The 57,671-nt window shown below is 41.8% G+C and carries 48 protein-coding genes, 1 tRNA gene and 1 CRISPR repeat array (2 of these 50 cut by a window edge); of the genes, 26 read left to right on the top strand and 23 right to left on the bottom strand.

The annotated features are described in order from the left end of the window. Window positions 1-175: the 3' end of an ABC transporter ATP-binding protein gene (locus HQK88_07290; GenBank protein ID MBF0616606.1), read on the top strand. It extends 491 nt beyond the left edge of the window; the window shows 175 of its 666 coding nt (coding positions 492-666); the start codon falls outside the window, past its left edge; it ends in the stop codon at window positions 173-175. A 186-nt stretch (window positions 176-361) separates the two neighbouring features. Here the strand turns inward: HQK88_07290 and HQK88_07285 are convergent, their stop codons facing one another. The 6 genes from HQK88_07285 to cas9 form a co-directional block, all read right to left on the bottom strand. Next, window positions 362-1,864 (bottom strand): hypothetical protein, encoded by a 1,503-nt coding sequence (locus tag HQK88_07285; GenBank protein MBF0616605.1) that lies wholly within the window; start codon window positions 1,862-1,864, stop codon window positions 362-364. A gap of 255 nt (window positions 1,865-2,119) precedes the next feature. Next, entirely contained in the window at window positions 2,120-3,799 is a 1,680-nt protein-coding gene (locus tag HQK88_07280) for a sigma 54-interacting transcriptional regulator (protein MBF0616604.1), read from the bottom strand. Continuing rightward, window positions 3,796-5,619 (bottom strand): hypothetical protein, encoded by a 1,824-nt coding sequence (locus HQK88_07275; protein MBF0616603.1) that lies wholly within the window; start codon window positions 5,617-5,619, stop codon window positions 3,796-3,798. The genes HQK88_07280 and HQK88_07275 overlap by 4 nt, the downstream gene beginning before the upstream one ends. Before the next feature lie 59 nt (window positions 5,620-5,678). Continuing rightward, window positions 5,679-6,965: direct repeats of the CRISPR family, unit length 36 nt; unit sequence GTTGTGGGTTGCTTTCAGGCACTGATATGTTATACT. A gap of 137 nt (window positions 6,966-7,102) precedes the next feature. Continuing rightward, a complete protein-coding gene (gene cas2 / locus HQK88_07270; GenBank protein MBF0616602.1) occupies window positions 7,103-7,435 on the bottom strand; it encodes a CRISPR-associated endonuclease Cas2 in 333 nt (110 codons plus the stop codon). Window positions 7,436-7,447: 12 nt separating this feature from the next. Next, window positions 7,448-8,374, bottom strand: coding sequence for a type II CRISPR-associated endonuclease Cas1 (cas1, locus tag HQK88_07265; protein ID MBF0616601.1), 927 nt, complete (start codon window positions 8,372-8,374; stop codon window positions 7,448-7,450). Beyond that, a complete protein-coding gene (gene cas9 / locus HQK88_07260) occupies window positions 8,367-11,327 on the bottom strand; it encodes a type II CRISPR RNA-guided endonuclease Cas9 (GenBank protein MBF0616600.1) in 2,961 nt (986 codons plus the stop codon). The genes cas1 and cas9 overlap by 8 nt, the downstream gene beginning before the upstream one ends. 282 nt (window positions 11,328-11,609) lie before the next feature. Here cas9 and HQK88_07255 point away from each other — a divergent pair, with 282 nt between their 5' ends. Continuing rightward, on the top strand, window positions 11,610-12,776 hold the full coding sequence (locus tag HQK88_07255) for a methyl-accepting chemotaxis protein (GenBank protein ID MBF0616599.1): 1,167 nt from the start codon (window positions 11,610-11,612) through the stop codon (window positions 12,774-12,776). 25 nt (window positions 12,777-12,801) lie between these two features. On the opposite strand, the gene HQK88_07250 is transcribed toward HQK88_07255, so the two are convergent. The 5 genes from HQK88_07250 to HQK88_07230 form a co-directional block, all read right to left on the bottom strand. After that, a complete protein-coding gene (locus HQK88_07250; protein MBF0616598.1) occupies window positions 12,802-13,959 on the bottom strand; it encodes a glycosyltransferase family 4 protein in 1,158 nt (385 codons plus the stop codon). A gap of 18 nt (window positions 13,960-13,977) precedes the next feature. Continuing rightward, on the bottom strand, window positions 13,978-14,745 hold the full coding sequence (locus tag HQK88_07245; protein ID MBF0616597.1) for a hypothetical protein: 768 nt from the start codon (window positions 14,743-14,745) through the stop codon (window positions 13,978-13,980). 54 nt (window positions 14,746-14,799) lie between these two features. Further along, window positions 14,800-15,390, bottom strand: coding sequence for a DUF2155 domain-containing protein (locus tag HQK88_07240; GenBank protein ID MBF0616596.1), 591 nt, complete (start codon window positions 15,388-15,390; stop codon window positions 14,800-14,802). Between the two features lie 36 nt (window positions 15,391-15,426). Further along, the gene (locus HQK88_07235) at window positions 15,427-17,190 is read right to left on the bottom strand and encodes a phosphoenolpyruvate carboxykinase (GenBank protein MBF0616595.1); all 1,764 of its coding nucleotides are present in this window, start codon (window positions 17,188-17,190) and stop codon (window positions 15,427-15,429) included. 107 nt (window positions 17,191-17,297) lie between these two features. Beyond that, window positions 17,298-19,757, bottom strand: coding sequence for a glycosyltransferase family 39 protein (locus HQK88_07230; GenBank protein MBF0616594.1), 2,460 nt, complete (start codon window positions 19,755-19,757; stop codon window positions 17,298-17,300). A 101-nt stretch (window positions 19,758-19,858) separates the two neighbouring features. Between HQK88_07230 and HQK88_07225 the strand changes: the two genes are divergently transcribed. Then, window positions 19,859-21,034 (top strand): peptidase U32, encoded by a 1,176-nt coding sequence (locus HQK88_07225; protein ID MBF0616593.1) that lies wholly within the window; start codon window positions 19,859-19,861, stop codon window positions 21,032-21,034. A gap of 152 nt (window positions 21,035-21,186) precedes the next feature. Here HQK88_07225 and HQK88_07220 read toward each other — a convergent pair whose 3' ends face one another. Genes HQK88_07220 through HQK88_07200 form a run of 5 tightly spaced genes read right to left on the bottom strand, consistent with a single transcriptional unit; the run spans window position 21,187 to window position 27,696 of the window. Continuing rightward, on the bottom strand, window positions 21,187-23,670 hold the full coding sequence (locus tag HQK88_07220; protein MBF0616592.1) for a molybdopterin-dependent oxidoreductase: 2,484 nt from the start codon (window positions 23,668-23,670) through the stop codon (window positions 21,187-21,189). Window positions 23,671-23,672: 2 nt separating this feature from the next. Beyond that, window positions 23,673-25,544: an NAD(P)H-dependent oxidoreductase subunit E gene (locus HQK88_07215; protein ID MBF0616591.1), complete on the bottom strand. Its 1,872-nt coding sequence runs from the start codon at window positions 25,542-25,544 to the stop codon at window positions 23,673-23,675. 15 nt (window positions 25,545-25,559) lie between these two features. After that, complete coding sequence (locus HQK88_07210; protein MBF0616590.1) at window positions 25,560-26,429, bottom strand: NAD(P)H-dependent oxidoreductase subunit E; 870 nt, start codon at window positions 26,427-26,429, stop codon at window positions 25,560-25,562. Window positions 26,430-26,482: 53 nt separating this feature from the next. After that, window positions 26,483-27,244, bottom strand: coding sequence for a response regulator (locus tag HQK88_07205; GenBank protein MBF0616589.1), 762 nt, complete (start codon window positions 27,242-27,244; stop codon window positions 26,483-26,485). A 50-nt stretch (window positions 27,245-27,294) separates the two neighbouring features. Next, complete coding sequence (locus HQK88_07200) at window positions 27,295-27,696, bottom strand: response regulator (protein ID MBF0616588.1); 402 nt, start codon at window positions 27,694-27,696, stop codon at window positions 27,295-27,297. 170 nt (window positions 27,697-27,866) lie between these two features. Between HQK88_07200 and HQK88_07195 the strand changes: the two genes are divergently transcribed. The 9 genes from HQK88_07195 (at window position 27,867) to HQK88_07155 (ending at window position 36,857) form a co-directional block, all read left to right on the top strand. Next, window positions 27,867-28,100 (top strand): hypothetical protein, encoded by a 234-nt coding sequence (locus tag HQK88_07195; protein MBF0616587.1) that lies wholly within the window; start codon window positions 27,867-27,869, stop codon window positions 28,098-28,100. A gap of 98 nt (window positions 28,101-28,198) precedes the next feature. Then, window positions 28,199-29,035 carry a peptide chain release factor N(5)-glutamine methyltransferase gene (gene prmC, locus HQK88_07190; protein MBF0616586.1) on the top strand — a complete coding sequence of 279 codons (837 nt, stop codon included), beginning with the start codon at window positions 28,199-28,201 and terminating at the stop codon, window positions 29,033-29,035. A gap of 56 nt (window positions 29,036-29,091) precedes the next feature. Next, window positions 29,092-29,379, top strand: coding sequence for a type II toxin-antitoxin system RelE/ParE family toxin (locus HQK88_07185; GenBank protein ID MBF0616585.1), 288 nt, complete (start codon window positions 29,092-29,094; stop codon window positions 29,377-29,379). Between the two features lie 17 nt (window positions 29,380-29,396). Continuing rightward, entirely contained in the window at window positions 29,397-29,687 is a 291-nt protein-coding gene (locus HQK88_07180) for a HigA family addiction module antidote protein (GenBank protein ID MBF0616584.1), read from the top strand. Window positions 29,688-29,809: 122 nt separating this feature from the next. Further along, window positions 29,810-31,744, top strand: a complete 1,935-nt coding sequence (locus HQK88_07175) for a caspase family protein (protein MBF0616583.1) — start codon at window positions 29,810-29,812, stop codon at window positions 31,742-31,744. 29 nt (window positions 31,745-31,773) lie between these two features. Continuing rightward, a complete protein-coding gene (locus HQK88_07170) occupies window positions 31,774-32,271 on the top strand; it encodes a hypothetical protein (GenBank protein ID MBF0616582.1) in 498 nt (165 codons plus the stop codon). A 155-nt stretch (window positions 32,272-32,426) separates the two neighbouring features. Beyond that, window positions 32,427-34,241 carry an excinuclease ABC subunit UvrC gene (uvrC, locus tag HQK88_07165; protein ID MBF0616581.1) on the top strand — a complete coding sequence of 605 codons (1,815 nt, stop codon included), beginning with the start codon at window positions 32,427-32,429 and terminating at the stop codon, window positions 34,239-34,241. A gap of 70 nt (window positions 34,242-34,311) precedes the next feature. Next, on the top strand, window positions 34,312-35,244 hold the full coding sequence (locus HQK88_07160) for a carbohydrate kinase family protein (GenBank protein MBF0616580.1): 933 nt from the start codon (window positions 34,312-34,314) through the stop codon (window positions 35,242-35,244). A gap of 104 nt (window positions 35,245-35,348) precedes the next feature. Beyond that, complete coding sequence (locus HQK88_07155) at window positions 35,349-36,857, top strand: chorismate-binding protein (GenBank protein ID MBF0616579.1); 1,509 nt, start codon at window positions 35,349-35,351, stop codon at window positions 36,855-36,857. 417 nt (window positions 36,858-37,274) lie between these two features. On the opposite strand, the gene HQK88_07150 is transcribed toward HQK88_07155, so the two are convergent. Next, window positions 37,275-37,586: a hypothetical protein gene (locus tag HQK88_07150; protein MBF0616578.1), complete on the bottom strand. Its 312-nt coding sequence runs from the start codon at window positions 37,584-37,586 to the stop codon at window positions 37,275-37,277. Between the two features lie 251 nt (window positions 37,587-37,837). Beyond that, window positions 37,838-39,073 (bottom strand): MFS transporter, encoded by a 1,236-nt coding sequence (locus HQK88_07145; protein MBF0616577.1) that lies wholly within the window; start codon window positions 39,071-39,073, stop codon window positions 37,838-37,840. A 144-nt stretch (window positions 39,074-39,217) separates the two neighbouring features. Here HQK88_07145 and HQK88_07140 point away from each other — a divergent pair, with 144 nt between their 5' ends. The 14 genes from HQK88_07140 to cooS all read left to right on the top strand — a co-directional run bounded on the left by HQK88_07140 (window position 39,218) and on the right by cooS (window position 53,004). Continuing rightward, on the top strand, window positions 39,218-39,532 hold the full coding sequence (locus tag HQK88_07140; GenBank protein MBF0616576.1) for a hypothetical protein: 315 nt from the start codon (window positions 39,218-39,220) through the stop codon (window positions 39,530-39,532). 85 nt (window positions 39,533-39,617) lie between these two features. Beyond that, on the top strand, window positions 39,618-39,962 hold the full coding sequence (locus tag HQK88_07135; protein MBF0616575.1) for a prepilin-type N-terminal cleavage/methylation domain-containing protein: 345 nt from the start codon (window positions 39,618-39,620) through the stop codon (window positions 39,960-39,962). After that, complete coding sequence (locus HQK88_07130; GenBank protein MBF0616574.1) at window positions 39,959-40,540, top strand: type II secretion system protein; 582 nt, start codon at window positions 39,959-39,961, stop codon at window positions 40,538-40,540. The genes HQK88_07135 and HQK88_07130 overlap by 4 nt, the downstream gene beginning before the upstream one ends. Window positions 40,541-40,548: 8 nt before the next feature. Then, a complete protein-coding gene (gene gspK, locus HQK88_07125; protein ID MBF0616573.1) occupies window positions 40,549-41,442 on the top strand; it encodes a type II secretion system minor pseudopilin GspK in 894 nt (297 codons plus the stop codon). Beyond that, window positions 41,442-42,551, top strand: a complete 1,110-nt coding sequence (locus HQK88_07120) for a hypothetical protein (GenBank protein MBF0616572.1) — start codon at window positions 41,442-41,444, stop codon at window positions 42,549-42,551. The genes gspK and HQK88_07120 overlap by 1 nt, the downstream gene beginning before the upstream one ends. A gap of 7 nt (window positions 42,552-42,558) precedes the next feature. Next, window positions 42,559-43,125 (top strand): hypothetical protein, encoded by a 567-nt coding sequence (locus tag HQK88_07115; GenBank protein ID MBF0616571.1) that lies wholly within the window; start codon window positions 42,559-42,561, stop codon window positions 43,123-43,125. Beyond that, window positions 43,122-43,943: a hypothetical protein gene (locus HQK88_07110; protein ID MBF0616570.1), complete on the top strand. Its 822-nt coding sequence runs from the start codon at window positions 43,122-43,124 to the stop codon at window positions 43,941-43,943. The genes HQK88_07115 and HQK88_07110 overlap by 4 nt, the downstream gene beginning before the upstream one ends. A 65-nt stretch (window positions 43,944-44,008) precedes the next feature. Then, entirely contained in the window at window positions 44,009-44,923 is a 915-nt protein-coding gene (locus HQK88_07105) for an MCE family protein (GenBank protein MBF0616569.1), read from the top strand. Further along, on the top strand, window positions 44,920-45,510 hold the full coding sequence (locus HQK88_07100) for a membrane integrity-associated transporter subunit PqiC (GenBank protein MBF0616568.1): 591 nt from the start codon (window positions 44,920-44,922) through the stop codon (window positions 45,508-45,510). Before HQK88_07105 ends, HQK88_07100 begins: the two co-directional genes overlap by 4 nt. Before the next feature lie 166 nt (window positions 45,511-45,676). Further along, window positions 45,677-46,915, top strand: a complete 1,239-nt coding sequence (locus HQK88_07095) for an ABC transporter substrate-binding protein (GenBank protein ID MBF0616567.1) — start codon at window positions 45,677-45,679, stop codon at window positions 46,913-46,915. Continuing rightward, window positions 46,912-49,164 carry a response regulator gene (locus HQK88_07090; GenBank protein MBF0616566.1) on the top strand — a complete coding sequence of 751 codons (2,253 nt, stop codon included), beginning with the start codon at window positions 46,912-46,914 and terminating at the stop codon, window positions 49,162-49,164. The genes HQK88_07095 and HQK88_07090 overlap by 4 nt, the downstream gene beginning before the upstream one ends. Beyond that, entirely contained in the window at window positions 49,151-50,503 is a 1,353-nt protein-coding gene (locus HQK88_07085; GenBank protein ID MBF0616565.1) for an HD domain-containing protein, read from the top strand. Before HQK88_07090 ends, HQK88_07085 begins: the two co-directional genes overlap by 14 nt. Then, window positions 50,481-50,861, top strand: a complete 381-nt coding sequence (locus HQK88_07080) for a response regulator (protein ID MBF0616564.1) — start codon at window positions 50,481-50,483, stop codon at window positions 50,859-50,861. The genes HQK88_07085 and HQK88_07080 overlap by 23 nt, the downstream gene beginning before the upstream one ends. Before the next feature lie 268 nt (window positions 50,862-51,129). Then, entirely contained in the window at window positions 51,130-53,004 is a 1,875-nt protein-coding gene (gene cooS / locus HQK88_07075; GenBank protein MBF0616563.1) for an anaerobic carbon-monoxide dehydrogenase catalytic subunit, read from the top strand. 163 nt (window positions 53,005-53,167) lie between these two features. On the opposite strand, the gene HQK88_07070 is transcribed toward cooS, so the two are convergent. The 5 genes from HQK88_07070 to HQK88_07050 form a co-directional block, all read right to left on the bottom strand. Beyond that, window positions 53,168-53,251 (bottom strand) — tRNA-Leu (locus HQK88_07070). Window positions 53,252-53,319: 68 nt separating this feature from the next. Then, the gene (locus HQK88_07065; GenBank protein MBF0616562.1) at window positions 53,320-53,784 is read right to left on the bottom strand and encodes a chemotaxis protein CheW; all 465 of its coding nucleotides are present in this window, start codon (window positions 53,782-53,784) and stop codon (window positions 53,320-53,322) included. Between the two features lie 114 nt (window positions 53,785-53,898). Next, window positions 53,899-54,936, bottom strand: a complete 1,038-nt coding sequence (locus tag HQK88_07060; protein ID MBF0616561.1) for a chemotaxis response regulator protein-glutamate methylesterase — start codon at window positions 54,934-54,936, stop codon at window positions 53,899-53,901. Between the two features lie 65 nt (window positions 54,937-55,001). Further along, entirely contained in the window at window positions 55,002-56,942 is a 1,941-nt protein-coding gene (locus HQK88_07055; protein ID MBF0616560.1) for a chemotaxis protein CheA, read from the bottom strand. A gap of 58 nt (window positions 56,943-57,000) precedes the next feature. Then, a protein-coding gene (locus HQK88_07050; GenBank protein ID MBF0616559.1) for a protein phosphatase CheZ crosses the window boundary here: on the bottom strand, window positions 57,001-57,671 show its 3' portion. 607 nt of this gene lie beyond the right edge of the window; the window shows 671 of its 1,278 coding nt (coding positions 608-1,278); its start codon lies beyond the right edge, outside the window; the stop codon is at window positions 57,001-57,003.

The following is a 57,671-nucleotide window of genomic DNA, read 5'->3' as shown; positions in this document are numbered from 1 at the left end:
AGATGAGCCTACAGGAGACCTTGATGAAGAGACCGAGGCTGAGATTATGTCTTTATTTAAGAAAATGAACGAAGATAAGGGGGTTACTTTTCTGCTTGTAACCCATAGTTCAGAAATAGCAAAGCAGTGTAAAAAAATATACAGAATGACCCACGGTGTTTTGAAACCTTTATAACTGCAGCCAGTTAGTCCTAAATTTCGAGATTTCCAGATAATAACTGTTACGAAATATTTAAGCTATTGTAGTTGTTAAAGGTAAGTGGATTTAGCCGATTTACGTTGAACCAGGAGGGCTGACACAGAGTAAAATGCCTTTTTTACCCTGTGTCAGCTTTGCAAATTATTTGAGAATGTGGTCTTATTAAAATCCAAACATGATGCGGGTTGTAAACCCGGTATCGTTGAGCGTCGATGTGTTAGGTGTACTCACAGTATCCTTAAACTCATGATATCGGTACTCACCGATAAGTTTGACATTAGAGGTAATGGCATACTGAAGCCCTGCGACAATGTCGTACTCGCTGGGTTTTGTCTTCGTTTGACCCATAACACCGTTTATTCTGGTTGACGTATCGTCGTAGAGTTTGCCGCTAACCCAGTCATAGCGGCCATAAGCTACGGCTTTACTTGTAATCTGACAATTCAACTGATGAAATCCACCTTGCCATGCAAAACTCTTATCAAATCCTGTAGGATTATTTTCATTGACATACATATACTGATTTTCAAGCCATAATGGGACTTTATACGGAACTCCGCTTATTGTTAAGTCAGGACCAATCCTGAAATGGCTGTTACTGGACGATTTCCCCGACATGATTCCTCCGTTTGTAACTGAAGCTCCATTACGGATATCATCATCATAGGTGTCATTTGCATAGAGAGCGAATACTCCCAGTGATTGACCATACCAGCGCATAACATAGCGTCCATAGAATCCTTTGTTAGCGTTGTTGTCGGCGCTGGAGTTGCTGGCGTTTGTTACGCCAAGGTGGTATTCAAGCCAAAACGTCTCTTTCTTCCCAACGTCTGTAACTGCCTTGCCAGGCACAACCATACCATAAATCTCGGCAAGCACTTGTGGTTCACTCACCCTGAACAGTGAGTCGTTTTGCTCGCTGGTTAATAAGCTGTCTAATTTCTGATGGCTTAGAAGGTCAAGTGCACGTCTTTCATAGATAGGGTACTGGTTTACTGATAATCTTACCTTACCGGGAGAGTAGGGCAGCGGGGGATGGGTTATACCAAAGAGCAGATTTACGCTGTCGCGCGGTGCAGCTTCTCCAAACAGGTTATTCCAGAAAAACTTTGCTACCTCAAATGTTGGTTTCTCTGTGCTAAAGCGTATGTTACCTCCTCTTGCGGTATCATTGGCCTCGGCAGGCCCTGTAGGAGTGAATTCCCATGCTCTGGTTTCATACATTGGGAACTCTGCAAAAACAGATAGATGAGGGCCAATAGGCGAGGTAAGGAATATGCTGGCATCCTCCAGTGCAAGGCTTGACCCTGTCTGAGTGTTTGATGAGCCGTCAGCGCCAGTGCGTTTCTCGGTACGGTAATCGTAGCCAACTCCGGTAACAATTGAAAGCGGCAATGTTGTCGGTATCGCAAAGATGCCCCCAGTCTCAATATCTTTCGATAACGGTTCGAGATCGTTTCCTATAAGGGCACGATAACCGCTCAGTTTAAATGTTGCACCTACACCGTTTAATGCCCCCCACATGTTGTGACACACGGTACAATCAAGACCATACCGCCGTGAGTACGACGGCACTGCCCATGAGGCCTTCGGTGAAAACAGAATTAACAACGTCGAAGCTAATAAAGCCGCAACCACTGTACTACGTACTAACTTCTTTGACATAAATCCTCCTTTATAAAATAGCTTTAACTGCATAGCAGTCTGGTTTTATTCACGAATATTCAACAGCGATTGTGAAATACATATATCGAACAAGGTAATCAAGTATCGTGCCAGGAATGCTGAAAAAATAATTTTCGTGGAAAAACAGATAATTACATTCTATATTGTCTACCATGAATACTAAACAGCTGTTAAAAGTGGGGAATTAAAGTGTGGAATCCTTATAATTGGTAAGTTCTACAGTTCTACAGTTGTCTAATCGTCTTTTTTAATGCCGTATAACCTCATTTTGTTGTACAGCGTTTTACGGTCAATACCCAAAATCCGGGCAGTTTTGGATTTATTCCATTTTGTGTTTTTCAGGGTGAGTCTGATTATTTGAGGCTCGTGTTCCTGAGTGATGTTAGTGGATACTACATCTCTGAATTCATCGGGGAGATCGTCTAAAGTTATAACTCTTTGAGTACACAAAACAAAGGCGTGTTCGATGGCATGTTCCATTTCCCTGATATTTCCCGGCCACTGGTAATGCATGAAGGCTTTCATTACGTCTGTGGATATAGAATGTATGTCTTTTTTGAAATCCCTGTTGAATTTTGCCATAAAATGTTCAACCAGAAGGGGTATGTCTTCTTTCCGGTCCCTAAGCGGTGGGAGATTTATTTCGATAACCCGCAATCGGTAGTAGAGGTCTTTTCTAAAGTGTCCACGTTTGATTTTTTCATTAAGGCACTGGTTGGTTGCCGCTATTACCCTTACGTCAACCTTTATAGGAGCGGAGTCTCCAACCTTTTCAAATTCCATCTCCTGTAGAACTCTCAAGAGTTTTAGCTGAGTAGCAGCTGTGATGTCACCGATTTCATCGAGAAATATTGTTCCACCATCAGCCCTCTGAAACCTGCCGGTTCTGTCACTGATTGCATCAGTAAAAGCGCCTTTGACGTGGCCAAATAGTTCGCTCTCCAGAAGATGTTCTGATATGGCAGAACAGTTGACCTTCACAAGTGGCTTATTACTGCGCTGCCCTCTGAAATGTATTGCCTCAGCAATTAATTCCTTACCGGTGCCACTGTCTCCTGTGATAAGTACTGTTGTTTTAAGGTTAGAGAGGGTTTCTATCAATGAAAAGATATTTTGCATCCTTTCGCTTTGTCCTATTATGTTATGGTACTTCCTGGGATGGCCGATTTTCATTTCCAGTTCTGCAAGGTTGGTCTCGTCCTGAACAATCATAACTCCGCCGCTGAAACTCTTCTGTTCGTCCAACAAAGGATAAGTGGTAATATTTACCACTTGCCCTGATTTAAGTTTATGTTTACACTCAAGGCGAAAAATGTCGTATGACTTTTTTGTCTCGATTGTCTCTCTGAGAGTGAAAAAGCATCTCTTACTACATTGGCTCTTATCTGAGTACAATTCATCGTTGGTATCAGTAAATCCACATATCTTAGTTGCAGCACCGTTAAACTGAACAATGTGCATCTGTGCATCAACTGTTACAATCCCGACTTTTACGCTTCTAAATATGGCCTCAATATGCATACGGTATTTTTCTTTCTCGTCAATAAGAGATTTAAAGGAGAGTGCGGCATTGACAACACGAAGAAGGGCGTCTTTTCTAACCGGTTTAGTGATGTAGTCAAAAGCGCCAAGTCGCACGGCCTCAGTGGCGGTCTCTATTTCCGGATAGCCTGTTATCATAACTACCAGAGTGGTTGGATTTTTCGTTTTGATTTCTCTTAGGATATCTATTCCGGAATGGTCACTAAGTATTATATCAGCAATTACCAAATCGAAGTCATTTTCAGCAATCATACTTATGGCTTCACTATAATCTTTGGCAATAAACACATCATATCCGGCCTCCGTGAGAAAATCCTTAAATGTGTTTCTTATCCAATACTCGTCGTCAACTACTATAATTTTTGCCATTATCCCTCTTTTGTCGCTACAGGTAGTTCTATTGTCACAGAGGTATGGTGCCCCTCCACACTTTCAACATACAGTTTACCATTATGGTCGGCGATAATTCCGTGGCTAATGCTTAATCCCAACCCTGTTCCTTTACCGGCAGGTTTGGTGGAAAAAAACGGATCTTTTACCTTTTCTAAAATATTAGGGGATATGCCAGTTCCATCGTCAGTGAACTTCAGCCTCAGAAATGAAACTTCATCAGTTGTCAACTTTTCACAGGTTATTTTGAGGATTTTGTTTTCATGGCTGCTACTATACTTTTCGTTTAGTGCATAACGGCTGTTACTTATTAAGTTGAGGAAAACTTGTTGGAGTTGCTGTTTGTTAACGCTTATATCGGGCAAATTATCTGGCAGGTCAACAATAAGAGCTATGCCGTCTTTTTTCATTTGCGCTTCAGCCATTGATAGTGTATCCTTAAGAGGGGTATAAATGTCAGTTATGACTTTTTCTGATTTACTCTCCCTGGCAAAAGAAAGAAGACTCCTTACAATGTTAGCGATCCGCTCTGCCTCAGACATTATTCCCGTAGAGTATTCGTTAATTTTTGTGATGCCAGTAGTGTTGTCGGCAATGAGCTGGGCACAGTTAATAATACTGTTTATTGGATTGTTTATTTCATGGGCGATGCCTGCTGTTATTTCACCCAGAGATGCAAGATGTCTGGATGATATAGCGTTTCTTTGCATTATTACTTTATCCGTAACGTCACAGGACAGTTCGATTACATTAACAGTGTTCCCTTCGTGGTTTTTTATAGGGACTGCCCGCATATCCCAGATTTTCCCGTGCTGATCCGTACACTGACTGTGCTGAATCTCACCGGTATTAAAACACGTTAATGTTTGGCAGTCAGGGCACGGCGATGTACGATCGAAAAATGCCTGATAACAATATTGTTTGGTCATATCGGTATTGCAGAGTCTGTCACTTACAGATTCTATAGCTGTTATATTAGCCCAAACAATTTTAAGGTCAGAAGACAGAAGTATTATTTTATCGGGTATTGCTTTCAAAAGAGCAGTATGCACTGTTGTGAGACTATTTTTTGCTTCCCAATTAAAAATATTCAAAATATCTGTTACGGCGATGGTTATGACTACAGCAACCCCTGCTCTAAAAAAGGATATAGGAATGCCTGCCACATTTAAGAAAGATGATTCGTTTAACCAGTTTGCAGGAAAAAAATCTCCTTTCGGAACAACCAAACCACCCAGGATAGAATATAGGAAAAAGGCTGCACCTAACAATAGAAAGGACATTTGAACATTGCTTTTGGTCAACATATCCTTTTCGTAAATGTAATATGAAATGAAACCATATGCAGCTAAAATAGAACCTGTAAACCCCAACGTATATCTTGTGGCTATATTGCCAGCTTCTAATAAATCGTGAGATGATGTGCCAAACAAAAAAATAATGGTTCCAACGCCCAAAATTATCCACCATTCAGGATATTTCATAAATTTTTTCCGATAGGATAGATATCCCTGTCCGGTAGCTTTTATGGTTCTTTTGCTAAATTCAAATAAAAATGCGTAGGATGTAGTAAGGCAAAACCATTGCAATAGGTCAATGCCCACGTTCCTGCCTTTTAACATTGCCCACATATTTAGCCATTCGTTCATCCCGTGCAATAATCCGAATCCTGCTAAAAGCCAAAGAACACCTGCCAGTTTAAATGTGCTACCTTCCTTTGGTTGCCTCAGAACAACAATTCCCATGGTTACATAGGATGCCCCATAGATGAAATATATGATGTCTAAGTTGTTTTGAAACATAATTAAAAAAAACCTATTGCCATTACCTTTTAATTAGTATAACACTTCAGAACTTTTTAAAGTCGTGTTGCTTTCAGGCACTGATATGTTATACTCTGCAATAGTTTCTATCCTCAACGATTTAGTTGTGGGTTGCTTTCAGGCACTGATATGTTATACTTGATTTCCTGTCACGTAAAAACGATCTGATGTTGTGGGTTGCTTTCAGGCACTGATATGTTATACTTACTATCGTTTTACCCTGATAATCCTTGACGTTGTGGGTTGCTTTCAGGCACTGATATGTTATACTCCATCCCTTGATTCATAAATTGCATATAACGTTGTGGGTTGCTTTCAGGCACTGATATGTTATACTCGGTTACAAAATATGATAACATTGTGTATGGTTGTGGGTTGCTTTCAGGCACTGATATGTTATACTAACCGTTCTTTGCGGGTGTAGATGTCCGGGGTTGTGGGTTGCTTTCAGGCACTGATATGTTATACTAAAACAGTTGCTCGCCGCACCTAAAGACATGTTGTGGGTTGCTTTCAGGCACTGATATGTTATACTACTGAGGATGTGCGACTTCGCAACTGCAAGGTTGTGGGTTGCTTTCAGGCACTGATATGTTATACTTATGTATGCCATACCAAAACTGCCCTCCGAGTTGTGGGTTGCTTTCAGGCACTGATATGTTATACTTAATGACTGTGGCGGCATTACTTATTGGTAGTTGTGGGTTGCTTTCAGGCACTGATATGTTATACTTAATGACTGTGGCGGCATTACTTATTGGTAGTTGTGGGTTGCTTTCAGGCACTGATATGTTATACTGGAGGGAAAATTGACAGAAGTATCGGAGTGTTGTGGGTTGCTTTCAGGCACTGATATGTTATACTAGATTTGCGCACAAACACAATTATAATTAGGTTGTGGGTTGCTTTCAGGCACTGATATGTTATACTTTAAAAGTAAAAGACGCAGCTCGTCTTTTGTTGTGGGTTGCTTTCAGGCACTGATATGTTATACTGCCTTGCTGTAAGCGTCATTATTGTAATTGGTTGTGGGTTGCTTTCAGGCACTGATATGTTATACTGCATATGTTAGTTCTGTCGAGGTTACTGTAGTTGTGGGTTGCTTTCAGGCACTGATATGTTATACTAAACGATGGCAATGGGTATCAATATGTCGGGTTGTGGGTTGCTTTCAGGCACTGATATGTTATACTATAACTGCTCTGGTAACTTAGCTCACCTACGTTGTGGGTTGCTTTCAGGCACTGATATGTTATACTGGCCTCCCTCTGTCTTTCGTGCAGGTTTGTGTTGTGGGTTGCTTTCAGGCACTGATATGTTATACTACCAACTACACAAGTAGTTGAAAAGAAAGGGTAAACGAGTAAAAAATGGTGAGAAAAAATGAGTGTGGAGGTGTTGATAAGCGGTAAAAATCGAGGTTTTTGAACAATATTGTGCTCGACTATAAAATTCGATAGCTTCAAAATAATTCAAGTTGATGCGGAGCATTGGGGGGTGGTTTTTCTTTTTTTCCCACAAAGAATTGAATGTCACCAAACTGCTTGTCGGTAATGGTGACGACATTCACAAATCCCTTTTCCGGCAGTGCCGCCTTAATGCGCCTTGTGTGAGCTTCGGCGTTCTCTCTGCTTGCGCAGTGACGGTAGTACACTGAGTACTGCATCATGTTAAAGCCGTCATCAAGAAGAAAGTTTCTGAATTTTGTGTAAGCCTTTCGCTCTTTTTTCGTTTCAGTCGGCAAATCAAATAGAACTATTAACCACATTATTCTGTATTTATTTAACTCGCACATAGTTAATCAAAATCACAGACTCGGATACTCAATATCTTTCTGTTCTTTTGCAAAGCACCGCTGAAGCGATGCCGTAGTTCTGTTTAGGGCTGTCATAAGCGGAAAAGTGTTGTCATCCAACACGACATCAGCAGCCAATATACCAAGCAGTTCTTTTTTTATCTCTTTGGTCAGAGTCATTTTATCTAACGGCAGCTCATCCAACTCTTGAGTTTCAAGTTCGCTTATATCGGAGGCAGCGTATAGCTCATGCACTTTCCTGTCAATAAAAACACGGTAAGGTTCCATAACGTCATCCGCTAAGCAAAATGCGTTATACTTATTGCGGTGATGAATGCCCAGGGTGGGAAGCAGCCCGGAACTAACCAAAGAGCGGGCTGTTGCCGCCCTAAGAATTATATAGCCGTAATTCAGAAGATTATTTGGATAAAAACCAAACCGGTCTCGCTTGAATTTTTTACCAAAGAGATTTTTCCAGTAATAGCGGGCGGCGTGTGCTTCAAGATTATTAGAATCTCCGGATTTTACGTTTCTTGCCATCTCTGTTAGAGGCGCAATAGCCGCCCCCGAACTTTCCAGTAACTTTGCCTGATTAATTATCTTCTTTCGGACTATTTGCTGCCAAAGTTGTTTTTTAAGAGACACTGCCGCCTCAATTTGCGATTTGAAACGCTCAGTCTGCACGGAATTTGTTTCAAGAGGCAAGAAAAGTCCGGCAGGGTAGTGGCTTTTTCCAATGAGGACAATAGCGGCGTTGTTTTCAAGCAAAGACACAAAACACGAATGCGTATAGCTGACGTTTGGGTTTTCCACAATCAAAAGACCAATGTCTTCGATGGGAACTCTGCCTACAGCCTCGTCATTTTGAGTGATAACAAGCTGTTTGTGCTCAATGTTGAGCCTTGACGGATTATCTATGCTGACTGTTCGTTTAATCATAGGCTTTTGTTATCCTCCCAAGTCTGTCAACTATGACTTTTATACCTTTTAGGGTATTAGCTACTCTTCTAACAGGGTCTTCGTCACGTGTAGCCTCAAAGTGCCGTTTTAGTATAACCCGTACGCTTCCAGCATCAATTTCCTTGACTCTGTAAAGTTTTTTAGAGATTTCGTTGTAATTTTGTGGATCAAGAGATATTTCGTTTTCATCAACGTCAAGAATAAACATTTCATTTTTAGACAACGAATATAAAAATTCCTTATCGTCGCCAATATTTTTATTTATGACTTTTTCACCGCGCCTGAAGCGTTTGACGGCTTCAAAAAAGCTACAAACCTCACCGCCTTGTTTGACGTTGCCTTTGTTGTCTTTATAGCGATAGATGACGATGTGGTGGTTGGCTCCTGGCGCAACATACGTTTTTTTGTCGGGACGGCCTGGCAGCAGTATCATATTGCTGGATGGTATGTAGGTTATTACCTTTTTAATAGGAATTGGATTTTTGCCGTCTTTTGTGGGTAAAGTCGGAGGATCAGATTTGATTGTACCGTTAATTACAGCATTTCGGATAATTTCTCTGATTTTGGGGTCAGCTATTTGCTCGACTGTGCTCATTTTCATGTCCTCAACAACGTCTTTTCTGACACGGAACATCTGCATATTTTTGTCATTTTTTTTGTCTGTGACCTTGCCGTAAAACGTCTCTTCGTGGAGTTGGCCTCTCAGGCGTTTATTGACTCTGATTGAGACGGCCAGTCTGTTGATTGTCTCAGCAACATCGTTACGGAAAAATTCCCAAGGTGCGGGAAATCTTTCGCTTATTGCCTGCCTTTTGTATTTACTGTACTGTGAGAGTTTATTAATTGTCTTTTCCTCTGTCAAAGCTATTACGATGGCATCAATGGCATGTTGGCGGTGGTCATTACGGTTTTTCTCAGAAGATGGGCCTAAGATAGTGTTAAGGCCCCAAAGATGACGTATTACCGATGTAACCTGTCCTTTTGAAGGTTGAACCTTGTATTTGCTTAAAAGCGACACCGCCTCTCTGCTCATATAGGCGGTATCATTTAGTTGCCTTGAAGCAAAGTCTTCAGGTATTTCTTTTAATATGAATTTTCGCTGTTTAGCTTTAGGCAGAACTTTTATTCTTTGTAGAATTTCGTCGTACTGAGGCGATCCGTTATAGCATTCATATGGCGTTTTATCTCCTTTGCGCCTGTTTTCATCAACATAGCAGAGGGTTAGGTTCATAAAAGAGTCGTCCAGAGAGCGTGAGTAGGGTATTATATGTTCGATTTCAAAAAGAGAATCTGAAGAAAACAGAGCATTTATTGGAATTTTCTTACCAGTGTAAGGACAGCACTGATCCTTGCATTCTTTCCATAGTTTGTACTTTACAGTAGCCTCACTGTTAGGCGTTATGCCTAATGTAATAAGCTCTTTTGCAGCCTCATCATTTTTTCTTTTATTTTCAAAATTTTTCTTTCTGATTTTATCTCTTTGTTCTTTTGAGTTTTTCAGTTCTCTTGCCATTTCTATTTTTATAAGCTCTGGAACGCCGTATGCTTTTTCTAACCGGTTTACGAGAGCAAGTAATTCGTACAGAGTTTTTGAGACAATAGGGTTTCGTATGTTTTTAATAATCTCGGTTTCGCTTCTTTCTCCACGAGAGTTTTCATAACCTGCTTTAATCTTTGCATCATGAAGATTTAACCCATCAAGCATAAACGGCAGAATTTTATTGATAGCTTTTAGGGAGTAGTTGGCGTAACCGGCTTCAAGAGCGATTTTAGCAACGGCTTTAACCTCCTTCTCATCCAAACCCCACTTTTCGCTTGCATAAGCCCTAAGCCACTTGTTATCGTCTGCAAAATTTATAACCTGAAGAATTTTTTCTTTTTCTACATCTGAATATGTGTCCCACTTCTTTTTAAATATTTTTCTAAAACAGTGGCTGGTCTTATCTCCAATAAGAGCGCCGTCATCGTCCTTTTCAAGATTAAAACCAGCATCAACATCTAATTTTAAGTGCTTTTTGATGTCTTTAAAAGAACATTTCTCTTTGGATTTAAGCAGAGCGATAAGTTTATCTCTTAGGTCTTTGGTCTCCGGGCTAAACTCTTCATCAGGAGTCCTGTAAAATTTTATTTCGTCATGGTTTTCGTTTTTATAGCTAAGGCGGTTAACCTGTTCTAAAATGCGAAACAATTGAAACTCAAAAGCGCTTTTCGGGCATCGTTTCTTTTCTGGCTCAAGGGTACATTTACCAATTAAGCTTGCAACGGATTTCAACGGACGCTGGAAGAATATGTCATGGCTAAGGTCCTTTTTCAACTCTGTCGTAAGCTCAGGGTAGTATGAGCTTTGCTTATCCCATAGGAGTTCAAACTCATCCTCGTACAATTTCCGTTGTGTCGGTTTACACCTAATTTTTTCACTTTTTCCCTGTAGTAAATAAAGATACTCACCAAGGGTTCTACAGTTGTTTGCTTTAATTTCTTCAGGGAGTCTCTTTAAATCTTCTTTAAACGCAGTGTCTTTTTTAACATCCTCACTTTGTGACTTTCTGCTGCTTTTAAAACCTCGTCTTTTGCTTAGATGGAGCAGCACTCTGCCAAACTCTAACTTAGAAAGTTGAGAGTCAAGCCCTTTTGCCCTAAGTTCATACGGATTCATAGCATAGAACATAAGAGCGCTCTCATCCTGAAACATTTGGTACTCTTTTAATTTCTCTGTAAGTCTGTCTCTTCTCTGGCATTTTCTTCCATACTGTCGCCTAAGCTGTCTTTTTAACCTGCGTTTTGTGTTTTTTGATATTTCAACACCGTTTTTTCTGTTTACACCCTCCTGAAAGATGAGAACGCCTGCATCAATAATTTTTTTGGAATCAGTGTTGACGCAAGCCCAACCAATCGAATTTGTTCCTAAGTCCAACCCAAGAGTGTAAGCCATATCATTCCTCCTAATAATTTTTATTATTTACTTGACATAACTATAGAAATATATTAGTATAGGAAAGTATAACATATTAGTGCCTGGAGTTTCCCATAATAAGGAAACGTAGGACAGCCCAGCTTGTTACTGGGTATGATGAGCTCCTGTTCGCAGGAGCTCTTTTATTTGTTTGAAAATAGATTAATTCGATTTATTAAACTCTGTTGTTTTATATATAATATTGGTTACAACGCTTTTGCGGTAGGTTTATATTGTTTTTAGAAAACTTGGGAGACTGATATGAAAACAATGAGAAAAATACTAATGATTTATCTTATGGTGGGTTTTGCTGCGGCGCTGGTTTTTCCATTTTATGCCAATTTCTTTGTAATATGGAAAGATGGTATGCTCAAGTATTTTATATTTGGATGCTTTGGCGCCGGCGCCTCCGTAGGATTTGGTAACTACTTTATATTTAAAAAACTTCAGAAAGATTTTATTGCGACTTTCTCTAAAAAGACAAAAGAAAACCTTGGTGAGGATCTAAACGCCTCCGGTAGCAGTAAAGATCTGCTTGAAAGCGTGATTCTAAATTTTGACAAAATGCTCACAACCGTGGTTAATAACATGAAAACCATAGATTCCGTAGCAACCTCACTTCTGGAAAAAGTCAGAACTATAACAGTATCTGCAGAAGATATAGCACTAAAGAGTGAGGAGGTGTCAAGCCACCTTAATGGCCTGAACTCTCAGGTTGAAACCCTTGTTGACGGCTCAGATAAACTCCACAATCAAACAGCAGAGCTTTCCACTGAAGCCACACATGGTGGAAAACTGGCTCAGTCGGCAATGGAATCATCCTCTTTAGCCGAGTCAGAGCTTTCCGCAATGATTAAATTAATAGAGGATTCAAGGTCTATCATAGAGTCTTTGCATGACAAGGTGTCATCTATAAATAATTTTACAAGCAAAATAGATAAAATAGCCAATGACACAAATCTGCTTTCTTTGAATGCCACGATAGAGGCTGCTAAGGCCGGAGCTGCCGGCGGAGGATTTGCCGTGGTTGCCGACAGAGTAAGAATTCTTGCCGAGGAATCAGCCCAGTCCGGAAAAGATATTAGTAAAACCGTTGCAACCGTCGTTATGGATATGCAAAGTGCTCAGGAACAGTTTGGGAAAAACATTAAAAAAATAATCGAAGGCACTGACCTTGTTAAAAACGTTTTAATCCGTATGAAAGATATAAACACAACTGTAGAGCATTTTCACAGAGGAATATCCATTATAAACGAACTAATCGAGAAACAAAATGACTCGGTAAAGAGTGTTTCAAAATTTGTCAGTGAAATCAGTGATTTGTCTAAGGAAAGTGCATCAGAAGCTTCAGCAGTGTCGGAGTCTGTAACCGGAATCCTTTGTGCTGTGGATAGTCTATTGAGTGAATCCAAAGGACTTTGCAAATAGTGGCACTGAGTTGAGCCATAACACGTTAGATGGACAAGAGTTCTTTATATACTTTGATGTAATTATCGGCAACCTTAGACCATGTGTAGTTATCATGTACTCTCTCATGGCCTGATTTAGATAGTTCCGCTCTGAGCTCTGTGTTATCCATGAGTTTTTGTATTGAATCAGCCAGATGAAGAGCATCATTTTCTCTAAAGACAAGTCCGGAGTTTCCTATCACTGTGGGAATCTCCCCCGAAGATGAGCCTATAACCGGTGTCTTTGAGGCCATAGCCTCTATAAGTACGCGTCCAAACTGCTCTTTCCACCTGTCAGTTGTCAAAGATGGCAAAACAAGGACGTCAAGGGAATTGTAAAATGCCGGCATTTCATTTTGGCTTATGGCATCAAGGAAATAAACTAAATCATTAATGCCTGCCTCTGATATTAATTTTTGCAGCTCACCCTTATGAGTTCCGCCACCAGCTATAAAAAACACACAATCTCTGCCCCTGTCTTTCAAAATTGCAACTGCCATGACAACGGTTTCAATCCCCTTTTCCGGAATAATGCGTCCTGCGTATCCTATTTTAAAAGCGTTTTTAGCTTTATGGATCATATCCGGCCTCTTTATTCCCGTACTTTCCTCGTACAGTGTTGTATCAACCCCTGGGGGAATCGTATAAATTGCCTTTCTAAAACCCCTGTTTTTCCATATTGACACGCTTTCAGCCGGGACAACCGTTATTGCATCAGCATTTTTTAAGTTATATGACTGAAAATATGAATAGGGGAATTTCTGTCTGAAATCAATGTTTTCATAGGAATACAAAATGATTTTCGGCTTCGGTGTTAATAGTTTTGACACTGTTATAAACTCATATGAAGCTAACGAGAATGGTTCCTCCATGATGTGGATGATGTGAGGTTTGAACTCTGCAATTTCTCTGTAGATTTTCAGGAAATCAGGATAAAAAAAAGCCCTTATATGGTTTGTAAAAACTGTTGGAGTTGATACTATTTTATAATTATCATACTGTTGTTTTTCAAAGACAGTTTTTTTACTTCCCTCATCCCACCATGTTGGGACAATTGCCTTTACCACAATACCTTTCGAGACAAGTTCCGTTATAAGCCTTCTATTGTGGTTTTCTGTGGCTGCATGCCATGAAATCAAAACCCTTATACTATCGTTTGACATGTTGTGGGAGAACTTAAACTAATACTTTAGCTTATTGTCTAAAATTGAGTAAAATGAGGTTAGAACTCCTGCATCAGAGGCTATATCAAAGACAGGCCGGCCTGATAGATCAATAGCGGAAATACTGTCATCCTCCGGTAAGAATCCACACACAGAGAGACCTCTTAACTCAGCCTCTTTTCTCAGCTCGTTGCCATCAGTTCCCCTGACCCTGTTGATTATCACGTGTCTTTCCGATATTTTTAGACCAAGCTCATCCATAAGCGCACTGATTCTCTTTGCCGTCTCAAGTGCCTTTACAGTGGCGTCGGTTATAGTAAACATTATATCAACGTTATTTTCGGTTCTGCGGCTGAGGTGTTCCATACCGGCCTCGGCATCAATAACAACGAAAGCGTAGTCCTGGGATAATTTATCGGTATATTTTCTTATAACATTGTTGGCAGCGCAGTAGCATCCGGGCCCCTCTGGCCGTCCCATAACAAGAAGATCAAACCCCTTTGCTTCAACTATAGAGCGTTGTACCTCATAATCAAACAGCTCTCCTGTGCTCAGGCCGCCAGGCCTTTGCGCGCCTGAACGAACGCTCTGAAGCGAGGACTCCCTTATTCCGCCTATAGTTGCATGGCACTGAACTCCAAGTGCCAGATTTAAACAATAGTTACTGTCGGCATCAACGGCAAGAATCGGTCTGCCTGTTTTTTCCATCAAGTACCGCACAGTAAGCCCCGCAAGTGTTGTTTTTCCAGTGCCACCTTTGCCTGAAAACGCTATCGTATATGCCATGTGAATAACCTCTTTTAATAAGTCTGTAACTGCATGGGGTTGCCAACCCCACCCCTATTTTTTTCTTACTCCCTCTACCAGTCTGACAGCATACTTAGTATGTTCAAAGGGGTGAATGTCAGGATATTTGCTGTACAGCCATCCTGTGAAGATCTCCTTACCTCCCTCTGAAATTGTCACGTTCACTGCCGGATTGTTTGGTTCATTCGAAACCGAGGTTATCGTGATTGAATCCATTCTGAAATCAGGAATAAACTGTCCGACCTTTATTACGATATCACTGCCGTTGACCTTATATTCAGTGTTAAGTTTAATATCTGCCGTTTCACTCTTATTGGTTTTCTTATCGGCTATCATTATTTTTACCGACTCCCATGTATTTTTAACATCATCTGGCACAACAATTTCCATTTTGTGTTTTTCCTTGTCCTTAGTGCCGCCTTCTCCCTGAGATTTCAAATCATTTTTGCCATGAGGGTTCGACACTCCAGCCTGTTCTGTGGACTGGTGTGCACTTTGGGTTACAAGGTAATTCTCAGGATTTTTGGGTACCTCAGATGCTATCTCCTTGTTTTTTGTACATGATGTAACAAACAAACCCATTATAAAAAAAGCATAAACAAATATTCCCAACCCTTTTAACATTATAGTCTCCTTTTAATACGAAATTTCCATTATTTTTTACGTTTTTTTGATAAACTTAAGGAGCTCCAGTGCTGCTTTTTTTGGCCCCTCCTGAGCGTATCCTTTAATGGCAAGCCTGGTTCTTATCTGTCCAACCGTAACCCCAGTTGCAAACATCTTATTAAAATAAAATGCCGCCAACTCCTCGTGTGTATCCCGTCTTTGCGGAGCTCCAAAGGGGTTAGCAAAGTAAGTGTTTACGACTCCTTTTTCATCCGTCGTACCCTTAGCAAATCGTGCACCGCTTCTAAATACATTCAATGCAGCGTTAGCATCAGAGAATAACTCTATAATCTTATCGTCAACCTGTTCATAGTTATTGGCATATAGCACTATGTCTATGCCAAAACCCTTTGTGATGTAATTATAAGTGGTGACAGGAATAATGAGGCGGGCATTTATTTTGTCAGGATTCATAAAAATGCTTCTGTCTATCTCCTCATAGGCGTATCCCGGGTGCAGGTCATCAAGACGGACAAAAGCACCAATTTCTGTGCCGTAACCAATCAGAGCACCACTTTCGTTAAGGGCAAGGGATCCCATATCATCAAAAACAATGGTGATATCCCTGATGTAATCCTCGGCAAGTGTGCGCAGGGCCTCAAGGGTTTCTGACTTTCCTGCTCCGCTATCGCCAACTATTACAATGCCTGCGCTTGAGCCGTCCTTGAGAGTCAAGTACACCATAGCACCGTGAACCGGCAACCGGTTACGCTTAAGCATTGTCATGTTGTGGAGAGTCAGCGGCAGCTTTTTAAAATACCCAAAGTAATCTATATCCTCTGAGTGTTGTACCAATCCTACAAACATCTTGTTTTGTGTGTCCTCGTAGAAGGCGGTACTTGCGGCGATGTCAACGCTTTTTAAGCCATAAAACAGTATCATATCAGGGCGCTTATTTTCTATATCCTCGTAGTCGGATATTTCAAACAGGTTACAAAGCGACAGCGCCTGAGATATAAAATCCTGATGAAAGTATATGAAAGCCGTAAGGGGACCAACTTTTGCCGGATAGCAAAACCACTGCTCATTGACAAGCAGCATCATATCCTCGGTCAGCTTTTTGATCTCCTCAAAACTTCCCTTTCTTGTGTTAGCTTTAGGATAGAGAATAAGCGGGGACTCCATAATAGTGAGGCGGATAAAAGGTATATCTTTCACGCTTAAATATAGCTCAGGGCAGTCCCACTGGATTTTCTCAAGGAGCATCCCCATGTTGGCCCCTGCCGGAAGCTGTCTGTATGAACGTGGGTTTTTGCCTATCAGGTTTTCCCTTACTTGTCTGTACGTGTCAAGTACGAGATTTTTAAGCTCCGTGTTGGTCTTTATAAACTGTGAGTGGTGAATGCTTGAGGTAGCATATCTGGAGCGTTTAGGAGCCTCCATATACAGGAATCTCTCAAAGTGTCTCCAGTAGTTATAGAGTTCTTCTATAAATTCAAGAATGCTGTTTTTCTCTGACAGCACCTTGTTGTAAATATTACTAAGTGCAGCAATTTCGGCGGCGGTGTGGGAGACAAGGAGTCTGAAAAGACCAGCTATAAAGCCGGCCATATTGGCTTGTTTTTTGGGCGGCACATTTGACTTTATACGGCCATAGATAGTGGTCTCTTTTATGGATAACCGCTCAATAAAGTGAGTTAGAATTTCCATAAAAATATCACTTCTCAAAAGTGAAGCCGGAGAGTCGCAATAATTACCGGAAATATCAAAAATTATCTTTCCCCGTGTTATGACATACGGTTTTCTCTTACCTGGCATCTGTCACCTCAATTAGACATATAATCATACTGGCTGATTACTTAAACACGTTTATTGTATCAGATTTATGCAGAAAAATACAGGTTACCATAGATGATTATTTTGTATTATTCTTTATTTCTTACCCCTGCTTTGAATGTCGTTGAAAATGTTTTCACTTTCACCTCTGAGGCCAAATCCCAGACTGATACTGTGCCATCCCATGAGCCAACTACAACCATTTTACCATCCGGTGTCATCGCAAAAGAGGACACTGCGTTGGCCTGTCCTAAATTTGTTTTGATTTCATCTCCATTAACAATATTCCACATCTTTATCGTTCCGTCATATCCGCCGCTTGTTATCATAAATTCACCGGTTTTGCTTATCGTTATGTTTTTTATATCTTTGGTATTACCGGAAAAAGTCTTAATTTCTACTCCGGTTTTGATATCCCACAGACGTAGTAAATTATCTGTACCGGCTGAAACTGCATAACGGCCATCCGGTGTTATGGCTATAGTTAAAGCTTTATTTTTAAGAGCGTTAAATGATCTTATCTCTTTTGAAGTGTGGACGTCCCACACTTTCAGTGAATCGTTTCTTGCTGAGCTTAATAAGTGTTTGCCATCCGGAGTCAAAGCTATTGTGTTTATTCTCTCCTTATGTCCTATAAAGGATTTTATCCTGTTACCGGTTGTAATGTCCCACTGTATAATTGTGTTACCGAGTACTCCTGTCACAGAGCTGCCGTCTGTCATCACATTTAAAGATTTAACTTGCTGGGGGTTATAAGCGAATTCTCTAACCAAAACACCACTTTCTATATCTATTAGTTTAATGCTGAACTTGCTCTCTATGATGTTATCACAACCACCAGCAGCAACCACGTACTTGCCATCCGGTGTTACGGCTACAGAGTTAACACCTCCGTCAAACCCTGATGGTTTAAAAACGCTCATCTCAGGCTTTATACTAGCAGCTTTTGACAACTGTAGCTTATAAACCGTTATATAACTTTTACCCTCAGCACTGAATTGATCATATATGTCAGGGTTTGGCATGTTGCCTACTACCGGACTGTCGTGAGAGCCAACACTCACAGGGCGATAATACCTTGCATACTTTGCTGGTGGATAAAGCGGCACAGGAGTATCCTCCGATATGCACTCAGGCAGTATCCACTGAGGGAGAGCAGTGAAATCAAACATCTCAAGAAATCTTGCATTAACAACCCTCATGCCGGTGTAATATGCAAGTTGAAACTCCGGACAGGACACCAGTACAGTGTCATTGGGTGTGCCCTCCTTATTGAGGTATTTGGCAATATCCTCAAGCCTGTCTGTGGAATTAGCTGTAACATAGTGTATTAAATTAATAATCGTGGCTTTAGGTTCATGTACGGCAACCGTCTGCCCTTTTAGTGCTCTTACCGGATAAGCACTAAAATATGAGATATAATTTGTAAAACACATAAGACATACCAAGAGCATCCTAAGCCAAACAGAGCGTACATAAGTAGTCAGTATAAAAACTGTTAAAAACACTGTAACCGGCAGAAAGTGTACAACATATCTGATATAAACCCACGGTGCAAAGGGCACAAAAAGCAGACTTGCGGATATTATAAGTAATGACAACAACACAACATCTTTTACAACAGTGGATACACGTTGTGCTTGTGTAAACACACCATTTGTATAAAACCTCTTAAGAAAGTAATATACAAGCGGAATCAGAAATAATACCAGAGGAATAATGTGAAAATGAATCTCAATAAAATAGTACTTCAATTTAGAAACAGGGTTCCATCCGCCTACAAAACCGGCTTGATGCCATGGTTTTGCATATATTAGCCATGGCATAGCTGTAATCAGAAGTACAGTAAAACTAATTAAAACAGAAGTAAACAATCCTTTATTTCTCTTGCCGGTAAAGACAGCAAATATCCCTAACGCAACTATGTTGCCTGCCAAAACTATGTAATTGGTATAAAACTGAATAATAAGGCTGATGGTTAAAACAACAATACCTTTTGATTTTTTACCTGTTAAAAGCAGATACGCAGCAAAGATCAAACATACCTCAGCAAAAATAATCAGTGAATAGTACCTGCACTGTCTGGCATGAACAATGAAAAGCTCCGATGTTACTATAAGTGATATTGCTATCAATGCTGCCTCGTGCGATTTAAATACACGGTATGAAAAAAGCGCTGTTAAAACTACGCTAATCGCTGCAAACAATGCAAACGGAATTCGTCCGGCTCTGTTGCTTTGTCCTATAATCTTAAAAGAGGCAGCCACAATGTATTCATCCAACCACGGCCTCCATGTCGCAATATTAGACTTATTTTCAGAAACGCCAGGACCATAAAGAGAAATATAGTTCTTACCGTCATAAACTCGAGGCAGGCCATGCTTCAATATATTTACCGCCAGCGCCGCCGTTTCTGACTCATCCAGCCAGTAATAACGGGCATTAAGATTGTAAAACAACATAAACACTGTATAGATACCTAAAATAAAGTATAGTAAAACATTTAATAAACCTACAGTATCTGACAATGATGTTATTCTTTTAACCAAAACAGCCCTCCTTCATTGTGCTCCAATCAGTGTATGATAACAAAGGTCAGACAGCAATAAAAAGACACGATTAGCTGAGATTATATCTGCTATACTATTAAATGAACTTAAGCCTTGCATGTAATTTTGATCCTGCCCTGGTTGACGGCATTAAGGGTTATCCTGTCTATGAATTGTATGGCAAGATGTCCTCTGACATTGTAGGCGGGGGCAGACCGTCTTTTGTTCTTCCGGCAGTAGGAAAACAAAAGTTGAAAGACTATGTGGCGCTATGCATAAAAAACAACTTACAGTTTAATTATCTGTTAAATACCTCGTGCATGGGAAACACCGAGTACACAAAGAGTGGCCGCAAAAGTATATATAAGTTGCTTGATTTTCTCTCTGACTGTGGAGTTCAGTCAGTTACACTTAACCACCCGATGCTTCTAAAAATAATTAAAGAAAAATATGCTTTCAAGGTAAGAGTGGGAATATTCTCAGGTGTAAACACCCCTCATAAGGCCAAACGCTGGGAGGGGGAGGGTGCTGATTGCATCTGTCTTGACGATACACAATGTAACAGAGACTTTCAATTGCTAAAAGATATCCGGGAATCGGTAAAGTGTTCAATTCAACTACTTGTTAATAACAGCTGCATGTATAGCTGTCCTTTCACCATAACACACATGAACATGGCTGCCCATGCCTCACAAAAAGGCGGCGCCTCCTCCGGATACTTTTATATTGACTACCTTGGCATACGCTGTGAGATGGAGAAACTTAAAAATCCGGTTAATTACATCAGAGCGACGTGGATACGTCCGGAGGATATTATACACTACCAAAACATAGGGTATAATAACTTTAAAATAGTTGACCGCAGTTCATCTACCGAAACTCTTTTGACACGGGTTAAAGCATACACTCAACAACGCTATCAAGGTAACCTTGCTGATCTTATTATCAATAAAACACAAAGAAAAGACGACCTTGTTAAGTATATTCATGCTATAAAGTATTTCATTAATCCTTTTATTATTAACCCCTTGAGGCTTTTTAGAATAAAACGTTTACTTAGTACTCCAGCTACTGTATCATCTAATCCTGTGTACATAAACAATGAAAATCTGACAGGCTTTATTGACAGGTTCCTTGAGCAAAGCTGCAAAAAAACAGATTGTAATAAATGCCTCTATTGCCATCAAATAGCACAGCAACATGTAGTCATAGACCATACTTACAGGCAGGACAGACTTTCTGCCTGCACTAAACTTATCAAAGAAATTGAGGGTTAACAGGCAATTGTTATTCTAATTCTAATTCAATCGTCTAACATTGTTGGCTTCGTTACTAGCTCCTCAACGTACTAAACGCCTACGTCGCTTGCTCCTTGCCGCCTCGTTATACTTCTGAATTAGAATCAGAATACCCTCACTGAGGCCGTTCTTTATCCCACAGGGCGTACTCTTACCGGTGTAAGCGGAGGGGCGTCTTCGTTTGTCTCAAAGGTGAGCGCATTAACCATTGCCTTTGAAAAGTGTATGGGAGCAAAGACCATCCCCTGAGGTATCTCATCAGTTATACGCACCTTTACCACTGTCTGTCCGTTTCTGGAATCCACATGTGCCTGTGCATCATCTTTGAGATGGTACCGGATTGCATCTATCTGGTTTACCTGTATAAACGCATCCGAGACGACATGGCTTAGGCTCTTTGACATCGAGGAAAGCGCTCCGGAGTGCTGCATAAGATTGCCCGTTACCATATAAAGAGGATAATCGTTGTCAGTCTCCGCTACAAATTTAAACGGTACACTGACAAATCTCCATTTCTGAGTCTCAGTCTCAACCTTGATTGCCGATATCTCATCCTGATAGGCGTACAAACTGTCTGCCCCTACTGTTTTATGCAGATATCTGGCCAGGTTTCTCAGAATCTGCCAGTCAGGCATAGACTCGCCTGTCTGTGCCACCACTTTTCTGACCTTCTGGTCAAGCCCCATGAAATTCACGTATGTTCCATCTTTTTCAGACCAACTTGAGGCAGGCAGAACCACATCGGCCAGTTGCGCCGTCTCAGAAAACTGGATGTCCTGTACTACCATAAAATCAAGACTTGAAAGCGCTTCTTTTATTTTATTTGTGTCCGGATATGTGACAATTAGATTTTCTCCCATCACGTAAAGAAACTTTATAGCTCCCTTTTCATAGAGCATTTTAAATAAATCTTTGCCCGGTTTACCGGTTATTTTTTTAAACCCTGGTAGGTAGTACGGAGAGACGCCCATTTTCAACATGCCAAGCGTGTTTGCTAAAAGCGGAGGGATTTGCAGTGAGGCCGGGCCATCGCCAAGGAACATTACTAAATTGGCCGCAGAAATTGCCGTATTTACACTTTTGGAGTTCTCTCCGGCACCAATTGTCATCGCTATAAGACGACTTTCAGCGCCAAGGTAGTCATCAGAAATTTTGAGAAAATCATCTCTTTCCATGCCAGTTATTTCACACACTTTCTCAACAGTAAAAGAACTTACGGTTTCTACCAGGTCACTAAAACCCTCTATCCCCTGTGTCATTTCATTTTTTAAGTGGAAGCCGTCATCATAAGCCCTTTTAATTAAACCGTAGAGGAGCGCTTGTGAGGTTCCGGGTTTTATTCTTACCCAGGTCGATGCATTGTTAGAGAGCTTTGTCTCTCTCGGATCTGCCACTATCAGCTTTTTACCCTTTCTTACAGCCTCTATGAATTTCAGTCCCCATATAGGATGTGTTGACGTTATGTCGGACTCAAGAACAAGGGTGACATCATTTTTAAGGGGAGCATTCATATCTACCGGGTTGTAGCTTATTCCAAAAGTCCGCTCAAATGCCATCTGTACTTTCGTATATCCAAAACGTGACGAGGAATCTATATTGTCAGAACCTACCACGGTTCTCATAAATTTCTGAAGCATGTAGTTGTCTTCATTTGTGCAACGGGGTGAACCAATTGCCCCTATTGCCTCAGGACCGCTTTCAGCCAACACCAATCTGATGTTTTTAGCTATCAGCGCCACTGCCTCCTCCCATGTTGCTTCTTTGAACTGCCCGTCTTTTTTAATTAACGGGGTTCTTAACCTGCTGTCACCGTATATATAATCATAGCCGTAGCGCCCCTTTGTGCAAAGATCACCTTCGTTGACGCCCTTGAAGTCAAGCCCCCTGACATTGAGGATTTTACCCTCTAAAATTTCAAGAGAAAGCGTACACCCTACACTACAGTATGGGCAGATGTTTTCCCTGCGCTCTAAAAACCACGCTCTGGAGCGGTGTTTAAAATTCTTACTGCCAAGTGCTCCCACAGGGCAGGCATCAACACACTGGCCGCAGAACTCGCAGTTCAAACTCTCCTCAAATGGTGGACTTACTGTTGTTGTGAATCCCCGTCCGATAAAGTTAATTGCTCCCACCCCCTGGTGTTCCCAACAAACTCTCACACAACGCCCGCATAATATGCACCTGTTAGGGTTTATATCTATTAATGGATTTACAAGATCCCCAACCACCTGCTTTTTTTCTCCCTGAAATTTACTCTCCGCAGGACCATACTGATAGGCTAAGTCCTGAAGCTTACATACCCCGGCTTTATCACACACCGGACAGTCAAGGGGATGATGCACAAGCAACAGATCCATAACCATCTGCCGGGCTTTAAGCACATCGGGGCTCTCCGTATGTACTACCATCCCGTTTTCAGCAGGGGTTGAGCAGGAGGTAAATAGTCTCTCGTGTCCCTCTATCTGAACTACACATATCCTGCAGCCGCCAAATGGGGTTAATCTCCTGTCCCAACATAAATGCGGTATATATATATCGTTTTCCCGTGCAGCATCGAGTATGGTTTTCCCGTTTGCAACCGTTATTTTCTTATCATTTATGATCAACTCTATCATTGTTATGCCTCCCTGGTAACGGTTTGCTGCCCCAGAATGCGTATGGAGCCGAAAGTGCAAGTTTCAAAGCAGGTTCTGCACCTAATACATATGGTCTGGTCTATCTTGTGAGGTTGTTTCTTTTCCCCGGTTATAGCACCAACCGGGCACTTACGGGCACAGGATGTGCAGCCCTTACACGCTTTTTCATCTATTGTAAATGTTGTCAGGGCTTTGCAGCGGCCTGCCGGACACCACTTTTCATTTATATGCTTTTCATACTCATCCCTGAAATACTTTATCGTAGTCAAAACGGCAAGAGGAGATGTCTGTCCCAAACCGCACAGAGACGTACGTTTTACCTCAAAAGCGATGTCTTGTAAAATCTCTATATCACCGGGTTTGCCCCGGCCCTCAGTAATATCTACAAGCTTATCATACATAACCGTGGTTCCTATCCGGCACGGCGAGCACTTGCCGCAGGATTCGCCTTTAGCAAATTCCATAGAGAACATTGCGGTATTTACCATGCACGTGTTGTCATCCATCACTATTATGTTGCCGGAGCCAACGATTGCCCCGGCCTTTACAATGTCCTCGAAGGTTGCAGGAGTGTCTATGAGGGACTCAGGAATAAAGCCGCCTGTTGGGCCGCCTATGTGAATGGTCTTTAACTTACGTTTTCTCTTCATTCCGCCGCCAAGATCATCAACTATACTTCTTAGCGTGGTTCCCATCGGCACCTCTATAAGGCCGTTATTGATAACCTCACCAGTCAGGGTAAAAATTTTAGTGCCGGGGGATTTCTCTGTACCCACGGACCTGAACCAATTAGCTCCGTTTAGTATAATCAGAGGAACATTAGCAAATGTCTCGGCATTGTCCACAATCGTCGGTTTACCCCATAGCCCTCTGACTGCAGGGTAGGGCGGTTTAGGTTTTGGAAATCCCCTTGTGCCCTCAAGAGAGCTTATCAGGGCGGTTTCCTCGCCGCAGATAAATGTCCCTGCTCCTGTTGCCACCTCTATGTCAAAGTCAAAGCCGGTACCAAAAATGTTAGAGCCAAGCAAGCCATACTCTTTTGCCTTTGCAACGGCATGATTCATCCTTGAGATTATAAATCTGTGCTCAGGTTCTCTTATATAAATGTAACCCTTTGAAGCACCAGTGGCTCTGGCTGCTATGGCCATTCCCTCCACTATGGAATGGGGGTCTGTGTCGGAGATGTTTCTTGATATGGGGCCAGCGTTACAGATTACGTACTTATTCCGGTTATTTGGGCTGCTGCCGGCTTTTTTACAAATTTCCCATTTTAGTCCGGTTGGAAACCCGCCGCCGCCGCGTCCTCTTAACCCTGATGCCTTTAACTCAGATATTATTGCAGAAGGCTCAGTTTCAGTCACAGCTTTAAGCAGGGCAAAGTATCCGTTTCCGCCTATATAGTCGTCAATATTGTCGGGGTCTGTTAACCCTCGGTTTTTTAATACCCGTGAAGTTTGAAACTTAAAAAACGGTATGTCTGATAATGCAGCTATCGAGTCCTTTCCAGTTGAATACAAACGTTTAGAGTATTGTTCACCTTTGAGTATGTGTTGTTCGATAATCTGAATAATATCCTCAGGAGTAAGTGATTCGTAGAAAATACCGCCCGGATACAGGGTCAAAAGAGGCGATTGGGTGCAAAACCCATTACAACCTGTTACGTAGATTGAAACCTCAGAATCGAGGTTTCTTTGTTTTAATTCCTGTTGAAAAATTTCCTTTAATTTGAGGCTTCCTCTGGTGCTGCAACTAGAGCCCCCGCAGAGCATTATTGAGGCACGTGCACCACGCTCCCGTGGGTCTTTATAGGCAGCTTTTATGTTTTTAAGGTCATCAGCCGTTATCTGTGGCATCAATCATAACCCCCCTTAGTTGTAATCTTTCAGAATGTCTGTTATTTTATCAGGGTCCACGGTGCCGTGAGTATCGTGATCCACTTCTATCACAGGGGCTGAGGCGCAAGCTCCCAGGCATCGAACCAATTCATATGAGAATTTTTTGTCATCTGTGACATTGTCCTCGTCAAAGTGAAGTTGATTGCAGAGTTTTTGAACTATTGAATCAGCTTTTTTAGCGTAACAGGCAGCCCCAATACATACGCGTATGTTGTGCCGTCCGCGTACTTTCATCGTGTAACACGGGTAAAATGACACGACCGAGTGTACCTCACTTACGGGAATGCGCAGCCCTTTAGCGATCAACCTCTGAATAGCCGGAGGCAGGTATCCTATAATCTCTTGAGTTTTACTAAGCACAGTTATCAGAGAGCCTGGCACTGTTTTGTATTGTTTAATAAGGGCATTGACAGCTTCTATCTTATGAGTTCCATCTGCGTCATCCTCTTCAGTGATTGCAAGCTGCGATTTCAGCTTTCTTGCCAGATTGGTTACCCTGTCAACTGTGTCGGCAAGGATGTTAGGCGAAAAAGGTTTTTGCAGATAATCCATAATACCGTATTCGAGGGTGTCCTTTATCGTTTCCTTTATGGAATAGCCGGTCATGGCTATTACGGTGGTATCAGGCTTTAATTCCTTTGTGCGCTTTATAAGCTCAAAGCCATCAATTCCCGGCATTATCATATCGGTAATCAGGAGGTCGTAGTTGTTGTCCCTGATTAAGTCCAGAGCTTCCCTTGGATTAATTGTACCACTTACATCATAACCCATAGGTTCCAGCACACCTTTACAACTTCTTATTATTATGTTGTCATCGTCAACTACCAGAATTTTACCTTTCATTATTATGCCTCCGGGATGCTTTCATCTTCTTCCACTAATGTCATTACCGCAGATTATATCTCCATAGGGATAACTCTGACAAGCCACAAGAGCCAGCCCTCAGACAAGTGGTCTTTTGCAAGCGAGGTTAGCACGTCGTTAGCTTTCAGATTGAACTCTCTTATCTCTCCGCTCATAGGCGACAACAGTTCCACAGTGTTACCGGAACTTGAGAGCAGCCTGATAAATGGTTCACCGCTTTTTACGGCATCCAAATCCTTTATAAAATCCACATACATCATCTCGCCTGTGACCATTTGATCTCTGAGATCACAGCCCATCTCCCACAGCCCATCTCCCACAGGCCGTGCCCACAGCCCCTCTTTATAATAGACATGTGGGTTTTCACCCCTAAGCGGCACCACGTACTCTTTAAACTCATTTATGAAAGACTGCCGTAGTACCCAGCCTCTTTTATCAAATATTTTCTTAGCTATGTTTACCATGAATTCCGGCGTAAATGGCTTCTCTATGTACTCAAAAGCGCCAAGCTTGATGGATTCACGGGCATCTTGCATGGTGGGATAGCCGGTAATCATAACAACATCGGTTTTTGGTTGAATTATCTTAGACTCTTTAAGCACGGTAATCCCATTTATGTCGGGCAGGCGAACATCTGAGACAAACAGGTCGAATTCGTCCTTGCCAAGCTGATTGAGTGCTTCTTTACCGGTGTTTGAAACCACGACGTCGTAGCCCTCTGCACCGAGAATCCTCTTACACGCCATTGTTATTACTAAATCGTCATCTAAAACGAGAACACGGCCTCTTTCCATGGCTTCAAACCTCCCTTTTATCTAAAAAATATGAATATCTTAAATTACTATTAAATGCGTGTATAGTCATCATCGTACGACTCCATCCTTGCGTTACCGGCAGCCATGACGACACTTACCAGTTCCTCCGGTAAAAATGGCTTCTTTAAAAACTCTAAGGCGCCAAGCGCCAGTGATTTTTGTCTTGCCTCCTGAGTGCCGTAACCAGTCATAACTATTGCCCTTAGAGACGGCCATCTGTGTTTTATTATTTCAAGGAACTCTAATCCGTCCACATCCGGCATCAATAAATCAGTTATCACAAGGGCGTAATGCTCCTTCTCCAGAAGCGTCACCGCCTCTTTTACTGATGATGCTACGCTAACGTTATATCCTTCAGCCTCTAACACTCTCTTACAACTTATACGCACGATAGCCTCATCATCAAGTACAAGTACCTTGCCTTTTATCATAAATCGTCTGATTCCCTTTTCTTACTGCTTTCAATATCACTATTATATAAACTTTGCGTGTTTTATGCCAATTATTTTTTTTTGAGAGGATTCTGGCATTACAGAGGAAATAACCAACATTCTATTCCACAACTTGAACATCACCACTATCTTTAATATATACTAAAACAATGGGAATTTTTAAGAGAGTAAAGTGTCCAAACTGCCGGGGGATAAGCGGTATAAATCTGCCATCTGGTGATGATGCCAATGATGGTAAATCTGGCAATACAATTACAATAACCTGTCCGTATTGCAGCAAAATTTTTGAGTATGAAATTGAGAGCAAGTTGCATTCAAAGATAGAACTAAATGCCATAGTAAAAAGAGGAGATTGCCACACCCCCTCCGGGGGTTCGCAATGACGGCTGGGGGTGCGCATGGGCGTCCTATCCGTCATTACGAGGAGCGAAGCGACGTGGTAATCTCCTCTTTAATATTATAATTTAGGTTGCTGCTTGGTATGAGAGCAAATGAAGCAATACGGAAGATATCAGCTCTCCTAAAAAGCGTTGGTATCAGCGCCTCTGAAAAAGAGGCGGAACTCATTGTCTGTTTCACCCTGAAAACTAATAAGACATCTCTCTACAGGGATAACCCGGAAATAACAGAAGATTTGTACCAGGACATAATAGCGCGCCGCTTAATGAGGGAGCCGCTTCAGTACATAACATCAGAAGTAGAGTTTTTGGATTTAACTTTAAAGGTTGGCCCCGGCGTCCTGATTCCCAGACCTGAGACCGAACTTGTCACCTCAGAGACCATCAGGCTACTGAAAGAGAATTTTACCGAACCGCTTACGATTTTAGATTTATGTACAGGCAGTGGTCCGATTGCGATAAGCCTTGCCAAAGCGTTTCCGAATTCACTTGTCTATGGCGTTGATATATCAGAAAAAGCGCTTACTTATGCACGTGAAAATGCGTTGATTAATTCAATTAGCAATGTGATTTTTCTTCATGGTAATCTTTTTGAGCCAACGGTAAATACAAAATTTAATGCTGTTATCTCAAACCCTCCATATATAAAAACCGGTGACATTAGCGGTCTTGACCCTGAGATCTGCTGCTACGAGCCGGTTGAGGCTCTTGACGGAGGTGCGGATGGGCTTAAGTATTACAGAAAAATCATTGAGCAGGCTAAAAACCATATGCGTTTGGAGAAATCTCTGATTGTCTTAGAGATTGGTTATGATGAGGCAGCAGACATCCAAAAAATTGCCGCAGATGCCGGATACAAAAATATCCAGTTTAAGAAAGATTATGCCGGCCTTGACAGGATGGTTATTATTCAGGAATAAGATGCCTAAATCAATTTTTGTTTACAAATACTATCGTATAATGTTAGTATTAATCAATGATAGTATCCTTTAAAAATGAGGATGCAAGGTTTATTTGGGAGGGAGTTTTTTCCAAAAAAATCAGACTTCCTTCCGATTTATATGTAATTGCAAGGAGAAAATTGAGAATGATTGCTGCCTCCACAAATATTGAGACCTTAGCGGTACCACCTGGAAACAAATTGGAGGCGCTTAGAGGAGACAGAGAAGGTCAGTGGAGCATAAGAATTAATGAGAAATGGCGGATTTGCTTCAGATGGCTTGACAATAATGCTTATGACGTAGAAATATTGGATTATCATTAAGATAGGAGGTAATTATGATGACTGTATTAAAAAATATTCATCCCGGAGAGATACTTAAAGAGGAGTTTCTTAAGCCTATGGGTGTGTCAGCATATAAACTTTGCAAAGAAACCGGATTAACTCAAACACGTTTGAGTCAAATCATAAAAGGTAAAAGAAATATAACAACCGAAACAGCTCTGAAGCTTGGTAAATATTTTAATGTTCCACCGGAGTTTTGGTTAAACCTACAAATCATGTATGATCTGGAGGAGGCTAAAAAGATATACTCTAAGGCTGTTGAGGCCATAATTCCATGTTCCGTTTAAACTACCTAACGCTGACAAAATGGTCAGAGAGTGCTCCACCTTGTCCTTCTTCCCTTTAGCTAACATAAGGTGAATTTACTTTTATATATTGAATTTTTTAATATATCTTTAAATATAGAGATATGAAATCACTACTGTATAATTTTAAATATGGAAATCATATTAGAGTCGTTTATATATTTTATTTATTAACAACACTCTTTTTGCTTATTGTAATTAATGGTGCGGATTGTGGGATTGTTGTAAAGAAAACGACCTATGCGCTTTTTATAGGTATTGATAATTATCGTTCTATACAAAAGCTTTTCGGAGCCGTTCATGATGCTACAGAAATGTCGAAGATATTAAGCAATAAATCAAATGGATTAGTAGAGCCAGATAATTATGTAATATTAAAAGATGATAACGCAACATATAATAATATAAAAAAAGTACTTACTGATTTTAAATCTAAAATGTCTGATAATGACGATTTAATTATCTATTGGTCTGGTCATGCACTTTATGACGAAAAAGAGCCTGAGCTATTTTTGATAACATACGATACATATATAAGTAATGATAACAAAACAGGATATAATACTCATAATTCTATTACACTTATGGATATGGTAGAGCTGTCTATAAATAAAGATGGTCATTTAATGTTTATTGGTGATGGATGTAATATAGGTGATTCTCTAATTAGTAAGTTAATGCTTAAATATCCTAATGTTTCTGTACTATCAGCATCTAAACAAGACGAAGCAACACCTGACGATCCAAAAGATAGTTTTACTCATTACCTAATACAGGCATTACAACTACCAGAGAACGATCTAGATGGGGATGGCTTTATTTCTATGGAAGAGGCGCATAATTATGTCTATCGTAAAATACTTAAAGACACAAAATTTAAGCAACATCCAACAGTTGCAGGAAAAAATATTCATCGTGCACATCTAATAAAAGCTCCACAAGATATATTTACTATTGATATTGATTTTGGTGAAAATTTTCAGGAAATATCTTCACTTGGTGGATATGATGAGATAAATGTAAATGGAAACACTTTAAAAAAGAAATCTATTGACAATGCAACAATTTCTTATTCTGTTAATTCAGAGAAACAAACACCAAAGGAAACAATATTCAAAAATGGCCTTAACCAAATACCCGGTTATGCAATGTCTTTATGGTACAAGGGTAAAAATAAAAAACTTGAAATTTTTGAGAATCCCTATAAGAATAGCTATGCACTAATAATTGCAGTTGATGACTATGAGAGAAGAAATGACACTCTCAAAAGAAAAGGAACTGGTTTTAAACAATTAGGTTTTATGGTGAGTAACGGAAAGAAATTAAAAAACACCTTAAAAGAGTTGGGTTTTCCAGATGGAAATATTATAACACTTTTTGAAGATAATGCTACCGTTGCCAATATAGAGAATATTTTAAAGAAATTTTACGTGGGTGGAGTTTATGAAAAAACAGATAGACTTTTTATCTATTTTGGTGGGCATGGAATTGATTTAGGGAAAATAGGTACTGCTAAGGAAAAAAGCGGCTATCTTGTAACTTATGATTACGACAAGTCTAAACCAGCATTAACCAGCCTTCGCATGAAAGATTTAACAGATAAGCATTTTGAATCTATTAAAGCCAAACATGTTTTGTTAACAATTGATTCGTGTATGGCTGGATTAGCTTTACCCAACAGATTAGAAGGTAATAAAAGCGAAGAAGAAGTACAAGAGTTTAAAAAATTTAAAGAGCTTGCAATTATTCGTAATGATACAATATCACCGTCAAGGAATGTATTGGTAGCGGGTACCAAAGATCAACTTGCCTTAGAGTTAAGTGGTGGAGTTTTTACAAAAGCTCTTATTAGTGGCTTAGAAGGAAAAGCAGATTTGAATGAAGATGGTATTATACAGTTTGATGAACTATCCATTTATGTAAGAAATGAAGTTGCTGGAGAAGCAGCAAAACACAATATAAATCAACAAGTAAATTATGCTACACTTGATGATTATGGTGGTGGTAAAGTATTATTCTTGCGAGGAAGTAGGAAATGATCAGTGACATTGCTTTAGGAGAATGAGTCGTGTTTTATTTAATTATAGGCCTACAGCTTTCTGTACTGATATGGCTAATTCAGAGAAAAAACATAAAAAAATATTTAAGAATCGGCTTCATTTTTTTAGTAATAATATCTATCGTTATTTTATTCAAAATTAATGCTGATACACAACCAAATACTTTGGGTAACAATGAATGGTACAACGCAAGCCCATACAAAGAAATAATCCTATTGGTATTTTTATTGTTTGGGATATTTACAAGATATTTAACTCAGCAGATAGAAAATCGTTCAAAAAAAATATCAAAACTTAGGATCAAGTATAAGGATAGTGAATTCGTTAAACCAAAAATAGAATTTGATTTTTATGAGTTTTCATATCCTTTTTTGTCGTCTGTTGTGACTATATTCTTAATGCTTGAACGAATTGGCACAAAAGATATAACTTTCTCACTCGTCATTATTTCTTTAGAGACTGGTTTTTGTTGTCAAACCCTAATTGGTAGAGCCAAAAAAGAATGATGTTCCGTATTATTATAGTAAATTGTATATTTCTTTGGTAATAATTATAATGTATATACTTGAATGGAACATGCTGCATAAATCTGCGATCGAACTACTAATTTTTAGCGAAAATCCATGTAGCAAAATCACAATAACATGTCCTTACTGTCATTATGAATAAGATACCGGAAAAACTGAAAACCGTTGCCGCTGCCCCCGGAGTCTATATGTTTAAGACTGCAAAGGAAAGCATCCTCTATGTCGGGAAGGCACGGATTCTGAGAAATCGCCTGCGCAGCTATTTTAATGCAAGTATCAAAAGTGATCTGAGAAAGTCTGCACTTGTCAGAGAGGCACATGATTTTACCTTTATCGTCACCGAATCCGAAGTGGAAGCGCTTGCCCTTGAAGCCAATCTAATTAAACAACACCGTCCTAAATATAACATAATCCTGAAAGACGATAAAAACTACCCGTACCTTAAAGTCACACTGACCGAGAATTGGCCTAAAATTGACGTGGTACGGCGAGTTCATAACGACGGGAATGTTTACACGGGGCCTTATGTATCCTCAAAGAGCATGAGAGAAATCCTCGATTTTATCAGGAAAAATTTCCCGCTGCGTACATGTAACTATCGCCTTGAGAGTATAACCCGCGCATGTATTGACTACCAGATGGGTTTTTGCAGCGCTCCCTGTGTGGGACTCATTAGTTATGACGATTACATGGAGCATGTTAAAGAAGTTATTGAATTTCTTAACGGTAAGCGCCAGTCATTACTTGATAAACTTACCGAAAAAATGGACAGATACTCGGATTCTTTGCAATATGAGGTTGCAGCTAAATACAGAGATAAAATAAAGGCTATAGCAACTGCATGGGAGATGCAAAAGGTGGTTGACGTCAACTTTGCCGATATGGACGTTCTCGGTCTTTATCATACAGGCTCTGAGGGTCTCATAAATGTGTTTTTTGTAAGAAACGGTTGTCTAACCGGCGTAAAAGACTTCTACATAAAAGACATTGGCGGAGTTTCGGTAAAAGAGCTGATTTCCACATTTATAGAGCAGTTTTATAACAAAGACATATACCCACCGGGAGAGATTGTGGTAAATGAAAAACCTGAGCACAGAGAGACACTTATGAAGTGGCTTAAAAAAAAGCGCGGCACAGTTGTCAAAATAACCGTTCCAAAAGACGATAAAAAAGAGAACCTGCTTAAAATGGCAAATGAAAACGCTGCAACTTCTTTTAAACTGCGACAAGGCAGCTCGGATTCGTTTATTCTGGATGAACTTAGCTACCGGCTTAAACTTAACAAAACTCCGGCCTCAATAGGCGCATTTGATATTTCCACCATATCGGGCAGCGAATCGGTTGGAGCTTTTATATATTGGCAAAACGGAGGATTTAAAAAAGAATTTTACAGGCATCTCAAAATACAAACTGTAACAGGCGTTGATGATTACTCGATGATGAGAGAAACCTTCGATCGTACTGCTAAAAATCTTGGCCAAAATATGCCGGAGCTTATAATAATTGACGGAGGACGCGGTCAGCTTGAGGTTGCTATTAATGCCCTGAAAGACCTAAGTGCCGGAGATATGCCGGATTTAGCTGCAATTACGGTTGTATCAATAGCAAAAAAGCCAGACCGTGTGTTTTTTCCGGATAAAAATCGAAAACCATTAAATTTAGAGGACGGACTGCCGTCATCATTATTTTTAAAACGGGTCAGAGATGAGGTGCACCGTTTTGCCATAACGTACCATAAAAAGCTCAGGGCAAAGCGGGTTATGGCATCGCCGCTTGAGAAAATTACCGGTATTTCAAAGAAGCGCAGGATGGCTTTACTTAAACACTTCGATGGTATTACCGCCATAAGAAACGCAACTGTTGATGAAATCTCACAAATAGACGGATTTAATAAAAAACTTGCCGAAATAGTTTTGAAGGGCTTACAAAAAGTCACCGAAATAGCTTAAAATACCTCAAGTGGCTTTAAACCATAGATTTAGAAAAATCTTTGAATATGTTATATCGGAGGAAACTTAGGTGAAATTAGTAGTGTCGGGCTCTGTTGCATTTGACAGGATTATGGATTTTCCGGGTAAGTTTTCAGATCACTTACTGCCGGATAAACTGCACAATATAAACGTGTGTTTTATGATAAACAACATTAGAGAGAACTTTGGCGGCACTGCTGGTAACATTGCTTACACACTGTCACTTTTGGGTGAAACCCCGATTGTAATTTCTCAGGCAGGCAAGGATTTTGATACTTATCATTATTGGCTTAAATCTAATAACATTCCCACAGATTACATAAAGATATACAGAGAAGAGTTGACGGCAGGCGCTTACATAACTACCGATTGCTCTGATAACCAGGTAACTTGCTTTAACCCAGGGGCCATGAAATTCCCATCCTCCTATAATTTTGACTCTCTTGACCCTGCCAATACTTTAGCAATAGTGTCTCCGGGAAATCTTGATGACATGATGAACTTTTGCAAAGTTTATAAACAAAAGGGTATCAGATATATATTTGACCCCGGTCAGTCACTTCCTGCATGGAGCGGCGAGAAACTGATAGAAATGATAACTGGCGCTTATATTTTTATAAGCAACGACTACGAATTAAACATGTTTATGGAAAAAACATCTAAAACACTCGCTGACTTACTAACGCTATGTAAAACCGTGATAACCACAAAGGGTGACGATGGCTCTTCAATTCACACTCTAAAGGACGGCAAAGTTCACACAGAGGAGATTCCTATAGTTCAAGCCGCTAAGGTGAATGACCCAACCGGTGCCGGAGATACCTATAGGGGCGGATTGCTTAAAGGACTGTCTTTAGACATCAACAATCTCAGAGCGGCTTGTGATATGGGAGCAACTGCAGCCTCATTTTGCGTTGAGGTGTTTGGACCACAGAATTATAGATTTACACAAGAAGAATTTAACAAGCGATGCAAGAAGTAGAAAAGCCAATGATTTTTAATGATATCAGGATGATAGTTTAGAAATGTTGAAGTTGTCCTTTAAATTTAACGGGCGCTCTTAGTACCTGTGGAGATTGTCACTCATTGGCGGTAATAATGCCCGGCAGGAGGGATTTTTTAGATATTGCGAAAAGGGGTAAAATCCCGCCGCTTTACTCAGAAATTCCTTACAAAAGGCCGGCTGGTTATTATGCAGCAGTTGCTGCCAAAAACTCATTCCTCTTAGAAAGTATAAAGGGAAACTTTAATATTGCCCGGTACTCATATGCTGGATTTGCCCCGTACTTAACTATAATATACAAGGATTCCTCTCTCTATGTTAAATCTGATGAGGGAGATGCAATATCTTACAAAAACCCGTTAAAGCGTCTGAGGGAACTCATTGAGGCTTATCCGCAGCACCATAACCCAGAGTTACCACCATTTCAGGGGGGGGCTTGCGGAATGCTTAGTTATGATTTTGTGCGATTCCTTGAAAAAATCCCAAAGACCACCCTCGATGACTTAAAAATTCCCGATGCCCACTTCTTTATGATTGACAGGCTCTTATCCTTTGACCATAAACAAAAGAAGGGCTGGTTTATTCTGTGCCCAGGGGTAAGGGAATACAAATTCGGCTTTAATGCGTTAGACATTGACCTTGGCACTCTCTATGATGAAGCCGTGGCAGAGATTGAGCTTTTCGTAAAGACAACTCTCATAGACATCCCGGATGCGCCTGAAATTTTGCCTTACAACGGGATTAAACCTGAAATCATAAACAATGCAGGGGACAAATCCCGTTACATGGAGATGGTAAGCCGTGCTCTTGAGTACATAAAAGCCGGAGATATTTTTCAGGCTAATCTTTCGCAGCGAATTTCAGCTAAAATCAACGATGCCGACCCGTGGCAGATTTATCTGAAACTCTCAGCTATAAATCCGTCCCCGTTTGCCTGTTACTTTGATTTTGATGACTATTCGATCGTTAGTTCATCTCCTGAGAGGCTGATACGAGTAAATCTCTCAGATGGAAAAAGTCCGGTAACGACAGACACAAGGCCGATAGCAGGCACTCGGCCAAGAGGCAGTGATTTTTCGGAGGACGAAAAACTTACGGCAGAACTTCTGCTTAATGAAAAAGAACGTGCCGAACACATTATGCTGATAGATTTAGAAAGGAACGACATCGGACGGGTTTGCAGCTACGGAACCGTACGCGTTGATGAGATGATGATAACCGAGGCATATTCTCACGTAATCCACATTGTATCAAATGTAACCGGAGAGCTTAAACCGGATAAGGACTGCTTTGACGTCATACGGGCGGTTTTCCCGGGTGGCACAATTACCGGAGTTCCAAAGGTGCGCTGCATGGAAATAATTGACGAACTGGAACCAGTGCTAAGAGGCCCATACACCGGTTCATGCGGCTATATTGGTTACAACAAAAACATGGATCTAAATATAATCATCAGGACATTTGTAATAAAAGACGGCTTTGCCCACCTTCAGGTAGGAGCCGGCATCGTGGCTGATTCCACACCGGAGAAAGAATATTTTGAGACTCTGAAAAAAGCCGAAGCTCTAATTTTGACACTTAAGTCAATATAGTAGGATTAGAATAGTAAGGGAGAGGCGCTGCCTCTCCCTTAAACCCTCTCCGCAAGGAGGCTAGCCTCCTTGCGGAGAGGGTTTTTGATAGCGATTGGGTAGTTTAATTCAATGTTTTTTCGTTATTCTTGTTGGTATAGAATTTTTTAACCGGCGGAACGCCGCTTAAAAAGTTTAAATGCGAGCTCTGCCCGCACAACATATGAGCAGATTAAAAGATTTACTTGGTTGTACACAGAAGAGACGCCTCTCGGTAATCAATGGTGACACACTTTATAAGAGTGGAGTTTAATTGTCAACTTAAATACTTTCTGCATTTTCAATCATTCAAAACGGTGTGGAGCAAACTGAAAGGTTATTCCAACACGAGTACATAGTTTTACATTATCAAGTCTCCTAAGTACGGTTCTGAAATCATCATACGTATATGACGCCATAATTTATCTCTGTCATCATCTTTAACTCCCAATCTGTATTACAGGAATAGATTGTTTTAACATAAGGTAAATGATGGGCTCTGTTTGGACTAACTGAATATAACTCTAAATCTTCTATATACTCATTCGCATAATCCTTCATAGCCTCAAAAATATCCTCGGCAGCTTCTTCTGGTGTATCCATCTCTGTAACCAGATCTAATTCAGGACAATATGCACAATACTTCTCCCCATCCAAGGCAATGAGTATGGTGAATCTCTTCTCTTGCATCATTATTTTTGGTACATTCATAAATCTCCCTCTTCGGTTATTGTATCAAAGTAAGCTTGCAACTGTAAATCCTAATTTTATACGCAACTTTAAATCTTTTTAATCTTCTCGTCTGTTGTGAGGGCAGAGCTCTCATTGAAACTTTTTAATTGGCGGAACGCCAGTTAAAAAAATTTCTACCAACACGCATACCAACAAAACATTGAATCAAACCACCCAATCGCTGCAAACAAACCGGGGGTTAAGGGGAATCATTCCCCTTACGGGTGGGTTTAAGGGAGGGTAGCGCCCTCCCTTATGTCCTTACCTTTTTTATCATTAACAAACAGAAGCACAACAAGGCCTGTGATGAAAAATGCGATGATAGACAATATAGCAGGCCGCTGATTGCCGGTAAGGTGTGAAATCCCGCCAAAGACAAGTGGGCCGAGCACCGCAGAGGTTTTACCGATAGTTGAATAGAATCCAAAATACTCTGATTCTCTGCCGTTAGGTATAAATTTTGTAAAAAATGTCCGAGAGGCAGATTGAACAGTTCCCAAACCGAAGCCTGCTGCTACGGCCACAACAAAAAACGAGAGCTTTGTTTTCACAAGGTATGACGCTATGGTTACAGCGCTCCAAAGGACAAGTGAGAGCAGCACTATTGTCTTAGGTCCTTTTACATCTATTGGTTTGGCCATTATCATGGCGCCAAGAAAGGCTGTTATTTGTACTGTGAGGAACAGATAGATTAATTCCTCGCTTTTAAATCCAAGTGTGGTTGAGGCAAAAATGCTTGAAAACACTATGACGGTGTTTGTGCCGTCTTGATAGATAAAATATGAGATAAGGAATTTCCGAAGTTGAGTGTTTTTCCATATTTCTTTCATGGTTTTTAGAAATCCTGTGAGTTTTTTACTTACAGTTTCACTGAGCGGGCTTAATTGAGTATCTTTGGGAAGGTAAATAAACAGAGGAAGAGAAAATAAAAAAAAGAATGTTGCAACAGAGACCCAGAGGGCATTGAAAGAGCTGTTTTTAGCCAAAGGCAGCGCTATAAGGAGAGAGCTAAATGAGCCGGCATAACCCATGGCAAATCCCCATGCCGATACTCTGCCATGGAACTCCTTTGGTGCAATCTCAGGCAGGTAGGAATTATAAAACATCATCCCGCCCTCAAATCCGGTATTTGCTACTACAATTAGTATAAATCCGGTAATTATCATCCCAGGTGACAACACAGTAAAAAAAACCACAGCACAGACGCAGCTTATGGTGTATATGAATAAAAAGCGTTTCCTGAGCCCTCCATAGTCTGCAATTCCACCTAACACTGGGGAGGTTAGGGCAACAAAAGCCATGCTGAGAGCCACTGCCCGTCCCCACCACAGATCGCCAACTCCAGCCTGATTACCCACTATCACCTGTGTGTAATACACCGGAAACACGACAGTCAGAATAACGGCAGAGTAACCGGAACCGGCAAAATCAAAAAGACACCATGGCAATATTTCTTTCTTTTTCATAGCCTTCAAAAGTAAAGAAAATGATAACATAAAGGAACGGACATGAAAAAGACTTTCGATTGGGTATTGTCTTAATCAAAGCAGATTGTGTATCATAGTTTAGTTTTCTGATTAGGGGCAAAATAACAAGACAAGGAGATAAAAATGGATGGTGGCACGGATAGCGGGAAAATAGTTGTAACGGTTGACCCCAAATTCAAAGACAGAATGCCTAAGTTTTTACAAAGCAGACAAAAAGACGCTAAGGAGATGGACGAGTGCGTAAAACAGGGCGATTATCCATCAATAAAAATGCAAGGAGCCATGATTAAGAAATCATCAGAAACCTTCGGACTTGAGGACCTTAAAAATTTGGGGCAGGCATTAGAGACAGCGGCAAATCTTAAAGATTCAGGGACAATAAAGGAATTGATTCAACAATACGCAGACTATGTAAGCAAACTTGAAATCCAGTGTTGACGGCACAATAACAGGAGATACTTAATTAAAATCAATATGTAATTTTACTTTGTGCACTTATGCGGGGTGTTATTTAACAAAAGCGTTGGACAGAGACAGTAACGGTTTTACCTTACTTGAAGTGCTTATTGCGCTGTGTATAGTAAGCGGGCTTTTGCTTACTGCCATTTCCTCTGTTAATTATAACCTTTCTGTATCGGAAAGACATGAAACAGTTACAACAGCAGCAATGCTTGCAAGAGAGAAAATTACTAAACTTCGGCAGTTAAATGTGGTTGAGGAAAAGGGTCAGTTTGAACCCCCTTACGAATCATATAGTTACCGACTCATTAGCCGTATGACAGCCCTTACCGGTGTTGCCATTATGGAGTTAACTGTCTATAATAAAAAAGAATCTGTCACTGTGCGGTATTTGTATAAGACCTCATGAGAGGATTTACGCTTATTGAGATTGTTGTTGCTGTGTTGCTTTCAACTGTTTTAATGGCTGCTCTTTATAAAACATTCTTTCTCTCTGAGACGGCACTTACTGAGTCTGACCGCTATATGACAGTTCTTCAGGAGGCCAGAGAGGTGTTTGAGGTAATGAGAAAAGAGATAGAATCATCATTTCTCAGCTCTAAGGATACATCCATCAGGTTTAAGGTGCTTGATAAGGATGAGATGGGGCGGCAGGCATCTGCCATTTATTTCAGTACGTTTGGCGGCATAGGCACAGGTGTTAAAGATGTTGCTTATTTTGTAAAAAGAGACGGAGAGAAATTTTCTTTAATGAAAACTATTTTACCTTCTACAGCAACTGGAAAAACTATTGAGTTTGAGGCTATTGCAAATATAAATACCTTTACCATCTCACTTAAAGACCAAAATACAGAGGTAAAGTCCTGGGACTCTAAACTTAACGACAAAATGCCGGACTCAGTTGTTGTTACGGTCGGGTTTATGATAAAAAACAAAACATTCACTTTAAAAGAAACTATTTACCCTAAAATTAAAACCAAGGTATAGATAATACTGTGAAATTAAATAAAAATCCGAAAGGGTCAGTGCTGATTATGACTCTTTTGATTACCGCACTGCTTGTTGCAATACTTGTGGAGTTTGCTTACGGAGTTTTCGTAAAAACTAACGTGTTGTATAATTTCAGAGACGGCCAAAATCTTTCTCTGATAGCACAGTCAGGAATTGAGCTTGCTAACGGATACATAAAAGACTACCTTGCCTCTAACCAATATACCGCTTATGCCTCATACGTTATTCCTGTGGCAAAAATAACTGATAACTCTAACGAGTCTCTTGTCGTCTCTATCTCAGATGAAAACTCAAAGTTCAACTTAAACACAATTATTAACGAAAACGGAAGTACAAACGACAAGGCATTGAGCACCTTTAAGCGGCTTCTCACCGCTCTTAAGTTAGATGAAAACATATCGCTTTACGTTACCAATTGGATTAACTCAACAGCAGGCAGCTCCTCTGCAGTGTTAACAAGCGCAACGACACACAACTATTTGTACTGTGTTGATGAGCTTTTAAGTATTCCTCAGATTTCACCTGACATTTATAAAAAACTCGCTCCGTACGTAACAGTAAACGGCGATGGATTAATTAACATTAACACTGCCTCTGAGGAGGTACTTATGGCGCTGGGCGAAAATATCAGTCAAACCACGGCTAAAAAAATAATAGAATACAGAGAAAAAACGTCTCCTTTTAAAACCACCACAAGCATTCAAAGTGTCTCCGCTATGGCTGATAAAAGCATAGGAATTATGGGGAAAATTACGGTAAAAAGCACCACGTTTTCTGTCACATCAGTAGCCGCATTAAGGGGTATCCAGAGGGAAATCCACTCTGTAACACAGTATAGCGGGACACCGGAGCAAGTAAAATACTGGAAGGAGTTTTAATGGAACTCTACGATTTTCAAAAGAAAGCTCTTGCTTTGAGAGTTATTGGCCATGAGGCTGAGCTCTACTTTTACAAAAAAGCACCTTCAGGATATGTCTTAAGCAGTACAGATAAGATTGATTTTAAAAATGCCGCACCAAAAAAAATATCAGACACCTTTTCATCTGCTAAAACTCTGGTTTCTCTTCCAATGGATTTTTTCCATTTTCGGCTGATAGAGCTGCCTTTTTCAGACAGAGACAAGGTGCTGCTTACTCTGCCCTACATCATGGATGCAATGGTTTTGGGTAGGTCTGATTCATACACGTATGACTACATAATTACCAGTAATAGTGAAGACGGGAGTAAAAAATTTAAAGCTGTTTGTATTTATGTGGAAAAAGAGCGGCTTAAGCAATTAATTAAAACCCTCAGAAATTTTAACATCTCTCCGCATGTGATAACCTGCGCGAGTATCAGCCATGTGCTACAAAATACCGATTTTCAAACTCCGGGCTCATTTACAGAACCCTCCGGAATTGACACAGAGACTATGGGAAAGCTCCTGTCAGAGCAGTTTAATCAGAAATATTCTCAGATTAACTTTTGCCGGGGAGAGTTTAAACTTTCAACCATATCAGAGTTATCTAAAAAACAGTTCAGCGCAGGGATTACATTTCTTTTGTTGTCAGCGCTTCTGATAACAGTTTACTCAGGCATCAAAATTCACTTGATAAATAAACGCATAAAAACAGTACAATCTCAGTTTGAAAGCACTTACAGGGAGATGTTTAAAAGTGAGACAAAAATTGTAGATCCGTATGCCCAGTTGCAGGGTAAGGTTAAACAGATGCGGGATACCCGGAAAATATACGACAGCCTTTCGCCTCTTGATGTGCTCTTATTGGTGTCGAAAAGCTCCTTTGGAAAAGTCACGCTTACTGAGACTGAGATGGAGGGTAGTGGGGTTACTTTAAGAGGTGAGGCTGAGAGCCTTTCTTTTCTGAACACCTTTACGGAGGCGTTAAAAGAAGGGTTTTCAGACGTTAAACTTGTTGAATCAAAGCCTGGTCTTGATTCAAAGGTAAAGTTTATGGTCTCAGTAAAAATAAGCTCTCAGAAGGAGTAACCCAAAAATGAGACTCCCACAACTGCCTGCTATAGCGCCCCTAAGTGAGTTATTAAAGATAAGGACTCTTCAGATGCTTTTAGCCGCTTTGATTTTAGCAGTTACTATGGTAATCACTCTTTCTGTATTGAACGCAAAGATAAAAAAACTTGCTCTGACAATGTCCAATTACACTGATTTCACAGCTTTAGTAAGGGAGTACAACAGCGGCGAAAAAAACCATGAGGACGAGTTTAAACAAGGCATCGGCACAACAAGCGTACTTAAACAAATAGAAGGTATGCTCAGTGAACTAAGCCTTAAGGACAGGCTTTTGTCAATTAAATCCTTAGGTGACAAGTCAGACCGGCAATATGTATTAGAGACAGCACAACTTAGACTAAAAGATTTATCGCTTAATGAAGTTGTAAACATTTTGTATGCTGTAAGAGAATACAAAATGGCAATACTCATAAAGTCTTTTAAGTTAAAAAAGGGGTTTAGCGATCAGGATAAATTTGAAGTATCCATGGAGTTGGCTTCTGTAAAGAATACCTCAGGGACATTTCAACCTCTTATCAATACAGAAAAATGAAAAAAATAGTTAAATACATCGCATTAATAATTGCCTCACTGCTCTTATTGCTAATACTCCTCTGGAACGTAGCCATTCCAGAGGAATTCCTTAAAGAGACGATTGAAAAATCAGTTCGCACGCCGTACAGTATGAAGTTAAAGGGTTTTAGTAAAAGTATAGTTATTCCTTTTAAGGTTAATATAGCGGAGGTAAAACTCTTTCAGAATACTACCGTTATGGCAGTGATAAGTAATGCTGTTATTAGCGTTAAACCTGAGGAGGTCTTAAGTGGAAATCTGTTTTGTACTTTTACTGGTACAATCTCTAACGGCACCATAAATTTAACATATACCGCACCCATTCTAAAATTTTCAGAAAAAACCCTTACAGCAACATTAGACTCTGTGCAACTATCAGGCCTTGGTTTAATAAAGAAAGTTGGGATTAAAGGCAGCGGATTAGTTTCAGGCAATTTCACTCTCAATGCCAGCAATAAGGGTGAGGGCGTTTTCGAGGTAAAAAAATGCCGTTTTGAGGACTTTCATGGAGGCGGACTATACATTCCTGCTAAATATATTACCGGTATAACGGGTAAGTTAAGTACCGATGCTGAGAATGTTAACATAGAGAGTATCTATCTGACAGCAGAGAACATAAGCTGCCGGATTTCAGGGAAAATTTCAAACGGCTCTCTTGATGTTGCAATCCAAATAATGCCTGATGCTGACTTCAAAGATAAAACTATACTGTTTTTGCTCAAACAGTACGAGGTTTCACAGGGAGTTTATGTGGTAAGAGTAGTGCGTAAACTTTCCGTTTTAAAATTACCGTTTTAACTGCTTGACAAGCCTGAGAAATTGTCATACAATACTTTTGCTGTGACAACAGCAGGATTGGATAAGTGTCAAAGTACAATGAGGAAATAAAAGCCGGTATTATAATTGTTACGGGACTTGTAGTGATAGCCCTTTTTGTAATTTTAATAGGAGGCAGCAAGTTCTACGATAAGTATGACGTCTATTACGTTAAGCTTATGGATACTGCCGGCATTAACGAGGGCTCTGCTGTGAGGCTTGGAGGGTTGAAAGTCGGACGTATCAAGGAAATGACAGCCCCGGTGAAACCAAATGAGCCTGTAACAGTTGTTCTTGGGATTAATAAGGGTACATCGATATTTAACGGTACAAAAGCTAAAATATCGCAGATAGGATTTGTAGGGGAGATTTACCTTGATCTTTCAATTGATAATACAACAAAAGGGAAAATTCCGCCAGGCTCTGTATTGCCCTCAGGCAAAGTGGCAGCGTTGTCTGATTTAATAGTCAAACTGGACACTGCCGCAGTTTCACTCGATTCACTTATACAAGACATGGATTTGTTTTTTGGCGAAAAAAACAGACAGCATATAGAAGATTTACTTGTAAATTCAAGCAATGTAGCCATTGAACTAAATACAAAATTTTCAGACTTTTCGTTAAGTCTTACTCAGTCCACAAAGGAAATGCACAGTGTACTGAAGAATATGAATGAAATATTAGTAACTAATAAAGATGGGATTACTGAGACTCTTAAGGTGTTTAATGAAGACCTTAAGGGGATAGGCGTAATGGTAAACTCTATGGATAAAACCGCTCAGTCCATATTGAAGACATCAGATTCATTTAATTCTGCCATATCGGATCAATCTGAAAACTTAACAGCTCTCCTTGATTCTATAAAAAACACTATGGATGACCTACAGGGGACATTACAAGAGATAAAGACAAAGCCGTGGGTTCTAACACATAGCCAGGAGGGTAGGGGGAGAGAAAAATGAACAGACTATTTGCTGCAGTATTGCTTGTGATGGTGTTTTCGTGCTCTGTAGAGGAAAACAGGATTTACAGTTTGAACATTTCCTCATATGAAAACGCAACAAGTCCGGGTGTCACGGATGTATCCCTCGGTATTTTGGTTACGGCCCCTAAGTACTTGTCACAGCCATACTTATCCCACAGAAGTTCCCCGTATGAGCTTACAACTGAATTATACTCTAAGTGGGAGGCTCCTCCGGTAAAAATGATTTCCGAGAGTTTCAGGAATGCACTGTATGATTTAACATTTTTTAAAGATGTCAGGATTTTGACAATTCAGAGGCGTGACTATTACTGTCTGAAAATAAATCTGAGAAGATTTGAACGCTTTGATGACACGACTCCCTCACTGGGAGTTATCGAATTTGACTATGACCTTCTTACTCCCGATGACAGCAACATATTACACGGAGTCTTCACCAAAAAAAGCCCGCTTTCCGATCAATCGTTCACTAAACTTGCTGAAAGTCTGAGCATTGCCATGAAAGAAGCCCTAATACAAATAGTACCTAAGGTTCAAGCGGAAATTCTAAGCAGACAAAAACGCTAATACTCATTCGTTCCCAATCTTTTCCGGTTAAACGTACCCTTTTTGACAAAAGGAAATTGTTTGACACCCCGCCGCCCAATCTGGTATTCTGTAAAACATATGCGCAAACATGATATGTAACATTGTGAGTAACGCGCTTATCTTTGGATAAGGGGATAGAGAATTGATGAACCGGCTTTGCCTCATTAGTTTAATTCTGTGTACAGCTCTTTTTCTGTTCTTTCCCATGGAGGCGTTTAGCGCGGAGGAAATAGTCGTAGGCATGTCCGCGGCCTTTAAGGGGCCGTCCAGCGGTCTGGGGATTGAGCTGTACAAGGGATCCAGGGCGTACTTCGACTACGTCAACGATAAGGGCGGCGTAAACGGCCGCAAGATAAGAATCGTTGCCTATGACGATGGATATAATCCCGCCCCGGCCATTAAAAACACTATCCAGTTTATCGAGGGCGATAAGGTTTTTGCGCTCATAGACTACGTTGGTACTCCGACAGTGACGAGGGTGCTGCCGCTACTGAAGAAATACAGCTCGGAGCACGTGTACCTTTTCTTCCCGTTTACCGGCGCACAACCTCATCGTGAGCCGCCTTATGACGAGTTTGTTTTCAACCTCCGGGCATCGTACCAGCAGGAACTCAAAGGCTTGGTGGACAACTTCGTGCGTATAGGCAGAAAACGCATTGCCGTTTTCTACCAAGCCGACGCCTACGGCAGGAGCGGCTGGGATGGCTTAAAGAGGGCACTTGAGCGATACGGCCTGGATATCGTCGAGGAGGCGACCTATAGCCGCGGTGCAATGTTTGATCAGAGAATGAACGAGCATGTCGGCATATTAAGGGCTGCGTCGCCGGACGCAATAATTTCGATAGGTTCTTACGCCGCATGTGCGGCCTTTATACGGGACGCAAGAGATGCCGGCTTTGACGTTCCAATCGCCAACGTCTCGTTTGTCGGCAGCGAAAACCTCCTGAAACTCCTGACACAGATATCAGAGAAAAGCGGTCGCAATTATACGGTAAATCTGATAAACTCGCAGGTCGTACCTAACTATAACGACTCCTCACTGCCCGCCGTCCTGCTATACAGGCAGCTGATGGATAACAGTCGGGTGTCGCCCGGTGTTACGGACCAGGACGCCTCTTACGTACCGCTTAAGTACAGCTTCACAAGCCTGGAGGGGTTCTTAAACGCCCGACTCCTTGTCGAGATACTGAAAAGGATGGACAACCCCGGCGACAGAGGGCAGGTAAAGAAGGCCGTGGAGTCAATCAGGAATCTCGACATCGGTATTGATGAGAGCGTTACCTTTGGTTTGGGCGTTCATCAGGGCCTGAATAAAATATACTACACCACCGTCAGAGATAACCGTTTTGTCACAATCAAAGACTGGCAGGTGTGGCGCAAATGAAACAGTCGAGTCTGGTTAGAAAGACACTCGTTTCCGTCATAACGCTCTTTGCGGTCATAACCGTTACCACGTCCCTGTTTTCGATTCGGACTATCAGCGACTACCTGACCGACGAGTACGTGAGCAAGGGCAAGGCTATAGCGGAGGGCATCGCAAACTCCACCGCGGAAATAATCCTCAACAGGGATGCCTCGACAGTTCAGGCCTTAATTGATCAGTACAGCGCGACAGAGGGTGTGGCCTACGTATATGTTACCGACGAAAACGGCGCCATGCTCTCCCATACCTTTGTGCCCCGCGTGCCGGCAGACCTGGGCGACAGGAAGGGCGACCGCGAGTCAACCGCCATAAGGTACCAGAAGATGAAAAAATACGGCGACATCATAGACGTGTCGGCACCGATACTTTTCGGCGTTGCCGGATACACACACATCGGAATGAGCAGAGATGTCATAAAAGGACACGTTTTTTTGGCCATTCGCAAGAGCATTGTCTTCATGTCCCTGATCTTCGTCTTTAGCACCGCTGCGATACTTATCATGGCAAAGAGAATATCACGGCCTCTGAAAATCCTCACTAGGTACGCAAGGGAGGTAGCAGCCGACAATATATACGTCCCTGAAGACATTCGCAAGGAGGTCATGGATATCTCCAGTGGGGCTGGAAATATTGGGGAGGAGATCCGCGTACTTGCTGAAGCCCTGAGTTCCATGACGCAGAGGCTCACGGAGAACATAAAGGATCTTGACAAAAAGGTGTGGGAACGAACCTCGGAGCTTGAAGACACCCTGGTCAAGCTTAAAGCGCTTGATGAGATGAAGTCATCCTTCCTTTCCACCGTATCCCATGAACTGCGTACCCCGCTTACATCTGTCCTCGGCTTTGCCGACATCATCAGAAAACAGTTAGACCAGGACCTCCTGCCGCTTATCACGGTCACGGACAAAAAAACGGAGAGATCCATAAAACGCGTCAGAGAGCACATAGATATCATCACGACCGAAAGCCGGAGGCTAACTACCCTCATAAACGACGTCCTTGACATCTCTAAAATGGAGGCCGGTAAGGTCGAGTGGAGGACCGAGCCGCTGAACTTCCAGGAGATAATAACGAGGGCGGTCAGCGCAACCTCCGTGCTTTTTAAAAACAAGGGGGTAGAGGTTGTCTGCGACGTACAAACCGACCTGCCGGTGGCTGTCGGCGACAGGGACAGGTTTATCCAGGTGTTGATAAACCTGCTTTCAAACGCCGCCAAGTTCTCGGATAAAGGCACGGTGACGTGCTCGGCACAGCGGCAGGGCGACGATATCGTGGTCGGAGTACAAGACGAGGGGCTGGGCATCGCCAGGGAGGACTGCGGCAAGGTGTTCGATAAATTCAAGCAGGTGGGCGATACGCTTACGGACAGGCCCGCGGGTACAGGGCTTGGCTTGTCCATCTGCAAGCAGATAGTCGAGCATCACGGGGGGTACATATCGGTGGACAGCGTCCCCGGCAAGGGAAGCAGGTTTTCCTTTACGGTGCCCACAGACGGACCGAAGCCAAAAACCATGGACATGGAATTACTCGTCAGGCACCTCGATGAATATGAAGTGCGTGGGGAGGCCGCCCCCGACGCAAGGTGCAAAAATATCCTCGTTGTGGACGACCAGGCTCACATACGAAGTCTCCTGAAATATGAGCTCGAGGCTGCGGGATATAACGTCCGCGAGGCTGCCGATGGCATCGAGGCCGTAAACGACGCAAGAGAAAACAGACCGGACCTCATAATACTGGATATAATGATGCCCGTTATGAACGGCATAGACGCAGCCGCCGTGCTGAAAAGCAACCCCGCAACCGGGGATATTCCGATTATCGTGCTTTCCATTCTCGAAGACGAAAACAAGGGATATCGGGTCGGGGTCGACAGATATCTCAAAAAACCCATAAACGTTCCAGCGCTTCTTTCGGAGGTGCAGTCGCTCCTGCTCCGTAATAAGTCCAGCAAGAAGGTGCTAATCATAGACGAAAACGAATCTGCTATAAAAAGCCTCTCCAGGATGCTCGAGGCAAGGGGTTATACTGTCATCGGGGCGCATGACATGAGCGAGTGCCTGGGCTTGGCATTGTCCGTGCGTCCCAACCTGATCATCATCGATATTTCGACCTCGAACAAGAACGATCTGCTAAAGTCCATAAAACTTGAAAAATCGCTCGAAACGGTCACCTGCATATTGGTCGGAGGGGAAACTGGTGTCAATAGTTAAGCTTTCGAGGCTTCTCAAAAATAAAAACCTTTCGGCCGTAATCGAAGCGGTATCCAAAACGATCGAGTCACCGGTTTGCATCCTCGACACCAACAAGACGGTGCTCCTCGGGACAATACCGGAGGGGCCGTACATGGAACACCCCGTGGAGGCCTCCGGCGAGACATCGGGCTGGGTCCTCGGACAGGCAGGAGCCAGTGCCCTCGCTCAGGTCATATCGTATGCACTGGAGAGGGAAATCGAAAAGAAATCCCTGACGGACGAAACCCTCGAAAGATACCGCGAATTGTCTTTCCTGTTTGCCTTAGGCGAGAAGGTAGCCCTGTGCTTTGACGTAAGGGAGGTTGCACAGCTCTGTATAGATGAAACGTTAAATATCTTCGGTGCCCCCGAAATGTTCGTCATGCTGGCCGACGACAAGACCTTGCAGATGAAGGTCGTAGCCGCAACCGGAGCCGTCGACTCCCGCCAACTGCCAGGCATATTCGCCCCATGGATATCCGAAAACACCCTTTCGGCAGGCCGGGCTGAGGTGGTAAACGATGTTGCAGGACACGATATAGTACACTCCTTCGTCTATGCCCCGCTGAAGGTAAAAAACAAGATAAACGGCGTCATATTTATCTACAGCACAAAGCCTCGGACGTTTACCTCCGGAGACGTAAAACTCCTCAACACCATCGCCTCTCAGGTTGCCGTCGCAACGGAAAGCGCCAGACTCTTCGAGAAACTACATGAGACGTTTTTTACCACCGTACATGCGCTTGCCGAGACGATTGAAAAAAGAGACCCCTATACTGGAAATCATACCAAACGGGTCATGGAATACAGTCTCGCCATAGGCAATCATATGGGGCTAGACAATAATCAGATGAAGTGGCTTAAGCTCTCCGCCGTACTACACGATATCGGCAAGATCGGTGTCAGGGATAACGTGCTTCTCAAGGAGGGCAGACTTACCGACGAGGAGTTCAAATTAATGCAAAAACATAACATATACGGTACCGAGATATTAAAGCATGTAGAACATCTTCGGGATGTTCTATCCGGCGTAAGGCATCACCACGAAAGATTCGACGGTAAGGGCTACCCGGATGGGATCGGTGGCGAGACCATAGACATACAGGCCAGGATAATAAGTGTCGCCGACGCCTTCGACGCGATGACGACAAACAGACCGTACAGGAAAGGACTAAGCCTGGAGACGGCGTTTGACGAGTTGAAAAAACACTCCGGCACCCAGTTCGACCCAGCGGTGGTCGATGCCTTCATCGCGTCTTATAACGGTTTGACATCAGGCAATGAGGGAGGAATAAATGCCGAAAATATTGATAGTTGACGACGAGCCGTACGTACGGCTTCTTATCGAGCGCACGCTCGAAAAACTGGAAGACTACGGGGTGGAGATCGAGGTAACAGATAACGGTGCAACCGCCCTTGAGATGATCAGGAAATCCCCGCCGAACCTGGTATTCCTCGATGTCATGATGCCCAGGATGAACGGATTTGACGTCTGCAAAGCCGTGAAGAACGATTATGGCATGAAGGATGTCTACATCATACTTCTGACAGCTAAAGGACAGGAGGTGGATAGAAAGAAAGGGCTTGAGTTCGGAGCCGACATGTACATGACAAAGCCTTTTAGTCCCGACGAACTTGTGGCCAAGGCCATAGAGGTTCTCAAGATAACGCTATAGTGCCGCTTTCCGTTCTGAGAGTGTTAGCATAACCGTAACGACATAACTTACAGTGCGCTATAAGAAGCAGACTGGTTGTTCTCAGGGCATACCAGTGGAGCCAAGGCAAGCGCTATACTGTATAGTCGATAGAAGAGTTATTCCATTTCTAAATAATATTCCAATAATATTACTATATGTTATATATCATAGATTCCTACTGACGCTTAATGCTACATTTAATTAGGATATTTATCCTAATTAATAAATATGAAAATCAGGAGTCACGATGGACAACATAAGTCTTCATGATAGCATTAACGAGCTTCATGAAAAAGCTAAAAAAGACGGTATGTCAAGTATGCTTGAGCGCTTTGATGCTCAGGAAAAAACTCGCTGTACGTACTGTAAGAAAGGTGTAAGTTGCCAACTATGCAGCCAGGGGCCATGCCGGATAACTCAGTATGCCGACAGAGGTGTGTGCGGCATAGACGCTAACGCTATGGTGATGAGGAACTTGGTGCATACCAATATCTTTGGGGCAGCAGCGTATTCATATCACGCGAAATCTGCTTTTAAGACGCTAAAGGCTGTCGCTGAGGGAAAGACTTCTTTTGCGATAAAAAATGAAGAGTTGCTCAACAGCGTTGCCGATACTATAGGAGTAGGCAAGCAAGGCGACATAAAACAAACTGCCCTGAAAGTAGCCGACTTCTTCCTCAGTGAATTCCATAAGGACTCTGATGAGGAATCAAAGCTTGTTGAGATATACGCACCAGAGGCACGTAAGCGCCTCTGGAGAGAGATGGGAATCTTCCCGGGTGGCACACTTCATGAAATCATGGATACTGAAACCAGATGTATGACCAATATTGACTCGGATTATGTATCTTTAGCAAAAATGGCCATGAGAATGTCTATCTCGATGGCTTATTGCGCACAGATTCCTCTTGAAATTGTCCAGGACATACTGTTTGGTTCTCCCACGCCCCATGAGACCTTCGTAGATGTCGGCATAATAGACAAAGACTATGTGAACATTCTACCAAACGGGCATGAGCCTTTTGTCGGGGCAGCTATCATAAATCTTGCGCATCGGGACGATATTCAAAAACTGGCCCGTGACAAAGGCGCTAAGGGTATCAGGGTTATCGGCTCTATCGAGACGGGGCAGGAGTTGATTCAGCGCTTTCCCACAGACGATGTATTTGTAGGGCTTACCGGCAACTGGATAAACCAGGAATATGTAATGGCAACTGGTGCCGTAGATCTCTTCGCAGTTGATATGAACTGTTCTGTACCGACACTTAGCCTCTATGCCGATAAATATAACTCAACCGTAGCCAGCGTATCGAAGCTGGTCAGGTTACCGGGCGTAAACATTAACTATGATTACACACCCGAGGACGTTGAAGAGCTTGCTGGTAAGCTAATTACCTTAGCAATCGATAACTTTCAAAAGAGAAAGGGGAAAGATACACTTATTCCTCAGAAAAAACAAAATGCAATCGTGGGGTTTTCAACAGAATCCGTACTAAAAGCCCTGGGTGGCTCATTAAATCCGCTGCTTGACGCAATAAAGCAAGGCTCCATAAAAGGTATAACCGCTCTGGTAAGCTGTTCCACTCTGGCAAACGGACCACAGGATGCACTGACTGTAGCTGTAGCTAAAGAACTGATAAAGAGAGATATTCTGGTTCTTAGTGCCGGTTGTGGAAATGCAGCCTTGCAGGTAGCGGGACTGCAAAGTCTTGACGCCATTGCATTGGCTGGTGCGGGGCTGCAAAGTGTATGCAAGGCACTGGGAGTTCCCCCGGCGCTGAGTTTTGGCACTTGTACGGACACGGGAAGGCTTGCCAATCTGGTTACAGCCGTTGCTGGAGCGCTTGGGGTTGATGTGTCACAGTTGCCTGTAGCAGTAACTGCCCCTGAATACATGGAACAAAAAGCAACTATTGACGCCATGTTTGCCGTAGCATTTGGTCTTTACACTCATGTATCTCCAACACCAGCAGTGACAGGAGCACCGGATGTGGTTAAACTTCTGACTCAGGATGTTGAGAATCTAACCGGAGGAAAAATTGCCGTCGGCGATGACCCTGTTCAGATTGTAAACGGAATTGAAGACCATATTATGAAAAAGAGAAAAGCCCTGAATATATAAAGCACTGGGAATTATCACAAAAGAGGGATTATTCTTTCTCTCTTTTGGGTAATTCCTATTTTCAGAAATACTTTGAACTGCCAAATAAGTTAAAACATACCCGGAATTGGAATAAAAAAGAAAAGGGTTAAATAAAAGCGTCTAACCCCTTGTTTTTATTAAATGCCGGAGGCCGGACTCGAACCGGCACGAGCGTGAACCCGAGGGATTTTAAGTCCCTTGCGTCTACCAATTCCGCCACTCCGGCGTGCCTTTACAAAGAGCGTTACACTTAAGTAAACTATCACATTGTGCTTTAAGGTGTCAAGAGTTGATTTAGAAACTGAAAGAATCCGTAGCGCTGTCAATCATCTTATCAAGGTCAAGCATAATTATAAGCCTGTCATTTAACTTGGCGATGCCGTATATAAACTCTGTACTAATATCGGTAGCCATTGGTGGGGTGGGTTCTACGATATTTGCAGGCACTCTGAGAACCTCCGATACTGCGTCCACAATCAGCCCCATCGTAACCCCTTTGAGGTCAACAATCATAATTTTGGCGTTTTCACTGTCTTCCATCCCCGGAATTCCGAATTTCTTTCTCAAATTGACAACAGGTATAACTTTGCCGCGGAGGTTTATCACACCCTCTACAAAAGGCGGGGCATTGGGAACCATCGTTATTGATGTCATCCGATTTATTTCTTGTACCTTTAAAATATCAACAGCATACTCCTCTGTCCCGAGAGTGAAAGTAACAAGCTGAAGTATGTCTTCAGTCGCTGTAAAAGGCTCCATATCTATGCCTCCATATATGTTTAATCATCATTTTGCCATAACAACACAACTGCTAAAAAAGTCCAACTGCATCGTATAACGGATTATACCTTAAATAAATATAATAATAAAAGTCTATATTGAATTAATAATCTCCCCTGCTATCTCTGAAAGCGTCACAACCTTATCGGCAAGACCCGCTTCAACGACAAACTTGGGCATTCCAAATACAACACAACTTTCCTCATCCTGAGCTATCGTTCTGCCACCTGATTCCTTAATAGCTCTCATCCCTTTAAAGCCGTCATTACCCATGCCGGTTAATATGACTCCAAGACAGGCCCCAGGCATTACAGAATTAGTGGTTAACATCATAACGTCAACCGAGGGTTTATATATGTAGCCAGGGTCATCCCCGATGCTGATAAATTTGTCAAATCCCTTCTTGGTAATACTCATGTGTCCTGAGCCAGGGGCAATATAGACAATACCATTTTCTATTTTTTCACCATGCTTGGCTTCTTTTACCGGCAACTGGCTCAGCTGGCAAAGCCGCTCGGCAAAAGGGCCTGTGAAATTAGCCGGCATGTGCTGGGATATTATAACAGGTACTGAGAAATTTTTAGGGAAAAATGGCACTATACTCTGAAGCGCCTTAGGGCCGCCTGTTGATGTTCCAATGGCAACCATCTGTACTTTCTTGTTTGATGTAAACTGAACTGACCGGACAGACTGCGGCTGTGGTGCAACCGGCTTGGCCACTGTGGAAACTCCAACTTTAAGAGAGGAAACCTTTCTCTGTATTTTGAGTTTTTTGCCTCCTATTTGCTTAAGCTTATCCAGCAGCATATCCTTTATATTGACGATATTAACAGATAGATCAGAGAGATTTTTGGGAATAAAATCCACGGCACCAAGCTCCAGTGCCTCTAAAGTGGTCTTAGCGCCCTCTGTCGTAAGTGAGCTAACCATTATCACAGGCAGAGGATTGTTGCTTGCCATGATTGCCCTAAGAGCCTCAAGCCCGTTCATCCGCGGCATCTCAACGTCCAGTGTAATAATGTCAGGTTTCAGGGATTCTATTTTCTCCAGCGCCTCAAAACCGTCTGAGGCAGTTCCAACAACCTGTATCTCAGGATCCCTCACTATCAAGCTCTTTATGGTGTTTCTCATAAAGGCTGAGTCATCCACAATTAGCACCTTTATCTTTTTTTCAGGAGTCTGTATCACTTTATCTGTTATCCGTGCTTAGCGCTGCTAAACATCACAGATGGATCCAAAATCAACACAACTTTTCCGTCTCCTGTTATTGTGGCTCCGGCTACGCCATCGGCACTCCCGGAAAATCCCTCTATGGACTTAATAACTACCTCTTCCTGGCCAAAAAGCTTATCAACCATTAGTCCGTATTTCTTCTCTCCTATCAGTATAACCACAAGGTACATCTTACCGTTTACATCAGAGGACCTCTCTATGAAGAACTTGTCAGCAAGTCTGTGCACCGGCACCACCTCGTCTCTGAGTATAACAGTCTCCTGTCCCCTTATTGTTTTAATGTCCTTATCAACCAATCGAACTGTTTCAACAACCGAGGCCAGAGGAATTGCAAACACCTCTTTGCTGACTCCTACCATAAGCGCCTGAATGATGGCAAGCGTAAGCGGCAGCCGGATTATAAACTTTGACCCTTTACCTTTTTCCGTATCGATTGTGATAACACCGTTTAACTTATCTATGTTGGTCTTTACCACATCCATACCAACCCCTCTGCCTGAAACATCTGATACGACCTTGGCTGTGGAAAATCCGGGTAAGAGAATAAAATCCAGAACCTCTTTTATGGAAAGTTTATCAAGTTCATCAAATGTTGAAAGGCCTTTTTCCACTATTTTTTCTCTTAGCATTTCGTGGTCTATGCCTTTACCATCGTCCTCTATTGCAAGGACTATGTTATTACCCTCCTGATAGGCTGAAAGTATTACGGTGCCTAAGGTTGGCTTTCCAATAGACTGTCTTTCTTTTGGCATCTCTATGCCATGATCTACGGAGTTCCTTATTAAATGAACAAGGGGGTCGCCTATTTCCTCAATAATTGACTTATCAAGTTCGGTATCCTCGCCAAAAAGCCTTAACTCTACCTCTTTGTTTAGCTGGCGGGCAAGGTCTCTTACCATTCTTGGGAACCGGTTAAATACCTTCTTTATGGGTTGCATACGTGTCTTCATAACCGCTATCTGAAGGTCTGTTGTTATCAGGTTTATAAATGATGTTAACTCGGTAAGCGGCGCCAGGTCTTCGCTGTCCTGGTATTTTATTTCAAGAGTAGTTGAGATTTTAACAAGCCGGTTTCTTGCCAAAACCAGTTCCCCAACCAGATTAAGCACGTTATCAAGCCGCTCAACATCCACTCTGATTGTCTGTTCCACCTGTTGGGGTTTATCTGATTTCTCAGCAGGAGGGGATGGCGGGGCCTGTTTGTTGAGAGCCTTCTTTACATCATCTTTGGATGCTTTTTCGGTGACGGTTAAAATTTCACCAACCCTGGGAATCTCTCCAACATCTACTGACTCTTTGATAAGCTCCTGAATCTTAAGAGCCTCATCCACGTCATCCTCACTAATCAAACCGCTTTCTATAAGGATTGTGCCCACCTGTTTGACGCTTGAGGAGGCAGCATGTTCTGCCTCAAGTTCTGCCAGAAGATCGGTATCCAGCACGCCTGTCATATCTATATCCGGCTCATCTGAGGCAGGCTGTGCCGTCATCTGCGGCGGCTCGGATAAGCCTGCGGCAGTGCCGTCATTTATTGCCTTAAGGCGGCCAACAAGACCGGTAATGTCCTCCTCAGCTCCGTCTTTTTGTTTTATATGATCTAACAACACTTTAACCATGTCTATGGACTCAAGTATCACATCCATAATGCCGGGCTCAAGAATTAAATCACCATCCTTTATTTTTTTCAGCACACTTTCCGTTATATGCGTCACATCCACCATCTGGTTAAAGCCCAAAAACCCGGAGGCTCCCTTTATCGTGTGGACGGAACGGAATATACTGTTGACCAAATCCTGATTATCTCTGTCAGACTCAAGCTCAACAAACTTCTGATTCAAATCATCAACAAGCTCTGTTGTTTCTATTAAAAAATCATTTATTATTTCATCCATTTCGTCAGACAATTCAGATGCCCTCCCAAGTGTTTATTTTTATATTTATGGAAATCATATCCATTCTCTGTCAGAATCCAAACTCAGCAAGCAGCGCATCCACATCACCTTGGTCGGACACTGCGCTTTCAGAGGGTTTTATTTGAGGGCCGAGGAGTTCACCCTCTGTTTTTTCAATCGGTTTTTCAGGCTGCTTCCCATCTACTTTTACGCCAAACATCATAACAAGTTTTACCAGTTGATCCTCCAGGTCTCTGACAAGTTTGATCACTTTTCTAAGTATCTGTCCTGTCAGGTCCTGAAACTCCTGTGCCATCATTATCTCAAGAAAATCATTATTCATATCGTTTAATTCGTTTTTTAAAAGATTGGAAAAATCCTTATCTGCAGTTGCAGTTTCCTCAGATTGAGGTGATGATTCAAGGTTATCCATTGCAGCCAGGAGCTCATCTATTTTAGCCTGATTTTTCTCTGCTATATTTATAGTCTTATTTGCTGACTCCTCAGTTTTAGTTATTACCCACTCAAGCTTATCGGTTGCCTCAGACATCTCCCCCTCAGCGAGAGTTTTTAGCTTAGGGTTCAATAACTGTTTAAAATCTTTTATGGAGTCATGCAACTTGCGGGTCATTCTCCCAATCTCTGAAAACATTTCACGGTCCCCGAAACTTGAAAGATCATCTATCGCCCGTTCGGCAGACTCTATATCTCCATTGGCAAAGGACTCCATTAGCTTGTTGA

The sequence above is a fragment of the Nitrospirota bacterium genome (genome assembly GCA_015233895.1).
Taxonomy (GTDB): domain Bacteria; phylum Nitrospirota; class Thermodesulfovibrionia; order Thermodesulfovibrionales; family Magnetobacteriaceae; genus Magnetomonas.
The sequence above is the reverse complement of the archived record's forward strand: the minus strand, read 5'-3'. Positions and strand labels throughout refer to the sequence as shown.

Excerpts from the sequence above, each read along its gene's own strand:
- cas9 (MBF0616600.1), bottom strand. The coding sequence starts at position 11,327 with ATGGCTTACACTCTTGGGTTGGACTTAGGAACAAATTCGATTGGTTGG.
- HQK88_07205 (MBF0616589.1), bottom strand. The coding sequence starts at position 27,244 with ATGGAAAGAGGCCGTGTTCTCGTTTTAGATGACGATTTAGTAATAACA.
- HQK88_07150 (MBF0616578.1), bottom strand. The coding sequence starts at position 37,586 with ATGAATGTACCAAAAATAATGATGCAAGAGAAGAGATTCACCATACTC.
- HQK88_07225 (MBF0616593.1), top strand. The coding sequence starts at position 19,859 with ATGAACTTAAGCCTTGCATGTAATTTTGATCCTGCCCTGGTTGACGGC.
- HQK88_07250 (MBF0616598.1), bottom strand. The coding sequence starts at position 13,959 with ATGTCAAACGATAGTATAAGGGTTTTGATTTCATGGCATGCAGCCACA.
- HQK88_07210 (MBF0616590.1), bottom strand. The coding sequence starts at position 26,429 with ATGAAAGGTAAAATTCTGGTAGTTGACGATGACAACATAATAATAAGA.
- HQK88_07130 (MBF0616574.1), top strand. The coding sequence starts at position 39,959 with ATGAGAGGATTTACGCTTATTGAGATTGTTGTTGCTGTGTTGCTTTCA.
- HQK88_07235 (MBF0616595.1), bottom strand. The coding sequence starts at position 17,190 with ATGCCAGGTAAGAGAAAACCGTATGTCATAACACGGGGAAAGATAATT.
- HQK88_07060 (MBF0616561.1), bottom strand. The coding sequence starts at position 54,936 with ATGAGAAACACCATAAAGAGCTTGATAGTGAGGGATCCTGAGATACAG.
- HQK88_07145 (MBF0616577.1), bottom strand. The coding sequence starts at position 39,073 with ATGAAAAAGAAAGAAATATTGCCATGGTGTCTTTTTGATTTTGCCGGT.
- HQK88_07285 (MBF0616605.1), bottom strand. The coding sequence starts at position 1,864 with ATGTCAAAGAAGTTAGTACGTAGTACAGTGGTTGCGGCTTTATTAGCT.
- cas2 (MBF0616602.1), bottom strand. The coding sequence starts at position 7,435 with ATGTGCGAGTTAAATAAATACAGAATAATGTGGTTAATAGTTCTATTT.
- HQK88_07175 (MBF0616583.1), top strand. The coding sequence starts at position 29,810 with ATGAAATCACTACTGTATAATTTTAAATATGGAAATCATATTAGAGTC.
- HQK88_07240 (MBF0616596.1), bottom strand. The coding sequence starts at position 15,390 with ATGTTAAAAGGGTTGGGAATATTTGTTTATGCTTTTTTTATAATGGGT.
- HQK88_07065 (MBF0616562.1), bottom strand. The coding sequence starts at position 53,784 with ATGGAGCCTTTTACAGCGACTGAAGACATACTTCAGCTTGTTACTTTC.
- HQK88_07080 (MBF0616564.1), top strand. The coding sequence starts at position 50,481 with ATGCCGAAAATATTGATAGTTGACGACGAGCCGTACGTACGGCTTCTT.
- HQK88_07140 (MBF0616576.1), top strand. The coding sequence starts at position 39,218 with ATGGATGGTGGCACGGATAGCGGGAAAATAGTTGTAACGGTTGACCCC.
- HQK88_07185 (MBF0616585.1), top strand. The coding sequence starts at position 29,092 with ATGATAGTATCCTTTAAAAATGAGGATGCAAGGTTTATTTGGGAGGGA.
- HQK88_07090 (MBF0616566.1), top strand. The coding sequence starts at position 46,912 with ATGAAACAGTCGAGTCTGGTTAGAAAGACACTCGTTTCCGTCATAACG.
- HQK88_07100 (MBF0616568.1), top strand. The coding sequence starts at position 44,920 with ATGAACAGACTATTTGCTGCAGTATTGCTTGTGATGGTGTTTTCGTGC.
- HQK88_07215 (MBF0616591.1), bottom strand. The coding sequence starts at position 25,544 with ATGCCACAGATAACGGCTGATGACCTTAAAAACATAAAAGCTGCCTAT.
- HQK88_07120 (MBF0616572.1), top strand. The coding sequence starts at position 41,442 with ATGGAACTCTACGATTTTCAAAAGAAAGCTCTTGCTTTGAGAGTTATT.
- HQK88_07245 (MBF0616597.1), bottom strand. The coding sequence starts at position 14,745 with ATGGCATATACGATAGCGTTTTCAGGCAAAGGTGGCACTGGAAAAACA.
- HQK88_07115 (MBF0616571.1), top strand. The coding sequence starts at position 42,559 with ATGAGACTCCCACAACTGCCTGCTATAGCGCCCCTAAGTGAGTTATTA.
- HQK88_07200 (MBF0616588.1), bottom strand. The coding sequence starts at position 27,696 with ATGATAAAAGGCAAGGTACTTGTACTTGATGATGAGGCTATCGTGCGT.
- prmC (MBF0616586.1), top strand. The coding sequence starts at position 28,199 with ATGAGAGCAAATGAAGCAATACGGAAGATATCAGCTCTCCTAAAAAGC.
- HQK88_07220 (MBF0616592.1), bottom strand. The coding sequence starts at position 23,670 with ATGATAGAGTTGATCATAAATGATAAGAAAATAACGGTTGCAAACGGG.
- HQK88_07195 (MBF0616587.1), top strand. The coding sequence starts at position 27,867 with ATGGGAATTTTTAAGAGAGTAAAGTGTCCAAACTGCCGGGGGATAAGC.
- HQK88_07275 (MBF0616603.1), bottom strand. The coding sequence starts at position 5,619 with ATGTTTCAAAACAACTTAGACATCATATATTTCATCTATGGGGCATCC.
- cooS (MBF0616563.1), top strand. The coding sequence starts at position 51,130 with ATGGACAACATAAGTCTTCATGATAGCATTAACGAGCTTCATGAAAAA.
- HQK88_07255 (MBF0616599.1), top strand. The coding sequence starts at position 11,610 with ATGAAAACAATGAGAAAAATACTAATGATTTATCTTATGGTGGGTTTT.
- HQK88_07095 (MBF0616567.1), top strand. The coding sequence starts at position 45,677 with ATGAACCGGCTTTGCCTCATTAGTTTAATTCTGTGTACAGCTCTTTTT.
- cas1 (MBF0616601.1), bottom strand. The coding sequence starts at position 8,374 with ATGATTAAACGAACAGTCAGCATAGATAATCCGTCAAGGCTCAACATT.
- uvrC (MBF0616581.1), top strand. The coding sequence starts at position 32,427 with ATGAATAAGATACCGGAAAAACTGAAAACCGTTGCCGCTGCCCCCGGA.
- HQK88_07110 (MBF0616570.1), top strand. The coding sequence starts at position 43,122 with ATGAAAAAAATAGTTAAATACATCGCATTAATAATTGCCTCACTGCTC.
- HQK88_07180 (MBF0616584.1), top strand. The coding sequence starts at position 29,397 with ATGACTGTATTAAAAAATATTCATCCCGGAGAGATACTTAAAGAGGAG.